The 55,110-nt window shown below is 69.4% G+C and carries 51 protein-coding genes; 17 read left to right on the plus strand and 34 right to left on the minus strand.

All coding sequences use genetic code 11. The features are described from left to right. Window positions 1–71 precede the first annotated feature (71 nt). The 9 genes from ACFU5M_RS18505 to ACFU5M_RS18545 all read right to left on the minus strand — a co-directional run bounded on the left by ACFU5M_RS18505 (window position 72) and on the right by ACFU5M_RS18545 (window position 8,434). Entirely contained in the window at window positions 72–1,274 is a 1,203-nt protein-coding gene (locus ACFU5M_RS18505) for an argininosuccinate synthase (protein WP_379050503.1), read from the minus strand. A 334-nt stretch (window positions 1,275–1,608) separates the two neighbouring features. Then, window positions 1,609–2,124: an arginine repressor gene (locus tag ACFU5M_RS18510; RefSeq protein WP_379050505.1), complete on the minus strand. Its 516-nt coding sequence runs from the start codon at window positions 2,122–2,124 to the stop codon at window positions 1,609–1,611. Beyond that, complete coding sequence (locus ACFU5M_RS18515) at window positions 2,121–2,249, minus strand: hypothetical protein (RefSeq protein ID WP_379050507.1); 129 nt, start codon at window positions 2,247–2,249, stop codon at window positions 2,121–2,123. Before ACFU5M_RS18515 ends, ACFU5M_RS18510 begins: the two co-directional genes overlap by 4 nt. Beyond that, window positions 2,246–3,190 (minus strand): ornithine carbamoyltransferase, encoded by a 945-nt coding sequence (argF, locus tag ACFU5M_RS18520; RefSeq protein ID WP_379050510.1) that lies wholly within the window; start codon window positions 3,188–3,190, stop codon window positions 2,246–2,248. Before argF ends, ACFU5M_RS18515 begins: the two co-directional genes overlap by 4 nt. Continuing rightward, complete coding sequence (locus ACFU5M_RS18525) at window positions 3,187–4,389, minus strand: acetylornithine transaminase (RefSeq protein ID WP_379050511.1); 1,203 nt, start codon at window positions 4,387–4,389, stop codon at window positions 3,187–3,189. Before ACFU5M_RS18525 ends, argF begins: the two co-directional genes overlap by 4 nt. Next, entirely contained in the window at window positions 4,386–5,321 is a 936-nt protein-coding gene (argB, locus tag ACFU5M_RS18530) for an acetylglutamate kinase (RefSeq protein WP_379050513.1), read from the minus strand. The genes ACFU5M_RS18525 and argB overlap by 4 nt, the downstream gene beginning before the upstream one ends. Continuing rightward, window positions 5,318–6,535: a bifunctional glutamate N-acetyltransferase/amino-acid acetyltransferase ArgJ gene (argJ, locus tag ACFU5M_RS18535; RefSeq protein WP_379050516.1), complete on the minus strand. Its 1,218-nt coding sequence runs from the start codon at window positions 6,533–6,535 to the stop codon at window positions 5,318–5,320. Before argJ ends, argB begins: the two co-directional genes overlap by 4 nt. After that, window positions 6,532–7,590 (minus strand): N-acetyl-gamma-glutamyl-phosphate reductase, encoded by a 1,059-nt coding sequence (gene argC, locus ACFU5M_RS18540; RefSeq protein ID WP_379050519.1) that lies wholly within the window; start codon window positions 7,588–7,590, stop codon window positions 6,532–6,534. The genes argJ and argC overlap by 4 nt, the downstream gene beginning before the upstream one ends. Window positions 7,591–7,726: 136 nt before the next feature. Then, window positions 7,727–8,434, minus strand: a complete 708-nt coding sequence (locus ACFU5M_RS18545) for an ArsR/SmtB family transcription factor (protein ID WP_379050522.1) — start codon at window positions 8,432–8,434, stop codon at window positions 7,727–7,729. A 64-nt stretch (window positions 8,435–8,498) separates the two neighbouring features. Between ACFU5M_RS18545 and ACFU5M_RS18550 the strand changes: the two genes are divergently transcribed. Continuing rightward, window positions 8,499–9,326, plus strand: coding sequence for an isocitrate lyase/phosphoenolpyruvate mutase family protein (locus ACFU5M_RS18550; protein ID WP_379050525.1), 828 nt, complete (start codon window positions 8,499–8,501; stop codon window positions 9,324–9,326). 101 nt (window positions 9,327–9,427) lie between these two features. Here the strand turns inward: ACFU5M_RS18550 and ACFU5M_RS18555 are convergent, their stop codons facing one another. Further along, entirely contained in the window at window positions 9,428–9,919 is a 492-nt protein-coding gene (locus tag ACFU5M_RS18555) for a pyridoxamine 5'-phosphate oxidase family protein (protein ID WP_379050527.1), read from the minus strand. A gap of 63 nt (window positions 9,920–9,982) precedes the next feature. Here ACFU5M_RS18555 and ACFU5M_RS18560 point away from each other — a divergent pair, with 63 nt between their 5' ends. Next, a complete protein-coding gene (locus ACFU5M_RS18560) occupies window positions 9,983–10,960 on the plus strand; it encodes a helix-turn-helix transcriptional regulator (protein WP_379050529.1) in 978 nt (325 codons plus the stop codon). 150 nt (window positions 10,961–11,110) lie between these two features. On the opposite strand, the gene ACFU5M_RS18565 is transcribed toward ACFU5M_RS18560, so the two are convergent. Next, a complete protein-coding gene (locus ACFU5M_RS18565; RefSeq protein ID WP_379050531.1) occupies window positions 11,111–12,322 on the minus strand; it encodes an epoxide hydrolase family protein in 1,212 nt (403 codons plus the stop codon). A 62-nt stretch (window positions 12,323–12,384) separates the two neighbouring features. Between ACFU5M_RS18565 and ACFU5M_RS18570 the strand changes: the two genes are divergently transcribed. Next, complete coding sequence (locus tag ACFU5M_RS18570) at window positions 12,385–13,362, plus strand: helix-turn-helix transcriptional regulator (RefSeq protein ID WP_379050534.1); 978 nt, start codon at window positions 12,385–12,387, stop codon at window positions 13,360–13,362. 172 nt (window positions 13,363–13,534) lie between these two features. Here ACFU5M_RS18570 and ACFU5M_RS18575 read toward each other — a convergent pair whose 3' ends face one another. From ACFU5M_RS18575 to ACFU5M_RS18590, 4 genes are all read right to left on the minus strand, one after another. Next, window positions 13,535–14,836, minus strand: coding sequence for an amino acid deaminase (locus ACFU5M_RS18575; protein ID WP_379050537.1), 1,302 nt, complete (start codon window positions 14,834–14,836; stop codon window positions 13,535–13,537). Window positions 14,837–14,873: 37 nt separating this feature from the next. Next, entirely contained in the window at window positions 14,874–17,645 is a 2,772-nt protein-coding gene (ppc, locus tag ACFU5M_RS18580) for a phosphoenolpyruvate carboxylase (RefSeq protein WP_379050539.1), read from the minus strand. A gap of 67 nt (window positions 17,646–17,712) precedes the next feature. Further along, window positions 17,713–18,036 (minus strand): VOC family protein, encoded by a 324-nt coding sequence (locus ACFU5M_RS18585; protein ID WP_379050541.1) that lies wholly within the window; start codon window positions 18,034–18,036, stop codon window positions 17,713–17,715. After that, window positions 17,936–18,538: an ATP/GTP-binding protein gene (locus ACFU5M_RS18590; RefSeq protein WP_379050544.1), complete on the minus strand. Its 603-nt coding sequence runs from the start codon at window positions 18,536–18,538 to the stop codon at window positions 17,936–17,938. Before ACFU5M_RS18590 ends, ACFU5M_RS18585 begins: the two co-directional genes overlap by 101 nt. Window positions 18,539–18,819: 281 nt before the next feature. On the opposite strand from ACFU5M_RS18590, the gene ACFU5M_RS18595 reads away from it, so the two are divergent. Further along, the gene (locus ACFU5M_RS18595; protein WP_379050546.1) at window positions 18,820–19,320 is read left to right on the plus strand and encodes a DUF3558 domain-containing protein; all 501 of its coding nucleotides are present in this window, start codon (window positions 18,820–18,822) and stop codon (window positions 19,318–19,320) included. A gap of 16 nt (window positions 19,321–19,336) precedes the next feature. Here the strand turns inward: ACFU5M_RS18595 and ACFU5M_RS18600 are convergent, their stop codons facing one another. The 6 genes from ACFU5M_RS18600 to ACFU5M_RS18625 form a co-directional block, all read right to left on the minus strand. Continuing rightward, complete coding sequence (locus tag ACFU5M_RS18600; protein WP_379050549.1) at window positions 19,337–20,356, minus strand: hypothetical protein; 1,020 nt, start codon at window positions 20,354–20,356, stop codon at window positions 19,337–19,339. 43 nt (window positions 20,357–20,399) lie between these two features. Beyond that, complete coding sequence (locus ACFU5M_RS18605; protein ID WP_379050552.1) at window positions 20,400–20,918, minus strand: PspA/IM30 family protein; 519 nt, start codon at window positions 20,916–20,918, stop codon at window positions 20,400–20,402. Window positions 20,919–20,957: 39 nt separating this feature from the next. Beyond that, complete coding sequence (locus ACFU5M_RS18610; protein ID WP_379050555.1) at window positions 20,958–21,725, minus strand: alpha/beta hydrolase; 768 nt, start codon at window positions 21,723–21,725, stop codon at window positions 20,958–20,960. A gap of 4 nt (window positions 21,726–21,729) precedes the next feature. After that, window positions 21,730–24,237: a phenylalanine--tRNA ligase subunit beta gene (gene pheT, locus ACFU5M_RS18615; RefSeq protein WP_379050557.1), complete on the minus strand. Its 2,508-nt coding sequence runs from the start codon at window positions 24,235–24,237 to the stop codon at window positions 21,730–21,732. 33 nt (window positions 24,238–24,270) lie between these two features. Further along, entirely contained in the window at window positions 24,271–25,332 is a 1,062-nt protein-coding gene (gene pheS, locus ACFU5M_RS18620; RefSeq protein ID WP_379050560.1) for a phenylalanine--tRNA ligase subunit alpha, read from the minus strand. Window positions 25,333–25,656: 324 nt separating this feature from the next. Beyond that, window positions 25,657–27,093 (minus strand): MFS transporter, encoded by a 1,437-nt coding sequence (locus ACFU5M_RS18625; protein WP_379050563.1) that lies wholly within the window; start codon window positions 27,091–27,093, stop codon window positions 25,657–25,659. 102 nt (window positions 27,094–27,195) lie between these two features. On the opposite strand from ACFU5M_RS18625, the gene ACFU5M_RS18630 reads away from it, so the two are divergent. After that, the gene (locus ACFU5M_RS18630; protein WP_379050565.1) at window positions 27,196–27,768 is read left to right on the plus strand and encodes a TetR/AcrR family transcriptional regulator; all 573 of its coding nucleotides are present in this window, start codon (window positions 27,196–27,198) and stop codon (window positions 27,766–27,768) included. 30 nt (window positions 27,769–27,798) lie between these two features. Here ACFU5M_RS18630 and ACFU5M_RS18635 read toward each other — a convergent pair whose 3' ends face one another. The 4 genes from ACFU5M_RS18635 to infC form a co-directional block, all read right to left on the minus strand. Beyond that, entirely contained in the window at window positions 27,799–28,593 is a 795-nt protein-coding gene (locus ACFU5M_RS18635) for a TrmH family RNA methyltransferase (protein WP_379050568.1), read from the minus strand. Between the two features lie 40 nt (window positions 28,594–28,633). Further along, entirely contained in the window at window positions 28,634–29,014 is a 381-nt protein-coding gene (gene rplT / locus ACFU5M_RS18640; protein ID WP_040777418.1) for a 50S ribosomal protein L20, read from the minus strand. A gap of 110 nt (window positions 29,015–29,124) precedes the next feature. Then, entirely contained in the window at window positions 29,125–29,319 is a 195-nt protein-coding gene (gene rpmI / locus ACFU5M_RS18645) for a 50S ribosomal protein L35 (protein WP_039797322.1), read from the minus strand. A gap of 58 nt (window positions 29,320–29,377) precedes the next feature. After that, entirely contained in the window at window positions 29,378–30,043 is a 666-nt protein-coding gene (infC, locus tag ACFU5M_RS18650; protein ID WP_357121055.1) for a translation initiation factor IF-3, read from the minus strand. A 338-nt stretch (window positions 30,044–30,381) separates the two neighbouring features. On the opposite strand from infC, the gene ACFU5M_RS18655 reads away from it, so the two are divergent. The 3 genes from ACFU5M_RS18655 (at window position 30,382) to ACFU5M_RS18665 (ending at window position 32,217) form a co-directional block, all read left to right on the plus strand. Further along, a complete protein-coding gene (locus ACFU5M_RS18655) occupies window positions 30,382–30,909 on the plus strand; it encodes a DinB family protein (protein WP_379050572.1) in 528 nt (175 codons plus the stop codon). A 4-nt stretch (window positions 30,910–30,913) separates the two neighbouring features. Beyond that, window positions 30,914–31,255, plus strand: a complete 342-nt coding sequence (locus ACFU5M_RS18660) for a DUF1844 domain-containing protein (protein ID WP_039797319.1) — start codon at window positions 30,914–30,916, stop codon at window positions 31,253–31,255. Between the two features lie 251 nt (window positions 31,256–31,506). Further along, on the plus strand, window positions 31,507–32,217 hold the full coding sequence (locus ACFU5M_RS18665; protein ID WP_379050574.1) for an alpha/beta fold hydrolase: 711 nt from the start codon (window positions 31,507–31,509) through the stop codon (window positions 32,215–32,217). A gap of 55 nt (window positions 32,218–32,272) precedes the next feature. Here the strand turns inward: ACFU5M_RS18665 and uvrA are convergent, their stop codons facing one another. Beyond that, entirely contained in the window at window positions 32,273–35,224 is a 2,952-nt protein-coding gene (gene uvrA / locus ACFU5M_RS18670) for an excinuclease ABC subunit UvrA (protein ID WP_379050576.1), read from the minus strand. A 523-nt stretch (window positions 35,225–35,747) separates the two neighbouring features. Between uvrA and ACFU5M_RS18675 the strand changes: the two genes are divergently transcribed. Beyond that, window positions 35,748–37,304, plus strand: a complete 1,557-nt coding sequence (locus tag ACFU5M_RS18675; protein ID WP_379050579.1) for a GAF domain-containing sensor histidine kinase — start codon at window positions 35,748–35,750, stop codon at window positions 37,302–37,304. A gap of 3 nt (window positions 37,305–37,307) precedes the next feature. Here the strand turns inward: ACFU5M_RS18675 and ACFU5M_RS18680 are convergent, their stop codons facing one another. Together ACFU5M_RS18680 and ACFU5M_RS18685 are read right to left on the minus strand one after the other, a co-directional pair. Then, window positions 37,308–38,018: a sigma 54 modulation/S30EA ribosomal C-terminal domain-containing protein gene (locus tag ACFU5M_RS18680; RefSeq protein WP_379050581.1), complete on the minus strand. Its 711-nt coding sequence runs from the start codon at window positions 38,016–38,018 to the stop codon at window positions 37,308–37,310. Between the two features lie 243 nt (window positions 38,019–38,261). Beyond that, window positions 38,262–39,467: a beta-ketoacyl synthase N-terminal-like domain-containing protein gene (locus ACFU5M_RS18685; RefSeq protein WP_379050584.1), complete on the minus strand. Its 1,206-nt coding sequence runs from the start codon at window positions 39,465–39,467 to the stop codon at window positions 38,262–38,264. Window positions 39,468–39,680: 213 nt separating this feature from the next. Here ACFU5M_RS18685 and ACFU5M_RS18690 point away from each other — a divergent pair, with 213 nt between their 5' ends. From ACFU5M_RS18690 to ACFU5M_RS18700, 3 genes are all read left to right on the plus strand, one after another. After that, window positions 39,681–41,030, plus strand: coding sequence for a diguanylate cyclase domain-containing protein (locus tag ACFU5M_RS18690; RefSeq protein ID WP_379050585.1), 1,350 nt, complete (start codon window positions 39,681–39,683; stop codon window positions 41,028–41,030). Window positions 41,031–41,041: 11 nt separating this feature from the next. Next, window positions 41,042–41,404, plus strand: coding sequence for an antibiotic biosynthesis monooxygenase family protein (locus ACFU5M_RS18695; protein WP_379050588.1), 363 nt, complete (start codon window positions 41,042–41,044; stop codon window positions 41,402–41,404). Between the two features lie 84 nt (window positions 41,405–41,488). Further along, window positions 41,489–43,786, plus strand: a complete 2,298-nt coding sequence (locus ACFU5M_RS18700; RefSeq protein ID WP_379050591.1) for a HelD family protein — start codon at window positions 41,489–41,491, stop codon at window positions 43,784–43,786. An 87-nt stretch (window positions 43,787–43,873) separates the two neighbouring features. Here ACFU5M_RS18700 and ACFU5M_RS18705 read toward each other — a convergent pair whose 3' ends face one another. The 3 genes from ACFU5M_RS18705 to ACFU5M_RS18715 all read right to left on the minus strand — a co-directional run bounded on the left by ACFU5M_RS18705 (window position 43,874) and on the right by ACFU5M_RS18715 (window position 46,154). After that, a complete protein-coding gene (locus ACFU5M_RS18705) occupies window positions 43,874–44,326 on the minus strand; it encodes a universal stress protein (protein ID WP_379050593.1) in 453 nt (150 codons plus the stop codon). A 486-nt stretch (window positions 44,327–44,812) separates the two neighbouring features. Further along, window positions 44,813–45,226 (minus strand): DoxX family protein, encoded by a 414-nt coding sequence (locus ACFU5M_RS18710; RefSeq protein ID WP_379050596.1) that lies wholly within the window; start codon window positions 45,224–45,226, stop codon window positions 44,813–44,815. Between the two features lie 28 nt (window positions 45,227–45,254). Next, window positions 45,255–46,154: a DUF6597 domain-containing transcriptional factor gene (locus ACFU5M_RS18715; RefSeq protein ID WP_379050599.1), complete on the minus strand. Its 900-nt coding sequence runs from the start codon at window positions 46,152–46,154 to the stop codon at window positions 45,255–45,257. Window positions 46,155–46,206: 52 nt separating this feature from the next. Here ACFU5M_RS18715 and ACFU5M_RS18720 point away from each other — a divergent pair, with 52 nt between their 5' ends. Next, a complete protein-coding gene (locus tag ACFU5M_RS18720) occupies window positions 46,207–46,677 on the plus strand; it encodes a VOC family protein (RefSeq protein ID WP_379050601.1) in 471 nt (156 codons plus the stop codon). Window positions 46,678–46,742: 65 nt separating this feature from the next. On the opposite strand, the gene uvrB is transcribed toward ACFU5M_RS18720, so the two are convergent. Then, window positions 46,743–48,932: an excinuclease ABC subunit UvrB gene (gene uvrB, locus ACFU5M_RS18725; protein WP_379050603.1), complete on the minus strand. Its 2,190-nt coding sequence runs from the start codon at window positions 48,930–48,932 to the stop codon at window positions 46,743–46,745. Window positions 48,933–49,406: 474 nt separating this feature from the next. Between uvrB and ACFU5M_RS18730 the strand changes: the two genes are divergently transcribed. Together ACFU5M_RS18730 and ACFU5M_RS18735 are read left to right on the plus strand one after the other, a co-directional pair. Then, entirely contained in the window at window positions 49,407–50,057 is a 651-nt protein-coding gene (locus ACFU5M_RS18730) for a DUF402 domain-containing protein (RefSeq protein ID WP_379050605.1), read from the plus strand. A gap of 56 nt (window positions 50,058–50,113) precedes the next feature. Next, on the plus strand, window positions 50,114–50,638 hold the full coding sequence (locus ACFU5M_RS18735) for a DUF402 domain-containing protein (RefSeq protein ID WP_379050608.1): 525 nt from the start codon (window positions 50,114–50,116) through the stop codon (window positions 50,636–50,638). Window positions 50,639–50,674: 36 nt separating this feature from the next. On the opposite strand, the gene coaE is transcribed toward ACFU5M_RS18735, so the two are convergent. Then, entirely contained in the window at window positions 50,675–51,886 is a 1,212-nt protein-coding gene (gene coaE / locus ACFU5M_RS18740; protein WP_379050610.1) for a dephospho-CoA kinase, read from the minus strand. A 1,008-nt stretch (window positions 51,887–52,894) separates the two neighbouring features. Then, window positions 52,895–53,596: a TetR/AcrR family transcriptional regulator gene (locus tag ACFU5M_RS18745; RefSeq protein ID WP_379050613.1), complete on the minus strand. Its 702-nt coding sequence runs from the start codon at window positions 53,594–53,596 to the stop codon at window positions 52,895–52,897. A gap of 85 nt (window positions 53,597–53,681) precedes the next feature. On the opposite strand from ACFU5M_RS18745, the gene ACFU5M_RS18750 reads away from it, so the two are divergent. After that, complete coding sequence (locus tag ACFU5M_RS18750) at window positions 53,682–54,359, plus strand: NAD(P)-dependent oxidoreductase (RefSeq protein WP_379050616.1); 678 nt, start codon at window positions 53,682–53,684, stop codon at window positions 54,357–54,359. Window positions 54,360–54,505: 146 nt separating this feature from the next. Continuing rightward, the gene (locus tag ACFU5M_RS18755) at window positions 54,506–55,057 is read left to right on the plus strand and encodes a hypothetical protein (RefSeq protein WP_379050618.1); all 552 of its coding nucleotides are present in this window, start codon (window positions 54,506–54,508) and stop codon (window positions 55,055–55,057) included. Window positions 55,058–55,110 lie beyond the last annotated feature (53 nt).

Below are 55,110 nucleotides of genomic sequence, written 5' to 3' on the forward strand. Positions count from 1 at the left end.
CCAGGCCCACCCCGGCCGCGGGCGCGGGCGGGGGCGGGCCGGTGCTTGTCAGGCACCGGCACGCCCGGCACTTACTTCTGGTTGAGGTCGCGGCGGGCGGCGACCTTGGAGGACAGGCCGTGGATCTGCACGAAGCCCTTGGCCAGCGACTGGTCGAAGGTGTCGCCCTCGTCGTAGGTGGCCAGGTTGAAGTCGTAGAGCGACTGCTCCGAGCGGCGGCCGTTGACCACGGCGGAGCCGCCGTGCAGGACCATCCGGATATCGCCGGAGACGTGCTGCTGGGTGTCGCCGATGAAGGCGTCCAGCGCCCGCTTGAGCGGGGAGAACCACAGTCCGTCGTAGGCCAGCTCGCCCCAGCGCTGCTCGACCTGGCGCTTGTAGCGACCCAGCTCGCGCTCGATGGTGACATGCTCGAGCGCCTGGTGCGCCGTGATCAGCGCGAGGGCGCCGGGCGCCTCGTAGATCTCGCGGCTCTTGATGCCGACCAGGCGGTCCTCGACCATGTCCAGCCGGCCCGCGCCCTGGCGGCCCGCACGCTTGTTCAGTTCGACGATCGCCTCCAGCACGCTGACCTGGCGCCCGTCGATGGCCACCGGCACGCCCTTGTCGAAGGTGACGATCAGTTCGTCCGGAGCCTCGAAGTTGACGGTGGGGTCGGAGGTGTAGTCGTAGACGTCCTTGGTCGGGGCGTTCCACAGGTCCTCGAGGAACCCGGTCTCGACCGCGCGGCCCCAGACGTTCTGGTCGATGGAGAACGGCGACTTCTTGGTGACGTTGATCGGCAGCGAGTTCTCCTCGGCGAAGGCGATGGCCTTCTCCCGGGTCCACGCGTAGTCGCGGACCGGGGCGATCACGTTGAGGTCGGGTGCGAGCGCGCCGATGCCGACCTCGAAACGGACCTGGTCGTTGCCCTTACCCGTGCAGCCGTGCGCGACGGTGCTCGCGCCGTGGAACTTCGCGGCCTCGACCAGATGCTTGACGATGAGCGGGCGGCTGATCGCCGACACCAGCGGGTACTGGCCCATGTACAGCGCGTTGGCCTGGATGGTGGGCAGGCAGTACTGGTCGGCGAACTCGTCGCGGGCGTCGATCACGATCGCCTCGACAGCGCCGCAGTCCAGGGCGCGCTGGCGCACCACGTTCATGTCCTCGCCGCCCTGGCCGAGGTCGATGGCCACGGCCACCACTTCGGCGCCGGTCTCCTTCCCGATCCAGCTGATCGCGACGGAGGTGTCCAGCCCACCGGAGTAGGCGAGTACGACGCGCTCGGACATGTTCGTGTGCTCCTCGATGTTTCGGTGCTCGTCTGCGTGATACGGACCGGCTTCCCGCCACAGCGGCCCGCACGTCCTACAAATGATTATGCACGACGATGCAAGCCCATTCATAATCGGGTGGACGTCGCCCTGTGCTGGGACAACGGCTCCGTCTACACCCTCGCACAGACACCGGCTTCTGTGCTCGCGGCGCATACCCGCAGGCGGAAAGAAGCGGGGACCGCGCGCCCCCGCCGCTCGTCGGCGCCCGGGAAATACAGGCCGAGCGAGCCGCGCATCGGACCGCCCATCGCGGCTGCGCGACTGAAGCGAGTGGCCCAAAGCGCTCGGCTCAGGCTAATTGTTCGATCTTCGCGGCTACTTCGGCCCCGGTCAGCGGCTCGCGGGCGAAGACGGCGATGGTGTCGTCGCCCGCGATGGTTCCCACGATGTACGGCAGGGCCGCGCGGTCGAGGGCACTGGCCAGGTAGTGCGCCGCCCCCGGCGGAGTGCGCAGGACCGCGATGTTGCCGCTGGCGTCGGTGGAGACCAGCAGATCGCCGAGCAGCTTGGACAACCGGTCGGTGCCGCCGATGACGCCGCGGACGGGACTGCCGTCCTCGGGCACCACGTAGACGCCCGCGCCGCCGTCGGCGGCACGCAGCTTCACCGCGCCCAGTTCGTCGAGGTCCCGCGACAGCGTCGCCTGGGTGGTCTCGATGCCTTCGGCCGCGAGCAGCGCCGCCAACTCGGTCTGGCTGCGCACCGCGTGCGCCGAGAGCAGTTCGATGATGCGCGACTGCCGCCCGGCGCGGGTGCGGGCGATCGCGGGGCCGCTTCGGCCCGATTCCGACTGCGAGACGCTCACGAGGACGCCTCGCCGACGTCCGGCGGCATCATCCGCGACCGCGCGCCATGTCCCCGGTGCGCCGTTGTGCCCGGCTCGCCGCGACGCGCCGCCGCGGCGCCGGTTCGCCCGCCGTCCTCGCTCACGCCCCGCTCCCTGATCGTCGCTCGAGCAGCCAGACCAGCAGCGCTTTCTGGGCGTGCAGGCGGTTCTCCGCCTCGTCCCACACCACGCTGCGCGGCCCGTCGAGCACCTCGTCGGTGATCTCGTCGCCGCGGTGCGCGGGCAGACAGTGCAACACGACCACATCCGGCTCGGCGTGCGCGAGCAACTCCGCGTTGAGCTGGAACGGCCGGAACGGACCGACCCGGTCCAGGCCGTCGTTCTCCTGTCCCATGGAGGTCCAGGTATCGGTGACCAGCGCGTCGGCGCCCCACGCGGCGGCGACCGGATCACTGGTCAGTGTGACGGTGGCGCCGGTCTCGGCGGCACGCTTGCGCGCGGCCTCCACCACCCACGGCTGCGGCTCGAACCCGGCGGGCGCGGCGATGGTCACGTTCAACCCCGCGGTGACGCCGCCGAGCAGCAGCGAGTGCGCCATGTTGTTGGCGCCGTCGCCGAAGTAGGCCAATTCGCGTCCGGTCAGATCACCCTTGTGCTCGGCGAGCGTCTGCAGATCCGCGAGCACCTGGCAGGGATGGAACTCGTCGGACAGCGCGTTGACCACCGGCACCGTCGCGGTGGCGGCCATCTCGTCCAGCCGGGACTGCTCGAAGGTGCGCCACACGATGGCGTCCACGTACCGGGACAGCACCCGGCCGGTGTCGCCGAGCGTCTCCTCCCGGCCCAGCTGGGTGTCGCGACCATCGACGACGACCGCGTGCCCGCCGAGCTGGGCGATGCCCATCTCGAAGGAGAACCGGGTGCGGGTGGAGTTCTTCTCGAAGATCACGCCGACGCCGCGCGGGCCCTCGAGCGGGCGCCGCGCGAACGGTGATTTCTTGAGTTCGGCCGCGAGGGCGAGGATCTCGGCTTGCTCGGCCGGGCTGACGTCGTCGTCACGCAAGAAGTGCCGCACGGATGTCATTGCGCCGCAGCTCCTTTCGCGTCCGCGAGTGCGGCGTCGAGGATCTCGGGCAGGTCGGCGACGAAATTGTCCGCCTGGGTCTCGGTGAGCACCAGCGGCGGCGCCAGCCGGATCACGTCGGGCTTGGCCGGGTTGACGAGGTAGCCCGCCTCCCGCGCCCGCGCCTCGACGTGCGCGGAGACCGCGTCGGTGAGCACGATGCCCAGCAGCAGGCCCGCACCGCGCACGTGATCGATGAGTGGATGCTGCAACAGCTCGATCCCGTCGCTGAGCCGCTTGCCGACCGACTCGACGTGCGAGAGCAGATCGGTCTCGTCGATCGTGCGCAGCACCGCGAGCGCCGCCGCCGCGCACACCGGGTTGCCGCCGAAGGTGGTGCCGTGCATGCCGGGGGTGAGCAGATCGGCCGCGCGTCCGTTGGCCAGCACCGCGCCGATGGGCAGTCCGCCGCCGAGGCCCTTGGCCAGCGTGATCACGTCGGGCACGATGCCGACGGCCTGGTGGGCGTAGAACGTCCCGGTCCGGCCGATGCCGGTCTGTACCTCGTCGAGCACGAGCAGCGCCCCGTTGCGCGCGGTGATCTGGCGCGCTTTGGCGAGGTAGTCGAACGGCGGTACCACCACGCCGCTCTCCCCCATCATCGGTTCGAGGAACACCGCCGCGGTGGCCTCGTCGACCGCGGCCTCGAGTGCCGCGGCGTCACCGTAGGGGACGTGCACGACGCCGGGCGGCATCGGTTCGAACGGCGTCCGCTTGGCCGGCTGCCCGGTGAGGGCGAGCGCGCCCATCGTGCGGCCGTGGAAGGCCTCTTCGCACGCGACGATCTTGTGCCGCCCGGTGAGCCGGGCGATCTTGAAGGCCGCCTCGACGGCCTCGGTGCCCGAGTTGCAGAAGAACGCCCGGCCCTCGCCGTCGCCGAAGTGCGCGAGCAACCGCTCGGCCAGCTCGACGACCGGCTCGCTGGCGTACAGATTCGACACGTGTCCGAGTGTGCCGAGCTGCTGGGTGACCGCTTCCAGGATCGCCGGATGGGCGTGACCGAGGCTGTTGACCGCGATCCCGCCGAGGAAATCGACGTAGCGCTTGCCGTCCGCGTCGTAGACCACGGCTCCCGCGCCGCGCACCAGCGCGACCTTCGGCGTGCCGTAGTTGTTCATCAGCGCGGCGGACCACCGCTTCTGTAGTTCAGCTGTGCTCATTGTTTCGTTCCGTTCGGCGCGCCGGACCCGTTCGGGATCAGCGGGGCGGGGGTCACCATCGTTCCGATTCCTTCTCCGGTGAACAGTTCCAGCAACACGGCGTGCGGGACCCGGCCGTCGATGACGTGCGCGGTCGGCACGCCCGCCGACACCGCGCGCAGACAGGCTTCCATCTTGGGCACCATGCCCGCATCCAGGCGCGGGAGCAACTCGGCAAGTGCGGCCGTATCGATGCTGGAGGTGAGCGAGGACCGGTCCGGCCAATCGGTGTACAGGCCCTCGACGTCGGTGAGTACCACCAGTTTCTCGGCGCCGATGCCCTCGGCGAGCGCCGCGGCGGCGGTGTCGGCGTTGATGTTGTGCACCACGCCCTCGGCGTCCGGCGCGATGGTCGACACCACGGGGATGCGGCCCGCGTCGATCAGGTCCAGCACGGCGTCCGGGTTCACCTCGGTGACGTCGCCGACCAGACCGATATCGGTGGGCTCGCCGTCCACTTCGACGGTGCGGCGGGTCGCGGTGAACAGCCCGGCGTCCTCACCGGAGATGCCTACCGCGTATGGGCCGTGTGAGTTGATCAGGCCGACCAGTTCCCGGCCGACCTGGCCGAACAGCACCATTCGCACCACGTCCATCACCTCCGGGGTGGTCACCCGGAAGCCGCCGCGGAATTCGCCCTGCAAACCGAGCCTTTTCAGCATCGCGCTGATCTGCGGGCCACCGCCGTGCACCACTACCGGGTGCACGCCGACCGTGCGCAGGAACGCCATGTCGGCGGCGAAGGCCCGCTTGAGGTGATCGTCGATCATGGCGTTGCCGCCGTACTTCACGACGACGATCTTGTCCCGGAACTTCTGCAACCACGGCAGAGCATCGGCCAGGACGTGCGCCTTGTCCAGCGCGGACAGTGAATGCAGCACCTGACTGGTCATGAGCTGTAGGCCGAGTTCTCTTCGACGTAACCGTGCGAGAGGTCGGTGGTGCGGATGGTCGCGCTCGCCGATCCGGCGTTCAGCTCGATCAGCACCTCGATGTCGGTGCCGGACAGGTCGACCGCGCGGGCGCCGGGCGCGCCGACGCCATCGACGCACACCGGTCGGCCGTTGAACGACACCGAGATCCGGTTGGGGTCGAGCGTGACCGGCGCCATGCCGACCGCCGCCAGCACCCGGCCCCAGTTCGGGTCCGACCCGAACAGCGCCGTCTTGACCAGGCTGTCGCGGGCGACGGTGCGCGCCGCGGCCACGGCCTCGTCCTCGGTGGCCGCGCCCGCGACGGTGACCAGCACCCGCTTGGTGACGCCCTCCGCGTCGGCCATCAACTGGGCGGCGAGGTCGTCGCAGACCGCGAGCACGGCGGCGTCGAGTTCCTCTTGGCTGGGGGTGACCTCGCTGGCGCCGTTGGCCAGCAGCAGCACGGTGTCGTTGGTGGAGCAGGAGCCGTCCACGTCGAGCCGGTCGAAGGTCCGCGCGGTGGCGTTGCGCAACGCCTGGTCGAGCTGGTCGGCGGTCACCGCCGCATCGGTGGTGAGCACCACCAGCATCGTCGCCAGCGAGGGGGCGAGCATGCCCGCGCCCTTCGCCATCCCGCCGACGTTCCACTTGTCGCGGTGGTGGAACGCCGCCTCCTTCGGCACGGTGTCGGTGGTCATGATGGCCCAGGCGGCATCCGAGCCGCCGGACAGACCGCCGCCCATCTCGTGCACGATCTCGGTGACGGCGGGGAGCAGTTTGTCCATCGGGAGCCGGTCGCCGATCAGCCCGGTCGAGCAGACGGCGATCTCGCCCGCGCCGGTCTCGGTGCCCCAGTTGCTCAGCGCGGCAGCGAGTTCCTCGGCGGTCTTGTGCGTGTCCTGGAATCCGCCGGGGCCGGTGCAGGCATTGGCGCCGCCGGAGTTCAGGATCACCGCGCGCAGCCGCTTGCCGGTCAGCACCTGCTGCGACCACAGCACCGGAGCGGCCTTCACCTTGTTGCGGGTGAACACGCCCGCGGCCGGACACTCCGGCCCTTCGTTGAACACCAGCGCCAGATCGGGCTTGCCGCTGGCCTTGATGCCCGCGGCGATGCCCGCCGCGCGGAAGCCGAGCGGTGCGGTCACGCCCTGCGTCCGGACCAGCTTGCCGTCGGCGATGTCGGCTGTCGTCACGGTGCCACTCCTACGGTGGAAAGTCCTTCGGTCTCCTCGAATCCGAGGGCCAGGTTCATCGATTGGACCGCGGCTCCCGCGGTGCCCTTGGTCAAGTTGTCGATCGCGCCGATCACCACGAGCAGGCCCGCGTCGGCGTCCACCGCCACCTGCAGGGTGACGGCGTTCGAGCCGAGCACCGAACCGGTCTGCGGCAACACGCCTTCCGGCAGCAGGTGCACGAAAGGCTCGTCGGCATAAGCTTTTTCGTAGACCGCGCGCGCCTGCGCGGCGTCCACACGGGTCGGCGCGGTGCAGGTGGCGAGGATGCCGCGCGGCATGGGCGCCAAGACCGGCGTGAACGACACCGCGACGTCCGTGCCGCCTGCCGCCGTCAGATTCTGCGCGATCTCCGGCGTGTGCCGGTGCGCGCCGGCGATGCCGTAGGCCCGCGCCGAACCCATCACCTCCGACCCCAGCAGCCCGATGTCCAGCTTGCGGCCCGCGCCGGAGGCTCCGCTGACCGCGACCACGTGCACGGCGGGCTCCACGATGCCCGCGGCGACGGCGGGAGCCAGCGCGAGGCTGGCGACGGTCGGATAGCAGCCGGGGACCGCGATCCGCGTCGCACCGCGCAGTTTCTCCCGGCCGCCGGGCAGCTCGGGCAAACCGTAGGGCCAGCTGCCCGCATGCGGGCTACCGTAGTATTTCTCCCAGGCCTTCGGGTCGGTGAGCCGGAAGTCGGCGCCGCAGTCGATGATCACGGTGGACTCGGGCAACTCAGCGGCGATGGCCGCCGACTGGCCGTGTGGCAGGCCGAGGAAGACCACGTCGTGGCCGGCCAACTCGGCAAGCGTGGTGGGCGCGAGCACCCGGTCGGCCAGCGGCAGCAGATGCGGCTGCAACTCCCCCAGCGCGGTGCCCGCGTTCGAGCCAGCGGTCAGCGCCCCGATGACGAGGCGCCCGGTTCGGTAGGCCGGATGCCCCAGCAGCAGACGCAACACTTCGCCGCCCGCGTACCCGCTGGCGCCGGCTACCGCGACCCGCACGACGGGTCCGCCCGAGGAATCATCCATGTGATGATTATGCATGACCATGCAAGCTCATTCACAGCCTGGTCGCCGCGGGCGTGCTCACGAGGATCGGATACCCGCCCGGCCCACGCGCAAACGGCACGGCGGCCCACCTCACACCGGGTCGGGCCACCGCAGGTCAGCGCAGGATGAGCGGGTCCATACCGAGCGTTCGAGCCAGCTCGGCTTCGCCCAGCGCGGTGACGCGCACGGCACGCCCACCACCGACGCCCTTGATCCACGCCAGCTCTTTCAAGCGGCGGCACAACTGCGCGCCCGCCGAGCCGCCCAAGTGGACGCGGCGTTCGGTCCAATCGAGGCAGGACCGCGCCACCGGGCGCCGCGTGGCGCGCAATGCGGCAGGATCGATGCCCATCGGCCCGGTCAGCCACGCCGAGCCCGACTCCGTCAGCGCGAAGCCACCGTCGTCGCTCAGCAGGCCACGCGCGGTCATGGCCTCGGTGACGGCCACGCCCAGACGACCCGCGAGATGGTCGTAGCAGGTGCGGCCGCGCGCCAGCGCGGCGGTGACGGTGGCGGCGCGCAGCCCGGTCACCGGCGCGGCGGGCGGGTCGAGATGGGCGACCATGGTCTCGAGCAGCTCCGCGACCTGCGGGCCGGCCAGCCGCAGATAGCGGTGCCTGCCCTGCCGATGCTCGACCACCAATCCACCCTCGCGCAGGCGGTCCAGATGCTCGGTCGCCGTGGACGGCGCGACGCCGGTGTGGCGCGCGAGCTCGCCCGCGGTCCAGGCCCGCCCGTCCAGCAGCGCCAGGCAGATCTCGGCGCGGGTACGGTCGGCGAGCAATGCGGCCAAGCCCGCCAATTCGGCTCCTCTGGTCGGCACCACCCCATGATGACGCGCCGTCGTTTCGGCGCTCACCGAAACGTCCCGTGGCTACCGTCACGGCATGACTTCGTCTTCTGCCGCGGCGGGCACCGCTACCCCGCCGACCAAGTTCGAGATCTTTCGCGGCCTGCATCATCGCGACCGCCCCCTGGTCCTGCCGAACGCCTGGGACTTCGCCTCGGCCGCCCTGTTGGCCGACGAGGGGTTCCCCGCGATCGGCACCACCAGCTTGGGCGTGGCCGCGGCGGCCGGGCTCACCGACGGCGCGGGCGTCACGAAAGCGGAGACGTCGGCTTCGGCCCGTCGCCTCGCGCGGCTGCCGATCCCGGTCACCGTCGACATAGAGGGCGGGTTCGACGAGCGGCCCGGCGAGGTCGCGGATTTCGCGGGACAGCTCGCGGCCTACGGGATCGCGGGCGTCAACCTGGAAGACGGCCGCCTCGGATCGTCGCTCGCCGCACCCGAACACCAGGCCGCCCTGATCGCGGCGGTCAAAGAGCGCGCGCCGGAACTGTTCGTCAATGCTCGCGTCGACACCTTCTGGCTGGGGCTCGATCACGGCTCCACCCACGATCGCGTGCGGCGGTATGCCGCGGCCGGAGCCGACGGCGTCTTCGTGCCCGGCCTGACGGACCGGGCGCGGATCGAGCGCATCGTGGCGGCGAGCGAAGTGCCGGTCAATGTCCTGCATTCGACCGCGGGACCGGGCATCGCGACGCTGACCGAACTCGGCGTGCGCCGGATCAGCACGGGGTCGTTGCTGTACCGCGCGGCGCTGTCGGCCGCGTTGGACGTCGCGCGCGCCGTGCGGCACGACGCTCCCGTTCCACCCGGAATCGTGAGTTATCCAGAGATTCAACGGCTCCTTCCCGCGCACATCGGCCACTGACCGGCCCCCGCATGCCCGGCGCGGAAAAGTCGCGGCGACGCTATCGATCCGCCAGGGTCCGTTCGTGCAGACGGTGCGACCGGCGCCGCGCCGGTTCAGGTTCAGTGCTTGCGCACCAGGCGCTCCCCTTCGCCGGGCTTCCAAATGGTGATGTCGAGATGGTCGCCGTCGACCTCCACCGTCGACGCACCGGTGAGATCGGCGACGTAGAAGTGGTCGAACTGCCTGCCCCGGATGTCGAACCCGGTCTCGTCGAACAGGCGCTGGGCGAAGCGGATGTGCACGTCCCGGTCGGGCAGGTCGACGACGGCGCCGAAGAGTTTGGCGTCGCCGTCGGACACGTTCGTGTCCGTGGTGGCGGTGTGCAGGCAGAAGCGTGGATCCCGGGCCAGATCGCGGAATTTGGTCGTGCCCGGCATCCCCGCGATCACCAGGAATTCCTCGAAGATGCGCGGTTCGACCGGACTGATCCGCGGTGATCCGTCGGCCCGGATGGTGCCGAGCATGCAGAGATTGCCCGCCGCGCGGTGCCTGCGCGCGAAGACCTCGGCGACGTGCGGTGCTTCTTCGGTGAATCGGCTCCAAGTGGTCATGCCGAGGACGGTACGGCGAAACCTCGCCATCTGGTGTCAAGGTTTCCGGCTAGTGTCACCTGCATGCGGGCGAGTCGACTGGTGCAACTGCTTCTGCTGTTGCAGACCCGTGGCCGGCTCACCGCGCCCGAACTGGCCAGAGAACTGGAGGTGTCGGTGCGCACCGTCTATCGCGATGTCGAGGCTCTCTCGGCGGCCGGCGTCCCGGTCTACAGTGAGCCGGGCCGGGCAGGCGGCGTCCGGCTGGTGGATGGCTATCGCACCCGGCTCACCGGCCTGACCAGCGACGAGGCCGACGCGGTGCTGCTGACCGGCTTGCCCGGCGCCGCCGCTGATCTCGGGCTCGGCACCGTGCTGGCCACCGCGCAGTTGAAAATGCTCGCCGCGCTGCCGCCGGAATTGCGCGGGCGGGCCACGCGCATCGCCGAGCGGGTGTATATCGATGCGCCGGGGTGGTTCCACCGGCCGGACGAGACGCCGACGCTCGCGACGATCGCCGACGCGCTCTGGCACGACCGCAGGCTGCGCGTGCGCTACGGCCGCAAGGACCAGGTGGTCGAACGCCTGATCGACCCGCTCGGTCTGGTGCTCAAGGCAGGCACCTGGTACCTCGTCGCCCGCAGCGGGCGCGCGCCGCGCTCGTATCGGGTGGGCCGGATCCTCCGCGCCGAAGCGACCGGCGAATCCTTCACCCGCCCCGCTGATTTCGATCTGGGGGCGCACTGGACCGACGCCGCCGACGATTTCGCGCGTTCGATGCTGCGCGTCCGCGCGCGTTGCCGGATAGCCGCCACCCACCTGCGGTTACTGCGGCTGATGAACGAACCGGCCGCGGTCGCCGAAGCACTGGCCTCCTCCGGGCCGCCCGACGCCGAGGGGTGGGTGGAGGTGGTCGTGCCGTCGGAGTCCTACGAGGTGCTCGCGCACGGCCTGCTGCCGCTCGGCGAGTTCGTCGAAGTGCTCGAACCCGCGCAGCTGCGCGCGCAGCTCGCGGCGACGGCCGCCGCCATGCACGCGCGCTACTCCGCGACGTCGGAGTAGGCGGCTCGCGAAACCGGGCGGGTAAGCGCGGATCCGTCGCGTCCGGCCATCGGACGCGACGGATCCGCCGGGCGAGGATTCATCCGGCTCGCGATGACCGGGCCGCATCGGTTGGTCCCGCCGTCCGATCGCGCACGGCAGGGCTACCCGTCAGCGCAGCGTGCGGAAGAACTCGCGCACGTCCGTGATCAGCAGATCCGGCGCCTCCATCGCCGCGAAATGCCCGCCGCGATCGAACTCGGTCCACCGGACGATGTTGTGCGCTTCTTCGGCGAGCTTGCGGACGGACATGTCGCCGGGAAAGATCGCCGCCGCGGTCGGCACATCGGATCTCGTCACCGGCGCACCCCAGGCCGCCGATTCGCTGTAGAGCCGCAGCGAGGAGGCGAAGGTTCCGGTGAACCAGTACAGGCTGACGTTGGTCAGCAGCGCGTCCCGGCCCACCGCGTCGTCGGGCAGTTCGATCGCCGGGTTGGTGTACTGCCGGAACAGGTCCGCGATCCAGGACAGCAGCCCGGCGGGCGAGTCCTGGATGCCGATCGCGAGCGTCTGCGGACGGTTGGCCTGCACGGTCGCGTAGTCGTAGCGGGCATAGCTCTCCGGGCCGGTCAGCGTGGCCAGCCTCGCTTGGTCCTCCGGGCTGTACTCGGTCTGCGCCCCATCCGGGGACCACTCGGCCGGAGCGGATTCCTCCGTCTCCCACGATTCGCCGTCGCCACTGTCCCAGGAGGGGATGGTGATCGGACCGTTCACGTGCAGGCCCACGAGGTGATCACGGGCGATATGGCCCAGACGAGCGGCGATGAAGTACCCCGCGTCACCGCCCTGCACGCCGTAGCGTTCGTAGCCCAGGCGCGCCATGAGCGCCGCCACCACCTCCGCGAACCGCTCGGTCGAGCCCGCACCGGGATCCGGGGACACCTCGGAGAACGCGAAGCCCGGCAGCGAGGGAACGACCAGGTGGAACGCGTCGGCCGGGTCGCCGCCGTGGGCGCGCGGATCGCTCAGCGGCCCGAGCACGTTCAGGAACTCGACGAACGACGCGGGCCAGCCGTGACCGAGCACCAGCGGCAGCGCATCCGGTTCCGGCGAGCGGACGTGCAGGAAGTGCACCTGCTGCCCGTCGATCGCGGTAACGAACTGCGGCAGCTCGTTCAACGTCGCTTCGACTGCGCGCCAATCGAATTCGCTACGCCAGTACTCGGCCAGCGGACGCAGATACGACACCCGCATGCCCTTGTCCCATTTCGCGCCGGGCAGGTCGCTCGGCCACGACGTCTCGGCGAGACGGCGGTGCAGGTGGTCGATCTTCTCCTGAGGGATGTCGATGCGGAAAGGGCGAATGTCCGGTTCGGTCGTCATGTCCGCCACGGTAGAAGCAACTTAGGACGGAATCGTTCCTATCTTTCCGGCATTCTGGCGTCATGCTGGAAACGTCGGCCCGCCTGCTCGCCCTGCTGACTCTGTTGCAGACACGTCCCGACTGGACCGGCGCCGAGCTGGCCGCACGGCTCGGCGTCACCGGTCGCACAGTGCGCCGCGATATCGATCGGCTACGCGAACTCGGCTACCCGGTGCACGCCACCCGCGGCGCCGCGGGATACCGGCTCGGCGCGGGTGCCGCACTGCCGCCGCTGCTGCTCGACGACGACGAAGCGGTCGCGGTGGCGGTCGGGCTGCGCGGCGCATCCGGCGGCACCGTGAGCGGACTCGAGGAGGCGTCGCTGCGCGCACTGACCAAGCTGGAGCAGGTACTGCCGCCCCGCTTGCGCCACCGGGTCCGCACACTGCGCGCAGCCACCCTGCGCGTCGCGGCGCCGACACCGGAGGTCCATCCGGACACGCTCATGGCCATCGCCGAGACGTGCCAGCGCCACGAACTGCTGCGGTTCGACTATCGCGCGCACAACGGCACCCTCGGCCCGCGCACCGTCGAGCCGCACACCCTCGTGCACTTCAGCAGGCACTGGTACCTGGTCGCCTGGGACGTGGACCGCACCGACTGGCGCACCTTCCGGGTGGACCGGATCACCCCGCGGATTCCGACCGGCCCCCGCTGCGCACCCCGCGAACCGCCAGAAGGCGATGTGGCGGCATATCTTTCGATGCGGCTGTCGGCTCGTGCCTGGCCGCATCAAGCGACGGTGCTGTTGCACCGCTCGGCCGATGACGCCGCCGAGCGCGTGTGGCCCGGAACCGGCGTCCTGGAAGCCGTCGACGAGCACAGCTGCCGCCTGCACGTCGGCAGCGAGTCGCCGGAGCAGCTGGTGTGGATGATCACCTCGGTCGATCTCGGCTTCACCCTGCTCGACGGTCCCCCGGAACTCGTCGAGGCCCTGCACGCCCAAGCCGCCCGTTGTGCGCACGCCGTGCGCGACTTCCGTAGCGACCGCTCTGACTGAGATCCAGCCGGCCGCGCCGATCGAAGACGGCAAGCGATCCGAGTCGCGCCGAGCCCGGGACCGCCCGCACTCCTTCCGAACGGATGGACGGACGCGCGGGTCGTGCCGCCGCGCGAACGCCCGGCATCGCCGAGGTCGGCGGTTCTCGTGCACGCGGAACTCGTACGTCCCGTCAGAAGAACGTGTGCAGCAGATCGACCACTCGGGGCGTCGGTGCGTCGACGTCATCGATCATCGGGATCAGTCGCCATTTGTCGAAGGCGGTGCACGGATGGGACAGACCGAGCCGCACGACCGACCCGATGGGCACCTCGTCGGCGCCGCCCGGCAGCCGGAGGAAGGTGTGCTGGTCGTTGAGCGCGGAAACCGTCGCGCCCGCGTCCAGCACCCCGCCGCGAGGTCCCGCGACGCGTTGCGGAATCGGAAGCCCCTCGTCGAAAGGCAGATCACGCTTTCCCGCATCCAGCAAGGCGAGCCCAGGCTCCGGACGCGAGAGGGTGCGCGCCCAGCCGTGCATGGCCGAGCGCAGCGGCCGCGCGCACCCGGGAGCCGCCAGCGGCGACATGCTCGCGTAGAAGCCGTCGTCGTGGATGACGTACGCACCCGAGCGCAGCACGACCGTCGTCGCGACGCCCTGCCCGCCCTGCTCGTCGGACAGCGGGGCGAGATATTCGAGCGCCAGCTCCGGATAGGCGCTGCCACCCGCGGTGACGACGGCCGGACCGCGGTATCGCCCCGCCGCGAGGAGTTCGCGGTGCAGGCGGGCCAGTTCGCCGAGGTAGTCGCGCACGGCACGGATCCCGGTCGGGGTGCGGTCGTGCGCGAGCGCGCCCTCGTAACCACCCACCCCGGCGAGTGTCAGCCGGGACGCCGCGCCGATCGCCCGGGCCACGTCGTGTGCCCGTTCCACTGTGCGAGCTCCGGTTCTGCCGTGCGGGCCGCCGAGTTCCACCAGCACCCGGATCGGAGCCGACTCCGGGGCGGCGCTCAGGTGCGCGTCCATCAACGCGACCGTCTCGACGCTGTCGGCCCAGCAAAGGAACTCGAAGGACGGGTCGCGCGCCGATTCCGCCGCCACCCAGCGCAATCCGACCGGATCGACCAGCGCGTTGGCCAGCAGCACGCGCGCGACGCCGAACGATCGCGCCACCTGGGTCTGCCAGATGGTGGCCAGCGTGATGCCCCAGGAGCCCGCGGCCAGTTGCCCGGCCCACACCTGTGGCGCCATCGTGGTCTTGCCGTGCGGCGCCAACCGCACGCCCGCCGCGCGCACCCAGTCGGCCATGACCGCGATGTTCGTCCGCAAGGCCGCGCGGTCGACCGTGAGCACCGGCGTTTCCAGCAGGTCGAGCGACGGTGCCACGGTGCGGAATTCCCGCACGGTCAGACCCCAGCACTCGGGTGGCATGCCCTTGTGCTCCGGACCGATCCGGCGGTCCGCGAGCGCCGCTACGGCGGCTTCGTCGATCGACACGACGTTCCTTCCTCCCCGGCCCGGGCTGCCCGGCGGCTCAGCCCGAGTTGCGCAGGGCGGTGGCCAGGCCGTTCATGGTCAGCAGGATGCCGCGTTTCACCAGTTCGGAGTCGTCCCCCGCGCGCAGGCGGCGCAGCAGCTCCACCTGCATCTGGTTGAGCGGCTCCAGGTAGGGGAAGCGATTGTGGATGGACTCGGCCAGCGACGGGTTGTCGGCCAGCAGGTGATCGTTGCCGGTGATCGCGGCGTGCATGCGGACGGTCCGGGCGTGTTCGTCGCGGATCATGCCGAAGATCTGCTCGCGCAACGCCGCGTCGTCCACGAGTTCGGCGTAGCGCGCGGCGATGTCCAGATCGCTCTTGGCCATCACCTGGGCCAGGTTGGACAGCACCGTGCGGAAGAACGGCCAGCGGCGGTACAGGTCCGCCAAGGTGGCCAGGCGTTGCGGGTCGCCGCCGATCCACTCCTCCAGGGCGCTGCCGGTGCCGTACCAACCCGGCAGCATCACCCGCGCCTGGCTCCACGACATCACCCACGGGATGGCCCGCAGGTCCGCGACCGAATTCGTCGGCTTGCGCGAGGCGGGCCTGCTGCCGATGTTCAGGTCGCCCACTTCGGCGACCGGCGTGGACTGCCGGAAATACTCGACGAATCCGGGTGTTTCGTGCACCAGCCGCGCGTACGCGGCGCGGGCGCGCGCGGCGAGGTCGTCCATGATCCCGTAGGACGGCTCGGCGTCGGCGCCGAGGCCCTCCACGTCCAGCAGCGTCGATTCCAGGGTGCCCGCGATCAGCGACTCCAGATTGCGATGCGCGCTACCGGGTTCGGCGTATTTCGCGGCGATCACCTCGCCCTGTTCGGTGAGCCGCAGCGAACCGCGCACCGCCCCGGCCGGCTGGGCGAGGATCGCGTCGTAGCTACGGCCGCCGCCGCGGCCGACCGTGCCGCCGCGGCCGTGGAACAGCCGCAGCCGGATGCCGGTCTTGCGGGCTACCTCGATCAGGTCCAGCTCGGCCCGGTACAGCGCCCAATTCGCCGCCAGGTAGCCGCCGTCCTTGTTGGAGTCGGAATAGCCGAGCATCACCTCTTGGCGCATGCCCTGCGCGGTGATCAGGTCGCGATAGACCCCGACCTCCAGCGCCGCGGACAGTGTCGCCGCCCCGGCGCCCAAGTCCTCGATGGTCTCGAACAGCGGGACGATGCCCATCGGGCAGCTCGGCGGCCCGTCCGGCTCTCCCGGGTCGAGCAGCCCGCCTTCCTTCAGCAGCAGGGCGGCCTCGAGCAGATCACTGACCGACGTGCACATGCTGATGATGTAGTTCGGCACCGCCGCCGCGCCGAGCGTGTGCACCACATCCCGTGCGGCGCGCACGATGTCGAGCTCCTTGGCGGCCAGTTCACTCAGCCGCGCGTGCGGGCCGAGCAACGGGCGGCGGGTGCGCAGCTCGGCGGCCAGCAGTTCCACCCGGCGCGACTCCGGCAGGCTCGCGTAGTCGGAGTGCACCCCCGCCCAGGACAGCAGTTCGGCGACGACCTGCTCGTGCACTTCGGAGTTCTGCCGCATGTCCAGACTCTGCAGGTGGAAGCCGAAGGTCTCGATGGCGTGGCGCAACGCGGCGAGGCGATCGTCGGCGAGCAGGCCGTCGCCGCTGCCGCGCAGCGATGCGTCTATCGCGTCCAGGTCGTCCAGCACCGCCTGCGGAGCCGGATAGGGCCGCGCACCGGTATCCAGTCCGTTCGGCGGAACCTCGCCGAGCGCGGCCGACGCGGTGGCGGTCAGCCGGGCCCGAACATGGTGCAGCGCCCGCCGATACGGCTCGTCGGCGTGCGCGGCCGGATCGGGGTATCCGGTCTCGGCGAGCGCGGCCACCTCGGGCGTCACGCTGACCAACCGGGCCGACAGCGACAGCGTCTTCTCCAGTTCCACCAGCTCGCGCAGGTAGCGCTCGAACGCGAGGCTCGCGGCGCGGAAAGCGGCCTGACGCACCACATCGGCGGTGACGTTCGGGTTTCCGTCGCGGTCGCCGCCGATCCACGAGCCGGGACGCAGTATCGGGCGCGGCAGCAGTTCGACGCCCGGCCAGCGCGAACGCAGCGCGGCGCGCACTTCGGCGTTGATCGCCGGGATCACGTCGAACAAGGTGAGGTCGTAGTAGCGCAGACCCACTGAGATCTCGTCCTGGATGCGCAAGCGGGCCAGGCGGATCAGCGCGGTACGCCACAGGCTCAGCACTTGGCGGCGGATCCGCAGCTCGAGGTCGGCTCGCTCACGCTCGTTCTCGGCATAGCGCAAGCGCAGGCGCAACAGCTCGGTGATCCGGGCCTGCGCGTCGAACACGGTGCGGCGGCGCGTCTCCGTCGGGTGCGCGGTGATCACCGGCGACACCAGCGCGTCGGCCAGCAGATCGGCGACCCGGGTACCATCGAGCGCGGCCGCGTCCAGCTTGCGGTAGGTGGCCGCCAGCGACGAGTCCTGCGGCGGTTCGCCCGCCGCCTCGTGCGCGGCGCGGCGGCGGTCGCGTTGGATGTCCTCGGCCAGATTGGCCAGCAGCACGAAGTAGCTGAACGCGCGGATGAGCGGGAGGGCGACCGCGATGTCCACACCGTCCAGCATCTCCGCGACGGCGCTGCGCTCGACTTCCTCGCGACGCACCCGGAACGCCTCGATGCGCACCCGCTCGATGAGGTCGAAGACCTCCGGTCCCTCGTGGTCGCGAATGGTGTCGCCGAGCACGCCGCCGAGAAAACGGATGTCGTCGCGCAGCGGCCGGATGGCGTCCTGCTCGGTCTCGCGCATCGATTCGCCCATGATCAGACAGTATTGCCCTTCCGGCCGCGCGGGTATGCGACGCGGCCCACACCGGCCGCCCCCCGGCTCAGCCGAGGATTTCGGAGAAGCGCAGGTGATTGCCCCACGGGTCACGGAACCCACAGTCGCGTACCCCGTACGGCTGCGAAATCGGCTCTTGCGTCACCTGGACATCTGCGTCGCGCAGCCGGGCGAAGGTGGCGTCCACGGCATCGGTGGTGAAGATCAACGTGCCTTGCGCGGCGGCGAGGTCGGCGTTCTCGGCGGTGCCGAAGCACCCCGTGCCGCGCTCAGCCCGCGGTACGGGCGGTGAGGTGGTCCACGCGGTGCGACACGACTTGTTCGGCCAGGGTGACCAGCACCTTTTTGACCGAATCACGCTGCCTGGCATCGCAGTCCAGAACCGGTATCCGGTGTCCGAGCCCGAGCGCCGCGCGAATCGCGGCGAGATCGAGGTGGGCGCCGCCGTCGACACGGTTGACCGCGACGACGAACGGCGTACCGCGTTCGGCGCAGTAGTCCAGCACGGGATGACAATCGTCGACGCGGTCGGTGTCCACCACGATCACGGTGCCGAGCGCACCGTCGACCAATTCGTCCCACAGCAGGGCGAGATCGTCTTCGGCCGGGGCACCGAACAGGTACAGCAGTAGTGAGCTGTCCAGGGCGATGCGCCCCACGTCGAGGGCGATACCGGGCCGTGGATCGTCTGCCCAGTTCCCCGGATCGTCCGCGTCGACGACGATTTCGGTCGCCGCCGCCTCGGTCACCAGCGGCTCGATATCGGAGACGGCCCCGATGAAGGTCGTCTTCCCGACGCCGTGACCACCACTGACCACGATCTTCACCGAGGACGGCATGGTCGGCGTTCGCGTGTCGGAGTATCCGGACAAGCTCCCTGCTCCTCTCGATGGCAGCGCCGGTGAGCCGGTCGGCGGCGCGCACGGTCACGCATCGGTCGGCCGAGTCGCTGACGACGGCTCGACGCCCCGATTCGGGACTTCCGGCGCACTACCGATCGGCGATCAAATGCGGCCGCCGGCACAACCGCACGAGGAACCAGTTACCCGTCCTCGCCCGTCCCGAAACCTCGCGGCGCGACTCTGATACAGTCCGGCGCGATATACCCGGAGGGCAAGAGGGCTGGATGGCGCACCGAATTACGTTGATTCCCTTGGCAATAGCAGTTGTGCTCGGAGCAGCCGCGTGCGGCGACGAGTCCAGCGGGTCACCGGCTACGACCACCACGCAGGCCGCGAGCACCGCCACCCAGCTGTTCGATCCCTGCACCGGCATCCCCGACACCGCGCTGACGAGTGCCGGACTCGATCCGGCGAGCAAACAGGTCGGCGTGGGTGGGGTCGAGCAGCCGGGCTGGGAGATCTGCGGATGGAAGGGCGCCGACTTCACCCTCGGCGTGTTCTCCCACGGCTCGTCCGTGGCCGAGTTCGAGCGGAAGCCGGGCAATGTCGACTTCCAGGACGTCACCATCGCCGGGCGGCCCGGCCGTCAGTTCCGCGTCGACGCCGCTGCCAAGGACCAGATGTGCGACGTACTCTTCCCGGCCCGGCAGGGGTTACTGCAGCTGACGCTGGTCAACCGGACCGCGGATCAGAACCCCTGCGATCGCTTGACAACCGTCGGCGAAGCGATCGTCCCCACGCTGCCGAAGTAGCGCAGCGCTTCCGGCCTCACCCCGCCAGGATGCGAAGTACCTCGTCGGAGGTATAGAAGGGCGCGAGGCGTTCGCGGATCAATCCGGCCAGAACGCCTTCCCGCTTCGCGCTCTCGATGACCGCCGGTCCGTACCGCAGGATCTCCGCTGCGATGTCGTCACCGCTGAGGCCGAGTTCGGGCAGCATGGCCGCCAGGGTGTAGTCGCCGTACTTGGTGAAGAACACCTCCACGCACTCGTCCAGGAGCAGGCCGAAGTACTCCTTCTCGCGCGTGGTGACGGCGATCTCGTAGCACAGCAGCACCAGTTCGTTGAGGTCCTTCCGGCTGAGGTATTCGCGCAGACCGCTGACCGGCTCGTCGGCGTGCAGATCCCAGAACTCCATGGCGGCGGCGTGCACGGGGGCGTCGCGCAGCATCTCGCGGATCGCGTTGTTGGTGCGCTTGAGTGCGAACAGCGCCCCTTTGCCCGCCAGGTCGCCGACGAACGTGCCGTCGGCGGCCTTCTTCGCGCGATTGGCCGCGGATTGGCCCAGCGACATCAGCGAGGAGACGCCGGGGATCTTTTCGGCGCGCTCGCGGTTGGCTTGCATGAAGTCGTTGATTAGCTTGTCCACGAACTTCGACGCGACAGTGGCCACCAGCGGGCTCTCGGTGAGCCGGTCCAGGATGCGCTCCTGCGCCTGGTGCATGCCGAAGATCTTCTCCAGCAGCGCCTCTACCGGCTCGCGGTCGACCACCTCACCGAGGGTGTAGTCGTTGTTGGTGGCGATGTGATCGTAAATGGAATCGGCGAACACGCCGACCATGTCGGCGAACACCGGACTGCCGCCGATCAGCTCGACGATGGTGCGGACGGTCTGCTTGGCCTGGTCGATCTCGACGACGTCCCGGAAAACGATCGTGTCGGCGACTCCGAGAACCGCCTCGGTGTCGCGCGCGATCACCTCCGCGAAGCGCTCACCGGTCACCTCCGCGAGCAGGAATTCCACCTGGGCGTTCAGTAGCCGTTCGGCGATCTCACGCGGCTCGCTCATCGAATTCCACCCATCACTTCTCGTCGGGCGCGCCCGGCCCGGCTCACGGCTCGTGCGGCTCGGCGTCGTTGCCGTGCAACGACTCCCGGATCCGGTCCAAGCGCTCACGCCCGGCCTTCTCGCGCGCCTGCCATTGTTCGTCCACGCTGCGGCCCGCTGGAGTCTGCCGGTCGAGTTCGCCCATCCCCTGCGCGGTGCCGTAGCGCTGCTCGACCTTATCGCGAACTGACTCGAAAGTAGGAACGCCGGAGACCGAATATCCGCCGCTCGCCGCGCTCTCCGGCATACCCGGCGGCGGTACCGGTACCGCCGGTACCGCGCAACCGCCGCCTACCTGGCCGAATGCTTCGGGCACCTGCCGAGGGACCGCGGTGGTGTCAGCCGGGGTGGTAGGAGTCACATCCCCGACGCCACCGGTATCACCCGTCTCCACCACCCCGAGCAGCGCGGCGTGCACTGCCGCGAATCCGGGGCGTCCCGCCGTGGCGACCAGCAGCACACCTGCCAGTTCCGCGTCGGACAGCCCGCCCAACCGGCTCGCGATATCGCTGTTGTCACTCATACCGCCAGGCTACGCAGCTACGACCGCGCCGCACGCCGTTCACGATCGGACGAGCGCACCCGCCCAGTCGCGCACGAGGTCGTACCAGGCCGAGCCGCCGACGACGATCAGATCGTTGTGCCCGGCCCCGGGAAACACGACGAGCCGCTTCGGCTCCGGCGCCGCGGCGTAGAGCCGCCGCGCGTGCCGCAGCGGCAGCAACTCGTCCTGATCGCCGTGCATGATCAGCACCGGAGCGCGCAGCGCGCGAATACGGCGTTCGTTCGGATAGGCGTCCGGCACCAGGGGCGCGGGCAGGAACGGATACACCGAGCGAGCCGCGTCGCGCAGGCCGCTGAAGGTGGACATCAGCATCACCCCGGCCGGCGGATGCTGCTGCGCCAACTCGAGCACGACGCCGCCGCCGAGGGACTTGCCCAAGTAGAGCACCCGATCCGGATCGACACCGGGTTGCGCCAGCAGCGCCCGGCGCGCGGCGCGCGCGTCCAGGTAGGTGCCGTGCTCGGTCGGCTTCCCGGTGCTGCGCCCGTATCCGCGGTAGTCGAAGGCCAGCACATCGAAGCCCGCCTCGGTGAGCAGGGCGTAGATCGGCACCCGGTCGCCGAGATTGCCCGCGTTGCCGTGCGCGAAGAGGATGTGCCCGACCGAATTACGGGCGGGCATCCACCACGCGTGCACCGTCTCCCCGTCCGAGGTGGGCAGGGACAGATCGGTGTACTCCATGCCGAGCAGCGCCGGGGTCTGCGACACCGTCCGCTCCGGCAGGTAGGTCAGCGCGTTGAGGATCGGACGGGCCGGGTGCCGCACCGCGTCAGCCCCGTAGCACCGCGCCCACGGCGTCGGCCGCCGCCGCGACGGCCGCGTCGCGCGCCGCGCTGGCCTCGTCTTCGGTGAGGGTCCGGTCGGTGGCCCGGAAACGCAGCGCATAGGTCAGCGACTTGCGCCCCTCGCCCGCCTGCGCGCCTTCGTAGACGTCGAACAGCGCGATGTCCTCCAGCAGCTCGCCGCCACCGGTGCGCAGCGCGGCCTGCACCGACGCCGCCGGAATCGTCTTCTCGACGCTCACCGAGACGTCTTGGAGCACAGCGGGGAACGGTGACACCGTCGGAACCGGTCGCGCTTCCCGCAGCGGCAGCGCGTCCAGGTCGAGTTCGACCGCGCACGTACGCGGCGGCAGACCCGAACGTTCCAGCACGGCGGGGTGCAGTTCACCCGCGTAGCCGACGACCGTTGCGTCGACCACCAGCTCGGCGCAGCGACCGGGATGCCAAGGCAGTTGGGCCGCCGGCCTGCGCTCGACGGTCACACCGGCCGCGTCGGCGACGGCGTCGGCGAGTGCGAACGCGTCCGCTGCCTCGACCGGACGACCCGAACCCCACGGCCCGCGCGGCTCACGGCGGCCGGTCAGGACGGCGGCCACGTGCACCGGTTGTTCGGGAAGCGAGTCGAGCAGTTCGGCGATCTCGTCGTCGGTGGGGCGCCGGTCCACCGGCAGCGGGCCGACCGCCCTGATGTTCGCCCCGGGCAGCACTACCTGCGCGATCCCGTAGATCGCGAGATCACGCGCGCCTCGCGAGATATTGCGGGCGGCCACCTCGAGCAGGCCGGGCAGCAGGGTGGTGGCCAGTTCGGCGCGCTCCACGTCGAGTGGATTCAGCACCTCGGTGGTGGCGCGGCGCGGGTCGTCGGCATCCAGGCCCCAGGTGTCGAACACCCCGGCGGGCAGGAATACCGGCGGGAGCACCTCCACGGCGCCGGAGAACGCCAGCGCACGGCTGACGGCGCGGCGGCGGCGCTGGGTCGGCGTGAGCCCCCGCCCGGCCGGTGCCGCAGGCAGCACGGACGGGATCTGCTCGAGGCCCTCCAGCCGCAGCACCTCTTCCACCAGGTCGGCGGGCTGGGCCAGGTCGGGCCGCCAGCTCGGCGGGGTCACCACCAGCTGACCGTGTCCGGTCTCGCTGACGGCGACCTCCACGGTGCAGCCGATCTGGGCCAGGCGGCGCGCGGAGGTACCGGTCGGATACGTGACGCCCGCGACGCGGTCGGCCAGGTCGATATCCATCCGGATGGGCTCCGGCGCCGGGATCGGGGCCCGGACGTCGGTCAGCACGGGTTCGACGGTGCCCCCGGCGATTTCGGCGAGCAGCGTGGCCGCCCGATCGAGCGCCGCGACGTTGATCTCCGGATCGACAACCCGCTCGTACCGCTTACCCGCCTCGGACACCAGCTTGTGCCTGCGCGCGGTCCGGTAGACCAGCAGCGGGTTCCAGGTGGCCGCCTCCAGCAGGATGTCGGTGCTCGCCGCGCCGACCTCGGTGCTCGCGCCGCCCATCACGCCGGCCAGCGAGACGACGCCGGAATCGTCGGCGATCACCACGTCCTCGGCGTCGAGTGTGCGCTCCACGTCGTCCAGGGTGCGCAGCGTCTCGCCCCGGTTCGCACTGCGGACCACCAAGCCACCCGACACCTTCTCCGCGTCGAAGGCGTGCAGCGGCTGCCCCAGCTCGAGCATCACGTAATTGGTGACGTCCACCGCGGGCGAGATCGGGCGCACACCCGACAGCAGCAGCCTGCGCTGCAACCACCACGGGCTGACCGCCTTCGGGTCGATACCCGTGACGCGGCGTGCCGCGAAACGGGTGCACCGGGAGTCCGGCTCGACCCGGATCGACCAGGCCTCCTGCTCGTGATCGGGCAGGGTCCGCACCGCCGGATCGGCGTACTCGAGATCGAAGCCGCAGGCCAGTTCGCGCGCCAAGCCGCGCACCGAGAAGCAATAGCCGCGATCGGGGGTGATGTTCAGCTCGATGACGGTGTCGTCCAGACCGAGCAGCGCGTTGGCGTCGGTGCCCGGCTCGGCGGTGCCCGGTTCCAGAACCAGGATTCCGGAATGGTCCTTGCCGATACCGAGTTCGGCGACCGAGCAGATCATCCCGTTGGAGACTCGGCCGTAGGTCTTGCGCGAGGTGATCTGGAACCCGCCGGGCAGCACGCCGCCGGGCAGCACCGCGACAACCAGGTCACCGACCTCGAAATTCCGTGCGCCGCAGATGATCTCCTGCAGCTCGGGCTTGCCGATGTCCACCTTGCAGAAGCGGATCGGTTTCTTGAACTCGGTCAGTTCGGTGATCTCGGCGACCCGGCCGACCACCAGCGGCGGCTCGCCCTCCGCCGCGCCCGCCACCCGCTGGAGCTTGTCGACCTCTTCGACTTCCAGCCCGACCCGGACGAATCCCGCGTCGAGTTCCTCCGGCGTCACCGACCACTCCGGGTTGGTGCGCTGGATGATGTCGGTCAGCCAGGACTGCGCTACTCGCACTTGACGTTTCGCTCTCTCGATCGAAGGGTGGGGTCAGGACCGGATGCCGAAGGGCAGCGTGAAACGCACGTCGCCCTCGACGATGTCGCGCATGTCCGGGATGCCGTTGCGGAACTGCAGCGTGCGCTCCAAGCCCATGCCGAACGCGAACCCGCTGTACACCTCGGGATCGATCCCGCTGGCGATCAGCACCTTCGGGTTCACCATGCCGCAGCCGCCCCACTCGACCCAGCCCGCGCCGCCCTTCTTGTCCGGGAACCACACGTCGACCTCGGCGGAGGGCTCGGTGAACGGAAAGTAGTTGGGACGCATGCGGGTGCGGGTCTGCGCGCCGAACAGCGCCCTGGCGAACGCGTCCAGCGTGCCGCGCAGATGCGCCATGGTCAGACCTTTGTCCACCGCCAGGCCCTCGACCTGGGAGAACACCGGCGTATGCGTGGCGTCCAGCTCGTCGGTGCGGAAGGTGCGCCCCGGGCAGACCACATAGATCGGCACGTCGCGTTCCAGCATCGAGCGCACCTGTACCGGCGAGGTGTGCGTGCGCAGCACCTGCCGTGAGCCCTCCGGCGCGATGTGGAAGGTGTCCTGCATGGTGCGGGCCGGATGGTCGGGCAGGAAGTTCAGGGCGTCGAAGTTGAAGTGCTCGGTCTCGACCTCGGGCCCCTCGGCGACCTCCCAGCCCATCGCGACGAACACGTCGGCGATCTGCTCGGAGATGACGGTGATCGGGTGCCGGGCGCCGACGGCCGTGCGGCGAGCGGGCAACGTCACGTCGATGGCCTCGGCGACCAGCACGGCGGCGTCGCGCTCGGCCAGCAACGCGGCGCGGCGGGCCTCGAACGCCTCCGACACCCGCGACCTGGCGACGTTGACCCGCTTGCCCGCGTCGGCTTTCTCCGACTTGGGCAGGCTGCCCAGCGCACGTTGCGCCAAGGCCAGCGGTGCCTTGCCGCCGAGGTGCTCGGTTTTCGCGACCGCGAGCGCATCCAGGTCGGCGGCAGCGGCGAACGCCTTCTCGGCGGCCGCCGCTGCCGCGGCCAGTGCCTCCTCGGTCAGCGCTGCGTTCTGCTCGCCTGCGTCGATGTCGTCGGCCACGATGCTCCGTCTCTGCCCTGGGGATCGGTTCACGGGCACGGCTGCCGCCTGCCCGCATTGCTGCTGGTCGCAATCGTATTCGATGCGCCGTGGCGGATTCACGCGGATTACCCGCCGCGCCGCGCGAGCTATGTGGTAGCCACCCGGCCGTACCGAGCCGGCCTCGCAAGCACGGATCGGTGCCGCGACCGGCCCGCTCCGGCACGGACCACCCCAGCCCGAGAGCCGTGGCCTCGGAAAGAGCAGGTTCGGCGGCTGCCACGCAACGCCCGGCCCAGAGGCTGCCCCCGGGACCGAGCGTTCAGTGGGCGGGGGCGCGGCGGTTCAGTGGGTCGGCTGCGCGGTGGTGATGCGGGCGGGCAGCAACCACGACACCAGCGCGCCGACGGCGACGATCGCGGCGCCGACCCACACCGCCGGGACCAATCCGTCGACGTAGCTCTGCGGGTCCAGGTACGAGCCCTGTGCCGCGAACACCGACGCCAGCACCGCGACGCCCATGGCGACGCCGACCTCACGCAGGGTGTTGTTGGTTCCCGAGGCCATCGCACGGTCCTCCTCCGCCGCCGCGGCCATCACCACGGTGGCACTCGGCGCGAAGGTCAGTCCCATGCCGATGCCGGCGAGCAGGAACGGACCGACGAACGACAGGTAGCTCGCGTCGACGGAAGTGACCACCGCCATCCAGGCCAGCGCTACGGCCAGCAACGCCTGCCCGGTGGTGAGCAGTGCGCGGGCGCCGACCTTGTCGACGACCAGACCCGCCAGCGGAGCGACGACCATCGGTGCCATCGTCCACGGCATGGTGCGGATTCCGGACTGTAGCGGCCCATAGCCCTGCACGACCTGGAAATACTGCGCCAGCAGGAAGATCGAGCCGAACACGCCCATCGAGAAGGTGAAGCCGGTCACGTTGCTCACCCGGAACGCGCGGGAGCGGAACAAGCGCAGCGGCAGCATCGGCTCCGGTGTGCGCAACTCCCAGGCGATCAGGCAGCCGAGCAGCAACGCGCCGCCGAGCAGCGCGGACAGCACACCGGCAGAGGTCCAGCCATCCTCTGCGCCGTGGATCACGCCCCACACCACCGCGAGCACGCCGCCCGCCGACAGCAGCAGCCCCAGCGGGTCGATTCGCCTGCTGCCGCCGCGCGCCTCCACCAGCACCCGCAGCGCGAACGGCAGCACCACCAAGCCGATCGGCACGTTCACCCAGAAGATCCACTGCCAGCTCAGCCCCTCGACGACCGCGCCGCCGATGAGCGGACCCAGCGCCACGCCGAGGCCGGCGATCCCGCCCCAGATGCCGATGGCGGCACTGCGCATCTTCTCCGGCACCGCCGCCGACAACAGCGTCAGCGACAGCGGCATCACCGCCGCCGCGCCGAAGCCCTGTATCGCGCGCGCCGCGATGAGCATGCCCGGCCCGGTCGCCAGCGCGCAGATCGCGGAGGCCAGCGTGAACACCGCGATGCCGAGCAGGAAGATCCGGCGTCTGCCGAGCCGGTCGCCGAGGGCGGACGCGGTGAGCAGCAGCGAGGCGAACGACAACGTGTAGGCGTTCACGAACCATTGGAGGTCGGCCAGCGAGGCGCCCAGTTCGGTGCGGATCACCGGCAGCGCGTTCGTCACGACCAGGTTGTCCAGCGTGACCATGAACATCGGGATGCCGACCGCGGCCAGTACGGCGGCGAGCCTGCGACCACCGATCGTGGCCGCGGGCGGGGCGACGGGGGCTGCGGCAGGTGGGAGGGTCTCGGTCATGTCCGATCCTTGTTGTAATCGACTGATAACTAACCTCGAAACGCTATGCATCGACTGATAACATGTCAAGACCGAGTCCAGAACCAGCGAAAACGGAGCATGATGGCAACCCGGACCAGGATGACGGCCAGCGAACGGGGCGAACAGGTGCTGCGCGCGGCGGTCTCCGCGTTCGCCGAATCCGGCTACGCCGCCACCCGGACCGACGAGATCGCCCGGAGCGCGGGCGTGTCTCAGCCGTACGTGATCCGGCTGTTCGGCACCAAACAGAACCTGTTCCGCGCGGCCTTGCACCGTGTGTGCGACCGGATCGAGGAGGTCTTTCGCGCCGCACGCGCCGAGGCGGCGCCCGATGCGGACCCCGGAGAGGCTTTGGCGGCACTCGCCGGCGGCTATTCGGTCTTCCTGGCCGAACGCGAACTGCTCCGGCTACTGCTGCACGGGTTCGCGGCCAGCGCGGAGCCGGAGATCGGCGATCAGGTCAGGGTCCGATTCGGCGAGATCTACCACTTGATCCGGGAACTGACCGGAGCGCCGGAAACCGAGGCTCGACGCTTCCTCGCCACCGGCATGCTGCTCACCGTCATGACCGCGATGCGGGTGGCGGGCCCGGACGCGGTGCCCGCGACATGGGCAACGGAGCTTCTGGAAGACCTCACCACTCACGGCGATTGACGACGGGGGGCGCACCCCCAGGCACCGGCATCAGACCCAGCGAACGCGGGAGTTCGCGTAGAGGCAGATCGCGGCGGCCGTCGCCAGGTTCAGGCTCTCGGCGCGGCCGCGAATCGGGATGCGGATGCGATGGTCGGCGCGCCGCGCCACGACCGGGTCGAGGCCGTGCGCCTCGTTGCCGAACAGCCAGGCCACCGGCCCGGTGAACAGCGCGTCGGCGTCGTCGAGATCGACCTCGCCGTTGGCCGCCGTCGCCAAGATCGTGATACCCGCTGCGGCGATCGCGTCGAGCGTCTCGGCCACATCGCGGTGCCGCGCGATCGGCACGTGGAAAATGCTGCCCGCGCTGGCCCGCACGCATTTGCCGTTGTGCGGGTCGACCGTGTCACCCGCCAGCACCACACCGTCGGCGCCGACCGCGTCGGCGACTCGTATGAGCGTGCCCGCGTTCCCGGGCTCGGCCATCTCGACCGGGACGGCCAGCATGCGCGGCCCCGCGTCGAGGATTCGGGTCAAGGGCACGTCGAGCAGGTCACAGACCGCAACCAGCCCCGGCGCGGTCACCGTTTCCCCGAGATGCTGCGCCGCCCGATCGCTGACCAGCGTGGTGCGGACCCCCTCCGCGGCCGCCCCCGCGATCAGCGCATGGTCGCGTTCGGCGGCTGCCGTCGAGTAGAACAACTCGTGGACGCGTGCGGTCTCCAGCGCCGCGGCGACGGCGTTCGCGCCTTCGGCGAGGAATCGGCCCGCTTTGCGACGCTGCGCGCCACGCTGCAGCTTGACAGCGGAAACGACCCGCGGATTGCGCTCGCTGAGCGCTTCCACGGGTCGTTCCGAAAGTTGTCCGTGTGCCAACGGAGGCGACTCAGGCGGCCGGCGCGTTGACGTCCTGCGGCAGGGCGGCCTTGGCGACCGCGACGAGGCCGGCGAACGCCTCGGCGTCCGACACCGCGAGCTCGGCGAGGATCTTGCGGTCCACCTCGACACCCGCGGCCTTCAGGCCCTGGATGAAGCGGTTGTAGGTGATGTCGTTGATCCGCGCGGCGGCGTTGATGCGCGCGATCCACAGCTTGCGGAAATCACCCTTGCGCGCCCGGCGGTCCCGGTAGGCGTAGGCGAGCGAGTGCAGCTGCTGTTCCTTGGCCTTGCGGTACAGCCGCGAGCGCTGGCCGCGGTAACCCTTGGAGGCCTCGAGGATGGAACGGCGCTTCTTCTGAGCGTTGACGGCCCTTTTGACGCGTGCCACTGGTCAGTCCTGTTCGATCTGGGGGCGCGGGGCAGCGCCCGGAAATGGGTCGGGGGGTGGCGACGGAGCTGGCCCGGTCGCGATGTGCCTATCGGTCTGCGCGGGCGCGATCAGAGACCGAGCAGCTTCTTCACGCGACGGACGTCGGCGGAGGCGACAACTTCCACGCCGTCCAGACGACGAGTCCGGCGGCTGGGCTTGTGCTCGAACAGGTGGCGACGGTTCGCCTGCTGGCGCAGCAGCTTGCCTTTACCGGACACCTTGAATCGCTTCGAGGCGCCGCTGTGGGTCTTCATCTTCGGCATGGATTCCTCTATCTGTCGTCCCGGCGGTCGGGGCGGACCGCCGGTGTTCTGATCGGTGTTACTGCGGGCCGGCCGTCTCGGCCTGCTCCGCAGCGGGCTGACCGGCCGGGGCGGCGCTGGGCGCCGGGCGCGGGACAGACTCCTGCTGCGCCTTCACCCGGGTCTTCGCACCCTTGTGCGGGGCGAGGACCATGGTCATGTTGCGACCGTCCTGCTTGGCCGAGGTTTCCACGAAGCCGAGTTCGGCGACGTCGGACGCCAGCCGCTGCAGCAGCCGGAAACCGAGTTCGGGACGGGACTGCTCGCGTCCCCGGAACATGATCGTCACCTTGACCTTGGACCCGGCCTCGAGGAAGCGAACGACGTTGCGCTTCTTGGTCTCGTAGTCGTGGTCGTCGATCTTCGGGCGGAGCTTCTGCTCCTTGATCACCGTCTGCTGCTGGTTCTTCCGAGACTCGCGCGCCTTCTGCGCCGTCTCGTACTTGAACTTGCCGTAGTCCATGATCTTGCAGACCGGCGGACGGGCATCCGGCGCCACCTCGACAAGATCGAGGTCGGCTTCGAGGGCGACGCGTAGTGCATCTTCAACACGCACGATCCCAACCTGCTCGCCGCCCGGTCCGATGAGCCGGACCTCGGGAACACGGATGCGATCGTTGATGCGGGTCTCAGTGCTGATGGGGCCTCCTAGGTCAAGCGGTGTCGTCGGACGACCGCGTGCAATAAATGCAACCCCTGTTCAACACGAAGGCCCCGGTGCGGTATTCCGCGCACGGGGCCCGATGTCGACCGATCGCCGACCACGAGCGAACTCGGGTCGACTCTCGTGTCCAGGTTCTCCAACGAGAACCCCAGCACGAGAAACCCGCCCTCGCGGGGCGGGCGACCGGACCGTGGACCGTACGATGAATCGTCGGCAACGGTGGGAGTCGGGCTCCACTTATCAGCCCCGGGGCAAGCCCGGGGCGGTCGTCAGCGGAAAGTCTAACATTCCGTTCGGCTATCGCCGAATCGGGTCGAAAATGGCTTGCCAGGTCGCGGCGGGCGTGCCACGCTCCCCCGGTGCTCACACCACGCCGCGACCTGCTGCGATGGCAGTTCGACCTGACCTGGTCGCTCGCCGGAATCCACCTCGACGCGCTCACGCCGGAGGACTTCCTCTGGGAACCCGCCGAACTCAGCTGGACGGTCCGTCCCGATGCCAACGGCGTGTGGCGGCCGGACTGGGCGGACACCGAACCCGACCCCGTGCCCGTCCCGACCATCGCATGGCTCACCTGGCACATCGGCTGGTGGTGGGGCGCTGCCATCGACCACGCAGAAGGTGTCACGCCGCCCGCCCGGGAGGACGTGCACTGGCCCGGCGACGGCGCCGCGGCCATCGCCTGCCTGCGCGATCTGCACACCGAGTGGACGCGCGTGCTCGACGGGCTCGACGAGACCGAACTGGACCGCCCCTCCGCCTACCCGTGGCCCGCCGAGGCCGATTTGACCGTCGCGCACCTGGCGGGCTGGGTGAACGCGGAGCTGATGAAGAACGTCACGGAGATCGGCCACCTCCGGATGTTGCGCGCGGCGTCGCTAGCCTGAAGGCATGACTGACGAGCTCGATGCCTCCGTACGCGAACTGGCCGACATCCCCGCGGTCGAGGTGATCAGCCGCGCCGCCGTGATGCTGATGAGCTCGGCGGCGGAGAAGCTCGGGCTGGCGGACGAGGACCCGGACACCAGCCCGCGCCGCGACCTGGACGAGGCACGCCGCGTGATCACCGCGCTGGCCGGACTCGTCACGGCGTCGGTGGAGTACCTGGGTCCGCACGCCGGACCGATTCGCGAGGGGTTGCAGTCGCTGCAACGCGCCTTCCGTGAGTCCTCCGCGCATCCCGACGAGCCGGGCAAGGGCCCTGGCGAGAAGTACACCGGCCCGGTCTACTGACCGGGCCGCCCGGGCGCGGGCCGCAAGTACGGCGCGCCTCCGGGCCCCGATCACAGTGGTGAGCAACGATGCCCGGTCCCGCGCGGCGATGAGCCGCCGACCGTGCGCAAGCATTCGTCGGCCTGCGGCCGGTACATACCTTTGGCCTCGGCCCCCACGGAATTCGGAGCACGGCCGGGAATTGTGAGCGAATCACGTATCGGGACAACGATGTTTGGGAAGTTTACCAACGGGTAGGGCACAGTGGGCCCATGGCTACTCGGATTCTGCTCACTCCCGGATTCTGGCTCGGTGCATGGGCGTGGGACGAGGTCGCACCCGATCTGCGCCTGCGTGGCAACGAGGTGCTGGCACTCACGCTGCCCGGCCTGGACGCCGCTGATCCCGATCGGTTGTCGGCCACCTTGGAGTCCCAGGCGCAAGCCGTCATCGACGCGGTGCCCGCGGGCGAGACCGTCGTGCTCGTCGCACACTCCGGTGGCGCGGCGCCCGCCTATCTCGCCATCGATCGGGCGCCCGATCTGTTCAGCCGGGCGATCTACGTCGACAGCGCGCCGCTGCCGAACGGCTTCGTCATCAACTCCGCCCTGGACATCGCCGCGCGTGAGTGGACGCTGCCGGAATGGTCCGAACTGGAGGCGGGGGGCAGCAGCTTGGCGGGCCTGGACGAAGCCGTCTTGGCGCGCTTCCGCGAGCGCGCCGTGCCGGAGCCCACGTCCGTCGCGGCCGCCCCGCTGCGATTGAGCGATTCGACCGCGCGGCTGGCGGTTCCGACCACGGTGATCTGCAGCAGCATGACCGCCGAAGTGGTCGAGAAGCTGCGGGACAACCGGGAGGCCCCCCTCTTCGCCGAGCTGGCGCGCATCGATGCCGAGTACGTCGACCTGCCGACAGGGCACTGGCCGATGTGGTCGAAGCCGAAGGAACTCGCCGAACTGATCCACACCATCGCCAACCGCTGAGACGAAAAGCGGCGCGGCACCGGCGAAACCGGGCCGCGCCGCATCGGACGACGGGTCAGCCGACCGCCGCGGTCTTCTTCACCGCGCGCTTGGTGGCCTTCGCCGCGGCCTTCTTCGCCGGAACCTTCTTCGCGGCGCTCCGCGATGCGGGCGGCTGGTCGAGCACCTCTTTCAGGAACTGGCCGGTGTAGCTGTGCGTGACGGCCGCGACCTCCTCCGGCGTGCCCTCCGCCACCACGGTGCCGCCGCCGGAGCCGCCCTCGGGGCCCATGTCGATCACCCAGTCGGAGGTCTTGATGACGTCCAGGTTGTGTTCGATGACGATCACCGTGTTGCCCTTGTCCACCAAGCCGTTGATAACGCTGAGCAGCTTGCGGATGTCCTCGAAATGCAAACCCGTGGTCGGCTCGTCGAGGATGTACACGGTGCGGCCGGTGGAACGCTTCTGCAACTCGGCGGCGAGCTTCACCCGCTGGGCCTCGCCACCGGAGAGGGTGGGAGCGCTCTGCCCGAGGCGCACATAACCGAGCCCGACGTCCACCAGGGTCTTGAGGTAACGGTGGATCGAGGTGACCGGTTCGAAGAACCCGGCGGCCTCCTCGATGGACATGTCCAGCACCTCGGCGATGGTCTTGCCCTTGTAATGCACCTCGAGGGTTTCCCGGTTGTAGCGGGCGCCGTGGCAGACCTCGCAGGGTACGTAGACGTCCGGCAGGAAGTTCATCTCGATCTTCAGCGTGCCGTCACCGGAGCAGGCCTCGCAACGACCGCCCTTGACGTTGAACGAGAACCGGCCCGGCTGATACCCGCGCACCTTCGCCTCGGTGGTGGCCGCGAACAGGGTGCGAATCTTGTCGAAGACGCCGGTGTAGGTGGCCGGGTTGGATCGCGGCGTGCGGCCGATCGGCGACTGGTCCACCTGCACCAGCTTGTCCAGGTGGTCGAGCCCATTGATCCTTGTGTGCCTGCCGGGCACCTGCCGCGCACCGTTGAGCCGGTTCGCCAGCACCGTCGCCAGGATGTCGTTCACCAAGGTCGACTTGCCCGACCCGGAGACGCCGGTCACCGAGGTGAGCACGCCCAGTGGGAACGCGACATCGATACCCCTGAGGTTGTGCTCGTTCGCCCCGACGACGGTGAGCTGCCGCTTCTTGGTGACCGGACGGCGCACCAGCGGCACCTCGATCCGCTCCCGGCCGGACAGATACGCCCCGGTCAGTGAGTTCGGATCGGTGAGCAGTTCTTCGTAGGGCCCGCTGTGCACCACCGTGCCGCCGTGCTCGCCCGCGTACGGGCCGATGTCGACCACCCAGTCCGAGGCGCGGATGGTGTCCTCGTCGTGCTCGACCACGATCAGCGTGTTGCCGAGATTGCGCAGGCGCGTGAGGGTTTCGATGAGCCTGCGATTGTCCCGCTGGTGCAGGCCGATGGACGGCTCGTCCAGCACGTACAACACGCCCACCAAACCGGAGCCTATCTGGGTGGCGAGCCGGATCCGTTGCGCCTCACCGCCGGAGAGCGTGGCCGCCGCGCGCGACAGCGAGAGGTACTCCAGGCCGACATCGAGCAGGAAGCCCAGCCGCGCCTGCACCTCCTTGAGCACCTGCCCGGCGATCGCGGCCTCGCGCTCGCCCAGGGTGAGCGAATTCAAAAACGCCGAGCAGTCGCCGATGGACAGGTCGCTGACGTCGGCGATGGACTTCTTGTCGCCGTTCGCGGCGATGGTGACGGCGAGAATCTCCGGACGCAGCCGGGCGCCGTTGCACACCGGGCATGGGATGTCGCGCATGTACCCGTCGTAGTGCTCTTTCATCTGCTCGGACTCGGTGCTCTCCAGGCGCCGCTGCAGGAACGGCATCACGCCCTCGAAGTCCGCGTAGTACGAACGCTTGCGGCCGTAGCGGTTGGTGTAGGACACGTGCACCTGGTCGGCGCTGCCCTCCAGTACCGCTTTGCGCGCCTTGGGCGGCAGATCCTGCCACGGGGTGTCCATGGAGAAGCCGATCGCGTCGGCGAGGCCGGACAGCAGCCTGGTGAAGTACTCGGCGGTCTGGCCGCGCGACCACGGCGCGATGGCGCCGTCGTTCAGGCTCAGCGCCGGGTCGGGCACCACCAGTTCCGGGTCGACCTCCTTGCGGATGCCGAGGCCGGTGCAGTCCGGGCAGGCGCCGTAGGGTGAGTTGAACGAGAACGAGCGCGGCTCCAGATCCTCGATGTCCAACGGGTGGCCGTTCGGGCAGGCGAGGCGCTCGGAGAAGCGGCGCTCCCGGTCGTGCGCGTGCTCGTCGCGATCGACGAAGTCGAGCACCACGATGCCGTCGGCGAGCCGCAGCGCGGTCTCGATCGAATCCGTCAGGCGCTGCTTGGAACCCGGTTTCACCGCCAGCCGATCGACCACGACCTCGACGTCGTGCTTCTCCTGCTTCTTCAGCTTCGGCGGATCGGTGAGCGGATACACCACGCCGTCGACCCGGACGCGGGAGTAACCCTGCGTGTTCAGCTGGTCGAACAGGTCGACGAACTCGCCCTTGCGGGTGCGCACCACCGGGGCGAGCACCTGGAAGCGGATACCCTCCTCCATGGCCAGCACCTGGTCGACGATCTGCTGTGGCGTCTGCTTGGCGATCAGCTCGCCGCACACGGGGCAGTGCGGCGTGCCCGCTCGCGCGTAGAGCAGCCGCAGATAGTCGTAGACCTCGGTGATGGTGCCCACGGTGGAGCGTGGATTGCGGTTGGTCGACTTCTGGTCGATGGACACCGCGGGCGACAGGCCTTCGATGAAGTCGACGTCGGGCTTGTCCATCTGACCGAGGAACTGCCGCGCGTACGCCGACAGCGACTCGACATAGCGGCGCTGCCCCTCCGCGAAGATCGTGTCGAAGGCCAGGCTCGACTTGCCGGAGCCGGACAGACCGGTGAACACGATGAGGCTGTCGCGGGGCAGGTCGAGATCGACACCCTTGAGGTTGTGCTCCCGAGCTCCGCGCACAGTGAGGCGTTCCGCCACAGGCCGTCCCTTCTCCTTCGTGTTCGACGTCCAGACATACCCCCGGCCGCCATGCTAGGCATGGGCACCGACAAGTTTCGCGGACCGCCCGTCACCTCGGCGAATGGCGGGAACCCGGCGACCGGACGTTACGGATCGAGCCGGGGAAACAGGCCAGGACGCCTCCGTAGCATCGCCCTCCCGGCACCCCTGGTCAACAGCGCGCCCGCACTCGTCATTCCCCTCGTCGCGGCCGTCCCGCTGCCGCCGCCGTCACCCGGAGCAGCCGGGACCGGGGAAACATGCGCGGTGGCGCGCGGCCGTTCGGCAGGCGGGTAGTGCTCGACATCACCCCGCGGGTCCGCCGAACACATCGAGACCGGCAGCTCGCGCTGATCGGTACGATCCGCCGGGCCCGGTGCGGGCACCTCCGGCGGCGCCGACTCGTACCGGTCATCGCTCGGCGCAACTCCGCAGCGCACGCACCGACCGCCGTTTAGACTGAGCGCGCTGTGCGCATCCCACCGGCCTCCCCGACTCCTTCATGACGGAACTCACCCCCCACCTCTCGTCAACGGTGCTCGACACTCTTCGCGCCCTCGTGCGGACCGCCACCCGCCTGGTCGACGCCCGCTACGGGGCGCTCGGCGTGCGCGGACACGATGACCGGCTGGTCGAATTCATCTTCCAGGGCGTCGATGACCTGACGCCGGCCCACATCGGCCGCTCTCCGCGCGGGCAGGGCGTACTCGGGCTGCTGCTGGCGCACCCGCTACCGATCCGGCTGGACGACCTGTCGGAACATTCCGCCTTCGTGGGCTTTCCGCCCGGCCATCCGCCGATGGGCAGCTTCCTCGGTGTCCCGGTGCGCGTCGGCGAGGAGATCTTCGGCAATCTGTACCTCACCGAGAAAGCGGACGGCCGGCCCTTCACCGACGACGACGAGGCCATCGTGCTGGCGCTGGCCGCCGCGGCCGGCATCGCCATCGAGAACGCCAGGCTGTACGAATCCGCGCGGACCAGGCAGGCCTGGATCGAGGCGACCCGCGACATCGCGACCGAGTTCCTCGCGGGCACGGCGCCGGACCTGGTGCTCGCGCAGGTGGTCGCCCGCGCCCGCGCGCTGACCGGTTCGCAGCAGGCGCTGCTCGCCGTGGTGGCGCCCGCGACGCCGCCCGACGAGGCCACCGAACTCGTTGTGGCGCAATGGTTCGGACCGGGACCGGGCCCGGAGCGGGTGCGCATCGCGGGTACCGCCACCGGCACGGCCTTCACCCAGCGCGCGCCGGTACAGGTGCCCGACGCCGCGTCGGAGGATCTCGGTGCCGCGGTGGGCGCGGCGGGGCCCGCGCTGGTGCTGCCGTTGCAGACCGCGGATCTCGCGCTCGGTGTGCTGATCATCGCGCGGTCACCCGGGAGTCCCCCCTACCCCGGCGAACTGATCGAGCTGACCGCCGCGTTCACCGACCAGGCCGCGCTGGCCATGCAACTGGCCGAGACCCAGCGCAGGATGCGCGAACTCGACGTGCTCGCCGATCGCGACCGCATCGCGCGTGATCTGCACGACCACGTCGTCCAGCGACTGTTCGCGGTCGGGCTCGGGTTGCGGGCCACCGCGGCACGCACGAAGGATCCCGAAGTGCGGCAACGGATTTCGTCGGAGATGGACGGTTTGCAGGAGGTCGTGCAGGAGATCCGCACGTCGATCTTCGACCTGCACGGCGGTGACCCGCTGCGGCGGCGGCTCGAGGACGCGATCCGTCAGCAGACCGCCGACGGCGCGTTCCGGACCGGTGTGCGGTTCTCCGGACCCCTGTCGGTGGTGGGCGACACACTCGCCGACCACGCGGAAGCCGTCGTGCGCGAATCGGTCAGCAACGCGGTGCGCCATTCCGGCGGGAACCGGCTCACCGTCGAGATCGCCGTCGCCGACGAGCTGACCGTAATCGTCGAGGACAACGGCGCGGGCATACCCGAGGAGGTGACACCCAGCGGGCTGGCCAACCTCGCGCAACGCGCGAACATGTCCGACGGCCGCTGCACGGTCGGGCGGACCGAGAGCGGCGGCACCAGGGTGCACTGGTCCGCGCCGCTCGCCTAGCGCTCAGGCGGGCGCCACGAGCGCCAGATCACCGTCGTGGCGCCGGTACAGCAGCCCGCCCCGGCCACTGTCCGGGTCGGTACAGAACAGGAACGGCAGTCCTTTGCGGCACAACGTAGTCGCCGCCTCCGCAGGAGGCAGGCATGCGGCCGGCTGCGCGTCCACCACGATCGGCGGGGTGCTCCGGACCATCTCCGGGGACGAAACGGGCGGATAGGTCGCCCGCTGGCGGATGAGCCGCGCGCCCGGCGCGGCCCAGTGCACCACCGCGTCCTCCCCGGTCTCGGCGTCGGTGAACAGATGGGCCTCGTAATCCATGGCGTCCAGCACCGCGACCGCTTCGGCGGGCGTGCAGGTGGACAGGGCACACCGCTTACGGCGAACGATCGGACGCGGTTCCCCGGCGCAGGACAGCGGCGGCCGGGCCGGATCGGGCCAGGTCCGTGTTCCCCGCGCGGCCAGCCGGGCCAACCGGCGGTCGAGCCGCTCGGCGGCGAAGGTCACCGCGAACCCGCGCGGCCCGGTGACCTGGACCCGCGTGACGACGTCCCGGTGATGGACGTCGACCTGCACCACCGTCGGCGCTTCCGGGCCGGGCAGCGCGCCGAGGCGCACCCGGGCAGGCGCGTCGAGGTGGTGCCTGAGCAGGACGCGAGAGACGGCTCGCACCGCCCGCGTGACATCCAGGGCGGCCACCTCCCCTCGGGTGATCACCGCGACTTCCGGCCCCGTGGCCGTCGTCCACTGTTCCGATACGCACCGCAAGCCCGATGAGACCATCCGCATTGCCCCGCTCTCCAGATCGATCCGTCCCACCCCTATGCCAGCACCGCGTGCGGTCGCGCGAACAGGGCCGAAAGTCCCCATCGGCGAAAAGCGCTGGCACGAACTCGATTCAGGTTCGCGGGGCCGGGCGGCGCGATCGCCCGCGTCGCGGGTCCGCCCATGCGGCGGCGGTCAGGCGGCGCCGAGCACCACGACGGAGTTGTTGCCGCCCATACCGAGGGAGAGCTTCAGAGTGATGCCGCCCTCGAACGGCGCCGGGCCGTCCAGCAGCCGTGGATGCGCGGGCGCGACGATCGGGGCCGCGGGCACGATGCCGCGGTCGTAGCCGAGCGCCGCCGCCGCCACCTCGACGGCGGCCGCCGCGCCTTGGCAGTGGCCCGCCAGCGGCTTCAGCGCGTAGATGTGCGGCGGGTCGGCGAACAGGTGCTCGATCAGCTGGTGTTCGGCCACATCGCACTGCCGGGTCCCGGTGCCGTGCGCGTTGAAATAGCGCACGTCCGCGGCGGCGACGTCCGCGGCGGCGAGCGCGCGGCGAGCGCAGTCGAGGATCTGCTCGTGCGTCGGGTCCACCGACACCACGTGATAGGCGTCGTTGGACATCGCGCCGCCGAGAACCGCGGCATAGGGCCGATCCGCCGAGCGGGTCAGCACGAACGCCACCGAGGCCTCGCCCATGCTGAACCCGCGGCTGCCCTCCTGGAAGGGGCGGCACGCGTCCAGCGGCTCGGCGTCGGTGACCGCGGCGCCGAGCCGGACGAAACTCTCCACCATGTCCGGAGTGGCGGACAGGTCGGTCGCCACGAAGATCACGTCGTCGGCCATGCCCGCGTCCAGCCAGAGCTTGGCGGTGATCAGCGCGACGTTCGCGGAACTGCACGCGGCGGACACGTTCATGGCCGGACCGTGGAAGCCGAACTCCTGCATCAGCATCGAGACCGGCGTAGACGGCAACAGCCGCAGATAGTCCCTCGACCGGCGGTTGCCCCCGTCGACGAGGTAGAAATCGCGCCAGTTCACCACGTCGCCGAGCACGATGGCGTGCAGCAGACCGACCGTGCGGCCGGGCCGCCAGCCCCGGTCGCGGGCGTCGGCGACCGCCTCGCGCGCCGCCTCGTGCACGGCCCGCCCGTAACGGCTCGTGCTCACCTGCGGATCGCCGCCGTCGGGCACCAGCGCGACCCACGCGTCCTCCGCACGGCCGGTCCCGTAGCCGCGCTGCAGGGCCGCGGCCGATTTACCGCTGAGCAAGCCGTCCCACAGCCGTTCCCGTCCCCACCCGTACCCGGTGACCGCGCCGATCCCGGCGATGGCCGGATGATCTCGATGTCTCGGCGGAGTCCGCAACCGCGCGGCGGTGTTCGGGTCGGCACCAGGCATGTCTCGCTCCTTCGCCGGCTGCCCGGGGCGCTCGAGCGGTTCGCCCCTTCTCGACGCGGCAACCGGTATCTGCAATGATCGCCGGACCCGGGCCGAGAACGTGCCAGTACTGTGATCGAAGCAATAGCGTGGACGATGTGATCTTGTACACGTCGATACCAGAATGATCCCGTGTTCCAATGGCCATAATCGGGTCGATGATCGGGGGTTCGAGTGGGTGACGACAAGCTGGCCGCCGCGGTCGACGCCGCCGAACAGCTGGCCGCGCGCTATCGCTCCTTGGTCGAGCACACCCCTGACGGGATCTGCGTGCACGAGCGCGGCCGGGTCGTCTATGTCAACCCGGCGACCGTTCGACTGCTCGCCGCGGAGAACGCCGAGGAGATCGTCGGCCGCCCGCTGACCGACTTCGTCCATCCCGCGTCCGTTCCCTCGATGCTCGACCGGATCAGCACCCTCACCACCGCGGGCGCGGCGTCGATTCCCACCGAGATGACCTTGATGCGGGTGGACGGCGGCACCGTCCCGGTGGAGACGGTGTCGGTGCTGACCGCCTGGCACGACCGCCTCGCCTACCAGGTGGTGATCCACGACCTCACCGCCCAGCGCCACGCCGAGGCCGCGCAGCGCAGAGCCGAGCACTACTTCACCACGGTCGTCTCCCAGTTGGAGGAGGGCGTCGTGGTGATCGATCCGGAGGGCCGTATCGAATCGATGAACCCGGCGGCCAAGCGCATCTTCGGCACCGAAAGTCCGGACCGCCAAGTGCTCGGGCGCACCATCCAGTCGCTGCCGCTGGTGCTGCTGGACGCGAACGCCCAGCTGTTGCCCCCGAGCCGCCATCCCGTGGCGCGCACGCTCGCCACGGGCGAGACCATCACCGGCTACGTCTTCGGCGTCGACCGGGTGGACGGTCAGCGCCGCTGGCTGTCGGGCAGCAGCCGCCTGCTCAACCCCGGCGACCCACGCTCCTCGGCGGTGTCCTCGTTCGCCGACATCACCGAATTCCGCGCCAGCAGGCGGCAATTGGAGTATCAGGCCACGCACGACTCGCTGACCGGGCTGGCCAACCGCTCGCTGATCCTGTCCCAGCTGGCCGCCGCGCTGGCCAGCACCGACGAGTTGCTGCCGGTGTCCACCGTGCTGTTCATCGACCTCGACGGGTTCAAGGCGATCAACGACGCCCTCGGGCACGCCATCGGCGACACGGTGCTGCAGATCGTCGCCCAGCGGTTGCAGCGCGCGCTGCGCAGCGACGACATCGTCGGCAGGCTCGGCGGCGACGAGTTCCTGGTGCTGCTGTCCGGCCGAACCCGCCGCGTCGACATCGAGGCGCTGGTGAGCAGATTGCGCTCCACCATGGCCGAGCCGATCATCGCGCGCGGACACCGGATCGAGGTGAACGCCTCGATCGGCGTCACCGAACTCGGGGTAGGCGACGGGCGCAGCCCCGAAGCCGTGCTGCACGACGCGGACCTGGCGATGTACCGCGCGAAGCCGCCGGGGCGACGCGAAGGCACCGTCACCAAGGGCCGCAGGCCGAACAGCACCCACGCCTCCTGACGAGCCGGCGCATGATCATCGAACACGCCCTGCTGCCGGTTCGCCCCGAGCGTGCGGCCGATTTCGAGGCCGCTTTCGCCGCGGCACGGCCGATCATCGCCGGCATGCCCGGCTTCCGTTCGTTGTCGCTGTCGCGCGGTGTGGAATCGCCGGGCAGCTACCTGCTGCGGGTGGAATGGGACCGGCTCGACGATCACGTCGTCGGCTTCCGCGGCTCGCCGGCATATCAGCGCTGGAAGGATCTGCTACACCACTTCTACGACCCGTTCCCGGTCGTGGAGCACTTCACGCCGGTCTTGGACGACGACCCGAACCTCGCTGCGCACCGGGGGTCCTCACCTGCGGAAACGGCGAGCCCGCCGCAGCCCCGGTAAACTCGACAACTCTGCTTTCCGAGCGTTCACCTGCCCGTCCGGGGTAGCGTGCTCGCGCCTGTTCGCGGTGACAAGGAGTTCAGTTTGCCCGACCTCACTCAGGATCGTGCCGCCCACGACGGCACCCCCGAGCGGACCCGCGAGACCGACCGGGAACAGGCGTACCTGTCGGTGCTGTACCAGCGGCTGGACGAGATGCGCGACTACGCGCGCAACCGATTGCGCACCGTGCTGCTGGAGACCGGCGGCACACCGCAGGCGCGCAGCGAGCGCGAGTCCTTCAGTCAGCTCTACACCGAGGACCTGTCGAAATACGATGCCGCCGAGCACGGCCTGTGTTTCGGCCGGATCGACCTCGACGGTGAGCAGGAGGAATACCGCTACATCGGCAGGCTCGGCATCCTCGACGAGAAGGACGACTACGAGAGCCTGCTGCTGGACTGGCGCGCCCCGCTGGCGCGTCCATTCTACTTGGCCACCACCGCGGCGCCGGACGGCGTGACCCGGCGCAGGCACATCCGCTCGCGCAATCGCAAGGTCACCGCGATCAACGACGAGTACCTCGACCTGGAGGCCGCGCGCCGGGCCGGCGTCACCGACGCCGACGGCGGTGTCGGCAGCGAGAGCGCGCTGCTGTCCGCGCTCAACGCGGCGCGCACCGGTCATATGAACGACATCGTCGAGACCATCCAGCACGAGCAGGACGCGATCATCCGCTCCGAGCACAAGAGCGTGCTGGTCGTGCAGGGCGGGCCGGGCACCGGCAAGACCGCGGTCGCGCTGCATCGCGCGGCATATCTGCTCTACACCTACCGTCAGCAGCTGGCCAAGAGCGGCGTGTTGATCATCGGACCGAACGCCACCTTCCTGGACTACATCGGCCAGGTGCTGCCGTCGCTCGGCGAGACCGGCGTGCTGTTGTCCACCATCGGCGATCTGTACCCGGGCGTGCGAGCGGCCCGCGAGGACTCGCTGCGCGCCGGCGAGATCAAGGGATCGCTGACGATACTCGAGGTGCTCAAGCAGGCGGTGCGCGACCGACAGGAAGTCCCCGCCGAACCCGTCCGCCTGAGCTTCGACGGTTATCCGGTCACGCTGGATCGCAAGATCGCCACCAAGGCCCGCGGCCGCGCCCGGTCCTCGCGCCGCCCGCACAACCTGGCGCGTCCGATCTTCGCCGCCTCGGTGATCGATGCGCTGACCGATCAGCTCGCCGAGACCATGGGCGCTGATCTGTCCGGCGGCCCCAGCCTGCTCAGCTCCGCCGACCGCGCCGAGATCCGCGACGAGATGCGCGCCGATCCGCAGATCCAGGCGGCGATCGCGAAACTCTGGCCGATCCTGTCCCCGCAGGACGTGCTGGCCGACCTGCTCGCCGACCCGAAACGGCTGGACCGAGCCGCGGGTTCGCTCGACCCGGCCGACCGCGCCGAACTGCTGCGGCCCGACGACGGGCAGTTCAGCGCCGCCGACGCGCCGCTGCTGGACGAACTGGCCGAACTGCTCGGCGTGGACGACGCCGAGGAGCGCGAGCGCGCCCGCCGCCGTTGGCGCGCCCAGATCGCCGAGGCGCAGGACGCCCTCGACATCCTCACCGGCTCCGCCCCCCAGGACCTCGAGGACGATCTCGATCCCGAGATCCTCATGGCCTACGACCTGATCGACGCGAGTCAGCTGGCCGAACGGCAGGACACCCGCACCCGCCAGACGACCGCGGAGCGCGCCGCGGGCGACCGCACCTGGACCTACGGCCACGTGATCGTGGACGAGGCGCAGGAGTTGTCGGAGATGGCCTGGCGCATGGTGATGCGGCGCATCCCGAACCGGTGGGTCACCGTGGTCGGGGACGTCGCGCAGACCGGCGACCCGGCGGGCGCGTCCTCATGGCAGCGAATGCTGGAGCCCTACGTCGCCTCCCGGTGGAAACTGACCGAGCTCACCGTGAACTACCGCACCCCCGCGGAGATCATGGACGTCGCCGCCGACGTCCTCGCCGCCATCGATCCGACGGCGACCGCGCCGCGTTCGGTCCGCGAGACCGGCGTCGCGCCGCGTGCGTACCGGGTCGCGTCCGGCGACGTGCACGCGGAAGTGGCCCGGCTGGTAGCCACCGAGACGGGGCCGGGCACCACCGCGGTGATCGCGCCGCAAGCGCTGGTAGCAGGGGTGGCCGACCTCGCGGGCGAGTCGGTGCGGGTGCTGACCGTGCACGAGGTGAAGGGCTTGGAGTTCGACGCGGTCTACCTGGTTGAACCGCAGGACATCCTCGGCGAATCGCCCCGCGGGCTCAACGATCTGTACGTCGCGCTGACTCGCGCCACTCAGCGGCTCGGCGTCGTGCACAGTGCGGACCTGCCCGGCGTGCTGGCCCGGCTACGCTGACCGGCACCCCGGTATCGGAACAGCGAAAGGCTCCGCGCCACATCGCCGTTCGCGATGGACGCGGAGCCTTTCGAACGTCGCGAGAGGTCAGCGCACCGTGTGCACGATCAGGACATCGGAGCGGGACTTGCGTGCCACGTCGGAGGGCACCGAACCGAGCAGCCGTCCGGCCAGGGTGTTCAAGCCCCGGTTACCGACGACCAACAGGCCGGCGTCGACCTCCTTCATCAGCGCCAGCAGCGACTCCACCGGCTCGCCGACGATGGCGCGCTCGACGATGTCGGCCGCACCCGCCGCAATCGCCTTGTCCCGCGCGATGCGCAGGATTTCGTTGGTGGGCGCGGAACCGCGTACTTGGTAGGCCTCTTCCTTGAGCACGTCGGCCGCGGCCGCGACATCGCGGTCATCGGTCGGGTAGTACGCGCAGGCGATGACCAGGGTCGCGCCGGACACGCCGGCCAGGGCCCCGGCCTTCTCGACGGCGACATACGACGAGTCCGAGCCATCGGTACCGACGACAATGGTCCGGTAGGCGGTCATTCTCTCCTCCAACTATGCGGTGGGTCGGGTGCCGCGCGCGGGTTAGCCCCGGTTCGACCGGGGTGCCGGCGCGGCGACTGGGGTCGACCATAGCGGCAAACCGGGCGGAAATTTAAGAAATCGCAAGACATCACACTCGGGGTGTGCGGCCATTCCCGCGGCGGATTCGCCAGGTAATGCCGGAAAGGCCGGAGCAACCAGGGCAGACTCAATTGCGGGGGACTAAACCTGTGAGGTGCCACAACCGCTCCGAACCGCTTTGCCGCCCTGGGATATTCATCACAGAGCCAGGTCTCTCACACCAAGGGCAGCCAGTCCGGCACGTGAATCACGCGTCCGGAACGGGCCGACGGGGACCAGTTCACCGAGCGATCAGAGCCACTGCCGATAGTTTGCCCGGAATATGCCGAGAATCGCTCCTATGAGGTCTACGGCTTCCTCTTCCTGCGGTGAAAAAGATGCGCAATATCAGCGCGCGACGCGGGACTAGAGGTCGAAAAGCGGGCCGGTGATGGTCGATCCGAGTTCGTCGACGTGCGCGAAGAACGCGAACAACATCAGGGCCGCGCCCGCCAGGGCCACGTCCTTGCTGAACTGGATCAGCTCGCTCTGCTTGGCCTCCTGGTCGGTCTCCTGCCAGAACCGGTGCATCACGACAGCGGTGGGCAGCAGCGCGAGAACGAGCAGCAGCGCACCGAGGTCGGCCCAGATACCCAGCAGCACGCTCAGGCCGCCGAGGGCGAACAGCACACCCGATCCGAGCACCGCGGCCTTCGCCATCGGGACACCTTTGCTCTGCGCGTAGCCTGCCATCGCTTCGGTCCGGGTGAAGTGCCCGAGGGCGGAAGTCAGGAACAGCATCGCGAACAACACTCGTCCGATCAATACCACAACGTCCATGTCCGGCTCCTCGTCGGCAGTCCGGCAACTAATACCGCGTTCGTATGACCTTGGCGGTGACCTCGTTGCGGAAGCGTAGCGAATTCTTGGCATATTCGAGGGGGGCCATACCCACTTCCGTGGTGAACTCACGCGAGAAGTGCGCTTGATCGAAATATCCGAGTTCCGCGGCCAACGCGGCGAGATCTTCGATACGACCCTTCGCGAGCAGATCGGCGCCGTCCTGCAGCCGGTAGCGCCGCAGCACCCATTTCGGCCCCGCACCGACGTACCGGCGGAACATGCGCTGCAACGTACGGGCGGGTACATCGAATCGCTCGGCGATCTGGTCGACCCTGGTCAGCTCTTGGTCGGTGGCCATGGCGTCGACGATGCGCAGCACCAGGGCATAAGTCGGATCCGCCAGGGCGGGACGGTCTGCGAGGTAGTCCTCGACGACGCGGCGGCGCCGCTCGACGCTCGGCGCGTCGAGCACCCGCTCGGTCAGGCTCGCGGCGTCGGGCAGCACCTCGTCGATGGGCACGGCGCGGTCGCGAAACGAGCCGACATCGAGCCCGGTGAACGCGCCGAACCCGCCCGCGCGGAAACGGATCCCGAATGTCTCTCCCTGCCCACTGAGTTCGCGGACGAATCTCGTGGTGACCACGCCGTTGACGAATCCACCGGTGTGCGTATCGGATCGTTCGAAGGTGAGGTTCACGCTCGGGTAGGACAGCACCTCCGCTCGGTACGGCGGTCTGCCGCGCAGATCCCAGCGCACCGCCCAGTACCACTCGACATAGCGGTCCACCGCTGGGCTCGGCGGCAAGCGAACCAGAGAGCGATGCTTCGCCTGCTCGTCCGGGTGCAGGATGCCCTTGGTGTCGGTGGGCGCGACGGGATTGCGGGCCTGCGGCGGCTCGTCGGCGAATTCGGCACTATGCGGCACGGTGTCGCTTTCTTACAAGACCCACCGACCGCGACCGGCAACAGTGGTGGTCATGACGAACACAGTGAATCCCATTGCCGACGGCTACCACTCGATCACCTGTTTCCTCGCGGTCGGTGACGGCAACAAAGCGATCGATTTCTACACCGCCGTCTTCGAGGCCGAGGTGATCACTCGCAACGACCTGCCCGATGGTCAGCCGGCCCACGCGGAACTGAAGATCGGCGACTCGACCCTGCAGATGGGCATGCCCATCCCGGACAACGGTGTCCTGGCGCCGAACGGCGAGTGGGTGCACACCTCGATCGTGCACTACTGCCCCGATGTCGACGCGGTCGTGCGACGCGCCGTCGAACACGGCGCCCGCAGCGTCGAGGAGCCGCAGACCTTCGTGACCGGCGACCGGTTCGGCGTGGTCATCGATCCCTTCGGCCATCGCTGGGCGGTGCTCACCAAGGTGGAGGACGTCTCGCGCGAAGAGGCCGAGCGCCGGGTGAACGAATGGATGGCCACCCAGTCCTGACGGCTCGGCTGCCTCCGCGGTTGTTCGGCGAACGGCCCGCGGAGGCAGCGCCGTTGCGATCCGGGTCAACTCAATCCGGCGGCGTCCATGCCGCGCAGTTCCTTCTTCAGATCCGCGATCTCGTCGCGCAGACGTCCCGCGAGCTCGAATTGCAACTCTCGCGCGGCGTTCATCATCTGTGCCGTCAGTTCTTTGACGAGATCGGCGAGTTCGGCGCGGGGCATGGACTTGAGATCGCGGCCCTCGTACACGCCCGCGCTCACCGCCCGTCCTGGCTCGCCTTGCGCACGCCTGCCGCGGCTGGCATTGCGGCCGGAGCCGCCGATTTCCACCTCGGTCTCGTCGGCCTCCCGGTACACCTGGTCGAGGATGTCGGCGATCTTCTTGCGCAGCGGCTGCGGATCGATGCCCATTTCCTCGTTGTAGGCGACCTGTTTCGCGCGGCGGCGATCGGTCTCGTCGATGGCGAACTGCATGGAGTCGGTGATCTTGTCCGCGTACATGTGCACTTCGCCGGAGACGTTGCGCGCCGCGCGGCCGATCGTCTGGATCAGCGCGGTGGTGCTGCGCAGGAATCCTTCCTTGTCCGCGTCGAGAATCGCCACCAGCGACACCTCGGGGAGGTCGAGACCCTCGCGCAGCAGGTTGATGCCCACGAGTACGTCGTATTCGCCGAGCCGCAGCTGCCGCAGCAGCTCGACGCGACGTAAGGTGTCGATCTCGGAGTGCAGGTAGCGCACCCGGACTCCCAGCCCGAGCAGGTAGTCGGTGAGATCCTCGGCCATCTTCTTCGTCAGCGTGGTGACCAGGACGCGCTCGTCGCGCTCGGTGCGTTGCCTGATCTCGTGGATCAGATCATCGATCTGCCCCTTCGTCGGCTTCACGACGACCTTGGGATCGACCAGGCCGGTCGGCCGGATGACCTGCTCGACCACCTCACCGCCGGTCTGCCCGAGCTCGTACGGACCCGGAGTGGCCGACAGGTAGACCGTCTGCCCGATCCGATCGGCGAATTCCTCCCAGGTCAGCGGCCGGTTGTCCACCGCGGACGGCAGCCGGAAGCCGTATTCCACCAGGTTGCGCTTACGGGACATGTCGCCTTCGTACATACCGCCGATCTGCGGAACGGTGTTGTGCGACTCGTCGATGACGAGCAGGAAGTCTTCCGGGAAGTAGTCCAGCAGCGTCGCGGGCGCCGAACCGGCCGGCCGTCCGTCGATATGGCGCGAGTAGTTCTCGATGCCGGAGCAGAACCCGACCTGACGGATCATCTCCAGGTCGTACTGGGTGCGCATGCGCAGCCGCTGCGCCTCGAGCAATTTGCCCTGGCGTTCCAGCTCGGCGAGCCGATCCTCGAGCTCGGCCTCGATCTCGCGCACGGCGCGCTCCATCCGGTCCGGCCCCGCTACGTAGTGGGTGGCGGGGAAGATCCGCAGCACGTCCACCTGGCGGACCACGTCACCGGTGAGGGGATGCAGGTAGTACAGCGCTTCTATCTCGTCACCGAAGAACTCGATGCGCACGGCGAGCTCCTCGTAGGACGGGATGATCTCCACGGTGTCGCCGCGCACCCGGAACGAGCCTCGGGTGAACGCCATGTCGTTGCGGGTGTACTGCACATCGACCAGTAGCCGCAGCAGCGCGTCCCGGTCGATCTCGGTGCCGACCTGCAACTGCACCGAGCGGTCGAGATACGACTGCGGCGTGCCGAGGCCGTAGATGCACGACACCGAGGCGACCACCACCACGTCGCGCCGGGACAGCAGGCTGGATGTCGCCGAATGGCGCAACCGCTCGACATCGTCGTTGATCGAGCTGTCCTTCTCGATGTAGGTGTCGGTCTGCGCGATGTACGCCTCGGGTTGGTAGTAGTCGTAGTAGGAGACGAAGTACTCGACAGCGTTGTGCGGGAGCATCTCGCGCAGCTCGTTTGCCAGCTGGGCGGCGAGCGTCTTGTTCGGCGCCATCAACAGCGTCGGCCGCTGCAACCGCTCGATCAGCCAGGCCGTAGTGGCCGACTTTCCGGTACCGGTGGCGCCGAGCAGCACGACGTCGCGCTCCCCCGCTGTGATCCTGCGCTCCAATTCGGCGATCGCGGCAGGCTGATCTCCCGCCGGCCGGTGCTCGCTGACCACCTCGAACCGGCCGCCGACGCGCTCGATATCGCCGACGGGGCGGAACTCCGAGTGCGCGAGCGGCTGCTCGGCCGCCCTGTTCTCGAAGCCCTCCGCCGGAATCTCGGTTGCGAATGCCATGCTCACCAGCGTAGGCCCACCCACCGACAGGTTTCCGGCGGCGGCGTGCGGTCACGATTCCGGCCGTGCCGTCACAGGGCCGGAGGCAGTGAAGCCGGATGTAGAGAAAGTCCACGGCGACCGGCCGAGGCCGAGGCGTATCCGAGAAGCCTGCAGCCACCCCGAATCGAGGGATACCCGGCAGCGCATCGTGGGTACACCGATATCGAGTCCGCACAACCACTTTCAACGAAGCGCCGCAGGCGCACTCCGATCGTTCTCGGTGGCAGCGATATGCCGCGCGGACAGGTGTGGACGTGCGGCCCGACAGCGTCCTCACAGCCGCGGCGCACCCACTCGGCGCGATTGGTTACATGTCCGAAATGTCCGTTGCCGCAATAGGTTTCATGTTCGAGAACACCTTATCGCGAACCGCGCGCATACCCCGCGCCAGGTGTAACCTGATCTGGTTGTTCGGACGTGAGGACAAGAGCCATGAGCGGTCTGATTCCATTGCTCGTCGCCGTGCCGGCCGTGACCGGCCTCGCCGGGTACGTCGCCAGAGACATCCGCGCGGTGGTTCCCTCCGTCGGTGGCGCCGCCACGGCCGCACCACCGGGGCCACTCGCCGCGGCCGCACCGGCGCCGCACCGGCCCAGGGTGGAATTCTTCAATCTGGCCGAACTCACCAATACCGACGCCAAGGGCTTCGTCCGCCCGGTCGACCGTTTTCACGTCGAGCCGTGGGGTCTGTATATGGCGCGCCCGGTCGCCGGACCGGATGCGCACTACCTCGAATCCTGGTTGCTGCCGAAGCTCTCGCTGCGCGCGACGCTGACGCGGACCAACCCGGCACACCACCGCGAACCCGTCTATCGCCTCGACATCGGGGAGTTCACCCGGATCGGCCCGAAGCGCTGGAAGGCGGTCGACCAGTACCTGGACATCGCGGTGCGCCCGCACCACACCGCCGAACTGCTCGGGGTCGACGAGTTGCTGGCCGCGCATGCCGCCGGACTGGTCGACACGGCACAGGCGCACCGGGCGTTCGAGCGGGCCACGGCGGTGTTGGACGGACTGGCCGCGCACGATCACTGCGTGGAGGACTGGCTGGCCACCCACGGCGTCACACTCACCTGGATGTAGCCCGCCGATCACTCCATCGACTCGACGCGTCGAGCGCGACGGTAGATTGTTGATGCATGACGCAGGCACCTATCGTCGACGTACACCGGCCGAAGGTCGAGTACTTCAACATCGCGGACCTGACGAACACGGATCCGAAAGGATTCGTGCGCCCGGTCGAGAAGTACCGCGTCGAGCCGTGGGGCCTGTACATGGCGCGCACCTCGGACCATCCGCAGTTCCACTACATCGAGTCCTGGCTGCTGCCGAAGCTGCATCTGCGCGCCACGATCTTCCACTACCTTCCGGCGCACCGGCGCGACCAGGACTACTACCTCGACGTCGGTGATTACACGGCGGTCGCGCCGAAGAAGTGGAAAGCCGTCGATCACTACCTCGACATCGTTGTGCGCTCCGCGCGCGACACCCAGCTGCTCGACGTCGACGAGCTGATCGCCGCGCACGCCGCCGGGCTGATCACCCTCGCCGACGCCGAGGCCGCCGTGCAGCACGCGACCGCCGCCATCGACGGCATCGCCGCCAACGGCCACACACTCGAGGGCTGGCTGGAGACCATGGACATCACCTTGACCTGGCTGTAGCTCCGGTGTCCACGCTGCGGACGCTGCTCGCGCCGGCTAGGACGCCGACGAGTCACGCCAGGCGAGAGCCCTGGGATAGGCGGCGTCGAACCACGGCTCCTTGACGTCGAGGTAGGCGGCGGTCGCCGCCGCGCCTGTCAGCCCCACCGCCGCCGCTTCGCCCGCGCGCTTGACGGCGAGGTACTCCGCGCGCGCCTCGGCGTCCGCGCGCAGCCAATCTCGCAGCAGCAGCGCGTACTGCTGCCCGGGCGAGCCCTCGGCGCGCACGTGTACGTTGGCCAACCGGCCCGGGTCGGCGTTCTGGTGGAAACGCTTGCTCCACAGCGCGGTATCGGTGCCCGTGGGGTCCTGTGGCGTCGGCTTGGGATTGTCCTGGGTGTTCTCCGGCCGCACCGGGAATCCCGCCGCGCCGAGGGCGCCGCGCAGCCCGTCGGCGGCGGCCAGATCGGCGACCGTGACCTGCAGATCGATCACGTCCTTGGCGGGCAACCCCGGCACCGAGGTGGAACCGACGTGGTCGATGCGCGACGCTGCGCTGCCGCAGGCCACCCACAGCCGGGCGATCAGCCGCTGCGCCTGCGCGGGCCAGGCCGGATCGGCGGGCACGAGCCGGATGCCGTCGCGGCGAGCGGGCGTCCCGGCACGCAGATTGCGCTCGAAGGGCAGCAGACGCTCGGCCCACAGCCTGCGCACCTCTGCCTCGACCTCACCGGGCGCGCCACTGTTGTCCAGCAACACATCGGCAACGGTCCGGCGCTGTTCATCGGTGGCCTGCGCCGAAATACGTGCCCGCGCATCCGCTTCGGCGACGCCGCGGAATTCCACCAGGCGGCGAATACGTGTTTCGGCGTCGACGTCGACGATGAGCACGAGATTCATCAACGGCGCGAGACCGTTTTCCACCAGAAGCGGAATATCCTGCACGACAATGGCGTCCGCGGGTGCGGCCGCGATCAATTCCGCGGTGCGTTTTCCCACCAGCGGGTGGGTGATCGAATTCAGTTTCGTGCGCGCCACGTCGTCACCGAAAGCTTTGGCCGCCAGGGCCGGCCGGTCGAGGCTGCCGTCCGCGGCGAGGATGCCGGCGCCGAACGCCTCGACCAGAGCGGCCAGCCCTTCGGTGCCCGGCTCGACCACCTCCCGAGCGATCAGGTCGGAGTCGATGATCACCGCGCCCAGATCGGCGAGCGCCCGTGCCACCGTCGACTTCCCCGCGCCCATGCCTCCGGTGAGGCCGATTCGTAACATTCGACCAGTCTCGCATCCGGACCACCCGCGAGCATTCGCCGCCCCGACGGCGGCGCCGCCCGGCAGCGGCCCGGCGCGGACGGCCGATTCGATCGATTACCCGATGTGCCCGCGCAATCCACCATCCGTCGCGGCATTTGCCCGATCCGTGACTGCGCCGAGACCGATTCGCAACAATTCCGGATGTTTACGGTTCGGCCGCGACGACTTTCCGACACGCCGAGGCAATTACTCGGGCAAAATACTCTGCCGCGCAGTTTCGTTCCGCTAATCTTCGCCGTGGCGATCCAGGCCGACACCAGCGAAGCAAAGGAACACCATTGGGCACCAGAATCAACCAGGCGGGTCGCCACCGTCTGGGCATGGCGGGACGAGTGCACTGCATTCGCATCCCTGCCGTCGCGGCGGCGCTCGCCGAGCACCGCCGCTCTTGGTTCACCGCGTTCATCAGTCCCGCGCGGCACAGTTTCGCTGCCATGCGGAGCCGTCCGGCCGCACCCGCGGTCCGGTGGGTACCTGCTACCGCAAGCTGAACCCGAGTTCGAAGTGGCCCAGCCTCTCGCCAAGGCTGGGCCACTGTTTTGCGTGCCCGGGGGCGGGCGGTAACGAAACAAAGCGCCGTCCGGCAACACCGGTCGCCGGCCGGTGAAATTCACGAAAGTTCCCACCGATCGACCGGGGGTGCCGCTGCGGCAGCCGGACTTCATTTCGGGCGACGATCGGCGAAGGTGAGATTGTTCGCGCACCCCACAGACCGATTTTTGGGTAATCGCGCCACTGAGCGAAAGACCGCGAAACGGGAAGCATTTCATTCGCTATTTCGTGTGCCGTGTTTCGAATACCGCACACGGGCGTGAGCAGCCGAGTCGCCGCGGAAGTCGACATACCGGCGAACGGCCGGACAGACATCACCGAGCCGGAGTCGCCGGCGACGACACCGCGGGGACGCTAGGCAACCAGCCTTCCCCTCGGAGAGGCGCTTCGGAGGCTCCGCAGAACCGGTCCCGCCTAAAGCCCGAGTGAGCGGACCAGGTCGCGCATTTCGGCGCGGAAAAGCTTTGCCGGATCCTGGGATTGCGGACGCAGATGGCCGTACACCTCGAGCGCGATCGGGCCGTGCATCCGGCCCCACATACGCAGCGCGAGGGCGAGCGCATCGGGAGGCAACTCCGGAAAGCCGGAGCGGACATGCCCGGCCAGGTCCGCGTCGAAATCGGACCACGCGCAGTCACCGACGGTTTGCGTCGCCGCGGCGCGTGGCCACGCGGCGGCCGCGAGACCGACCAGGCCGGTGCAGGCCCGCAATTCGGCCGCGGCGGCGGGCCCACCCGGCGGCGGCCGATAGCCAGCGACCGGGTCGCCGTAGATGAGCCGGAATTCGGCGGGCCGCTCGACCGCCCAAGCACGCACGGCCTCGGCCCAGGCCATGATGCGTCCGGCCGGATCCTCCGACGCCACGGCATCGCGCGCCGCTTCGAGCCGGTCGACCAGGGCCGTGTAGACGTCCGAGATGAGGGTGGAGATCAGGTCGTCGCGGGTGGCGAAATAGCCGTAGATCGCCCCCGCCGTCATGCCCATCTCACGGGCGATGGCGCGCAACGAGATCGCGTCCGGGCCACCCTCGGCGAGCAGTCGCATCGCGATCGTCTCGATGTCCTCCAGCGTTTGGGCGCGCAGGCGCTCCCGGCGACTTCTCACGATCTCGGCCACGGTTGACACCCTACAGCGTTCGACTACTATCTGCCGTGTCTTAACTGAACGCCGTGTAGTAAATAAACAACGTTAAGGAGTGGTCGTGGATATCGGGGTTTTCGGGGCGACCGGCGTCATCGGTTCCCGCGTCGTCACCGAAGCACTGCGGCGGGGGCACCGGGTCACCGCCTTCACACGCGACGCGGCGCGTTTCCCCGCCCGGCGCGGAGCGGAGACGTGGGCGGTGGCCGACTGGCTGGACACAGGCAGCATCGCGGAGGCCATCGACGGTCTCGACGTCGTCGTGAGCGCGGTGAACGCCGGGCACGGCATCGCCGACACCATCGCCGAGGCGGACAACTTCGTGGTGGGGGCGCGGGCGATGGTCGCCGCACTCGACCGGCAGCCGCGCGTCCGGTTGATCGCCGTGGGCGGGGCGGGCAGCTTGGAAGTCACGCCGGGCACGCGATTGCTCGACACCGGTGCGGAGTTCACTCGCACCCTCACCGAAGTCCTCGGCGTCCCTGCCGAGTACGCGCAGGTAGTGCGCGCGTTACGTGACGCATTGAACATCTATCGGCTGTCCGATCGCCAGTGGACCTATCTGAGTCCCTCCTCGGGGCGGATCGAGCCCGGCGAGCGCACCGGCCGCTTCCGGATCGGCGGTGATCAGCTCCTGGTCGGCGGCCCGGACATCTCCGCTGAAGACGTGGCCGTCGCGATCATCGACGAAGCGGAGCTGCCGCGTTTCGTTCAGCGTCGCTTCACCGTGGGCTACTGAAGGGACGGACCCTAGGGAAGCGCTGCGCGCTGCGGTTGTTGCGTACACCCCGTTTCTGTCGGACCTCTCCGGCATAATACGAAGTGTCGGACGTCGATCTGGTTGCCACTCAAAGTAATCCGCAACCCGAGAGATAAGGGGCCCCCATGCCCGACGTCCAAGCTTCGACGCCCGACCGACGCGCCGTGGACCACGAAGAGCTCGTGGTCTTCGCGGCCGAGATCGAGCGGCACCGGTCGCTGCTGCGCCACGCCGCGCAGGACTATCGGTGGCGCGTGGCCCAACGGATCGAGCACCTGGACCCGTCGGACCAACAGCCGTTCCTGCGGCAGGCGGAGCAATTCATCGAGTCGCTGCTGATCGACCCGATCCGGCACAGCACGATGGACCTGAATGCTTACCGGGCCATCCGGGACGGCGTCCCCGTCCGGTTCGACGCCGAACGCCGAACTTACGTCTTGCGTCGTCCGGAGGGGGAACCGCTGGTGATCGGCCCTGGGTTGCCGGAGCATCGACTGGGCGTCATCGCCCGGCTGGCCTCACTCGGGTTGCGGCTGGAGCAGATTCAGGTCGTGGCGCTCACCACTGCCCAGATGGTGGCGCCACACGAGGCGGCCGAGCCACCCGAGAAGCTTCCCGAAGTGCAGCGCGGGACGACGAAGCCTTCGCGGGACATTCTGCGGGCCTCACCGGTGTAAGTGTCGGTAGCCCGTTGACCAGAACCATGACAACGACTGTGCCCCAACCGGAT

Origin of the sequence: Nocardia sp. NPDC057455 (assembly GCF_042802775.1) — a bacterium.
Lineage (GTDB): Bacteria > Actinomycetota > Actinomycetes > Mycobacteriales > Mycobacteriaceae > Nocardia.

Coding starts and splice junctions, on each gene's coding strand:
- rpmI (WP_039797322.1), bottom strand. CDS start 29,319: ATGCCGAAGATGAAGACCCACAGCGGCGCCTCGAAGCGATTCAAGGTG.
- ACFU5M_RS18705 (WP_379050593.1), bottom strand. CDS start 44,326: ATGACCGCCTACCGGACCATTGTCGTCGGTACCGATGGCTCGGACTCG.
- ACFU5M_RS18600 (WP_379050549.1), bottom strand. CDS start 20,356: ATGAGCGAGCCGCGTGAGATCGCCGAACGGCTACTGAACGCCCAGGTG.
- ACFU5M_RS18730 (WP_379050605.1), top strand. CDS start 49,407: ATGAGCGGTCTGATTCCATTGCTCGTCGCCGTGCCGGCCGTGACCGGC.
- uvrB (WP_379050603.1), bottom strand. CDS start 48,932: ATGGCATTCGCAACCGAGATTCCGGCGGAGGGCTTCGAGAACAGGGCG.
- coaE (WP_379050610.1), bottom strand. CDS start 51,886: ATGTTACGAATCGGCCTCACCGGAGGCATGGGCGCGGGGAAGTCGACG.
- ACFU5M_RS18755 (WP_379050618.1), top strand. CDS start 54,506: ATGCCCGACGTCCAAGCTTCGACGCCCGACCGACGCGCCGTGGACCAC.
- ACFU5M_RS18720 (WP_379050601.1), top strand. CDS start 46,207: ATGACGAACACAGTGAATCCCATTGCCGACGGCTACCACTCGATCACC.
- ACFU5M_RS18695 (WP_379050588.1), top strand. CDS start 41,042: ATGATCATCGAACACGCCCTGCTGCCGGTTCGCCCCGAGCGTGCGGCC.
- ACFU5M_RS18665 (WP_379050574.1), top strand. CDS start 31,507: ATGGCTACTCGGATTCTGCTCACTCCCGGATTCTGGCTCGGTGCATGG.
- ACFU5M_RS18605 (WP_379050552.1), bottom strand. CDS start 20,918: ATGAGTGACAACAGCGATATCGCGAGCCGGTTGGGCGGGCTGTCCGAC.
- ACFU5M_RS18660 (WP_039797319.1), top strand. CDS start 30,914: ATGACTGACGAGCTCGATGCCTCCGTACGCGAACTGGCCGACATCCCC.
- ACFU5M_RS18685 (WP_379050584.1), bottom strand. CDS start 39,467: ATGCCTGGTGCCGACCCGAACACCGCCGCGCGGTTGCGGACTCCGCCG.
- ACFU5M_RS18570 (WP_379050534.1), top strand. CDS start 12,385: ATGCTGGAAACGTCGGCCCGCCTGCTCGCCCTGCTGACTCTGTTGCAG.
- ACFU5M_RS18675 (WP_379050579.1), top strand. CDS start 35,748: ATGACGGAACTCACCCCCCACCTCTCGTCAACGGTGCTCGACACTCTT.
- ACFU5M_RS18630 (WP_379050565.1), top strand. CDS start 27,196: ATGGCAACCCGGACCAGGATGACGGCCAGCGAACGGGGCGAACAGGTG.
- argB (WP_379050513.1), bottom strand. CDS start 5,321: ATGACCAGTCAGGTGCTGCATTCACTGTCCGCGCTGGACAAGGCGCAC.
- ACFU5M_RS18505 (WP_379050503.1), bottom strand. CDS start 1,274: ATGTCCGAGCGCGTCGTACTCGCCTACTCCGGTGGGCTGGACACCTCC.
- argF (WP_379050510.1), bottom strand. CDS start 3,190: ATGACATCCGTGCGGCACTTCTTGCGTGACGACGACGTCAGCCCGGCC.
- ACFU5M_RS18735 (WP_379050608.1), top strand. CDS start 50,114: ATGACGCAGGCACCTATCGTCGACGTACACCGGCCGAAGGTCGAGTAC.
- ppc (WP_379050539.1), bottom strand. CDS start 17,645: ATGGGCGAATCGATGCGCGAGACCGAGCAGGACGCCATCCGGCCGCTG.
- ACFU5M_RS18560 (WP_379050529.1), top strand. CDS start 9,983: ATGCGGGCGAGTCGACTGGTGCAACTGCTTCTGCTGTTGCAGACCCGT.
- argC (WP_379050519.1), bottom strand. CDS start 7,590: ATGGATGATTCCTCGGGCGGACCCGTCGTGCGGGTCGCGGTAGCCGGC.
- ACFU5M_RS18710 (WP_379050596.1), bottom strand. CDS start 45,226: ATGGACGTTGTGGTATTGATCGGACGAGTGTTGTTCGCGATGCTGTTC.
- ACFU5M_RS18585 (WP_379050541.1), bottom strand. CDS start 18,036: ATGCCAGGCAGCGTGATTCGGTCAAAAAGGTGCTGGTCACCCTGGCCG.
- ACFU5M_RS18525 (WP_379050511.1), bottom strand. CDS start 4,389: ATGAGCACAGCTGAACTACAGAAGCGGTGGTCCGCCGCGCTGATGAAC.
- ACFU5M_RS18625 (WP_379050563.1), bottom strand. CDS start 27,093: ATGACCGAGACCCTCCCACCTGCCGCAGCCCCCGTCGCCCCGCCCGCG.
- ACFU5M_RS18550 (WP_379050525.1), top strand. CDS start 8,499: ATGACTTCGTCTTCTGCCGCGGCGGGCACCGCTACCCCGCCGACCAAG.
- ACFU5M_RS18565 (WP_379050531.1), bottom strand. CDS start 12,322: ATGACGACCGAACCGGACATTCGCCCTTTCCGCATCGACATCCCTCAG.
- ACFU5M_RS18555 (WP_379050527.1), bottom strand. CDS start 9,919: ATGACCACTTGGAGCCGATTCACCGAAGAAGCACCGCACGTCGCCGAG.